The sequence below is a fragment of the Arthrobacter sp. Dra40 genome, from assembly GCF_059091905.1.
Genome location: NZ_JBNHHB010000018.1, coordinates 1 through 54831, shown reverse-complemented (window position 1 = coordinate 54831; position 54831 = coordinate 1). Strand labels below are relative to the sequence as shown.

General features: G+C 64.9%; 60 protein-coding genes and 1 riboswitch (1 of these 61 only partly in view). Of the genes, 34 read left to right on the top strand and 26 right to left on the bottom strand.

Translation table 11 applies throughout. From position 1 onward, the window contains the following. The 5 genes from rpsF to AC5RWT_RS11045 form a co-directional block, all read left to right on the top strand. Positions 1–51, top strand: the 3' end of a protein-coding gene (gene rpsF / locus AC5RWT_RS11065) for a 30S ribosomal protein S6 (protein WP_127514040.1). Its footprint begins 255 nt before the window's first position; the window shows 51 of its 306 coding nt (coding positions 256–306); its start codon lies off the left edge, out of view; the stop codon is at positions 49–51. Between the two features lie 94 nt (positions 52–145). Beyond that, positions 146–724 (top strand): single-stranded DNA-binding protein, encoded by a 579-nt coding sequence (locus tag AC5RWT_RS11060; protein WP_364648890.1) that lies wholly within the window; start codon positions 146–148, stop codon positions 722–724. A 59-nt stretch (positions 725–783) separates the two neighbouring features. Continuing rightward, the gene (gene rpsR / locus AC5RWT_RS11055) at positions 784–1023 is read left to right on the top strand and encodes a 30S ribosomal protein S18 (protein WP_136787674.1); all 240 of its coding nucleotides are present in this window, start codon (positions 784–786) and stop codon (positions 1021–1023) included. A 27-nt stretch (positions 1024–1050) separates the two neighbouring features. Continuing rightward, the gene (rplI, locus tag AC5RWT_RS11050; RefSeq protein ID WP_493941670.1) at positions 1051–1500 is read left to right on the top strand and encodes a 50S ribosomal protein L9; all 450 of its coding nucleotides are present in this window, start codon (positions 1051–1053) and stop codon (positions 1498–1500) included. Positions 1501–1577: 77 nt separating this feature from the next. Beyond that, entirely contained in the window at positions 1578–2417 is an 840-nt protein-coding gene (locus AC5RWT_RS11045; protein ID WP_494080260.1) for a PhzF family phenazine biosynthesis protein, read from the top strand. Positions 2418–2451: 34 nt separating this feature from the next. Here AC5RWT_RS11045 and AC5RWT_RS11040 read toward each other — a convergent pair whose 3' ends face one another. Further along, positions 2452–2889, bottom strand: a complete 438-nt coding sequence (locus tag AC5RWT_RS11040; RefSeq protein WP_494080259.1) for a DUF1801 domain-containing protein — start codon at positions 2887–2889, stop codon at positions 2452–2454. A gap of 69 nt (positions 2890–2958) precedes the next feature. Continuing rightward, positions 2959–3690, bottom strand: coding sequence for a hypothetical protein (locus AC5RWT_RS11035; RefSeq protein ID WP_494080258.1), 732 nt, complete (start codon positions 3688–3690; stop codon positions 2959–2961). Between the two features lie 490 nt (positions 3691–4180). Here AC5RWT_RS11035 and dnaB point away from each other — a divergent pair, with 490 nt between their 5' ends. Next, complete coding sequence (dnaB, locus tag AC5RWT_RS11030) at positions 4181–5548, top strand: replicative DNA helicase (protein WP_353917371.1); 1368 nt, start codon at positions 4181–4183, stop codon at positions 5546–5548. 94 nt (positions 5549–5642) lie between these two features. On the opposite strand, the gene AC5RWT_RS11025 is transcribed toward dnaB, so the two are convergent. Next, positions 5643–6242, bottom strand: coding sequence for a hypothetical protein (locus AC5RWT_RS11025; RefSeq protein ID WP_494080257.1), 600 nt, complete (start codon positions 6240–6242; stop codon positions 5643–5645). A gap of 333 nt (positions 6243–6575) precedes the next feature. Here AC5RWT_RS11025 and AC5RWT_RS11020 point away from each other — a divergent pair, with 333 nt between their 5' ends. After that, entirely contained in the window at positions 6576–7325 is a 750-nt protein-coding gene (locus AC5RWT_RS11020; protein WP_494080256.1) for a peptidoglycan-binding protein, read from the top strand. 7 nt (positions 7326–7332) lie between these two features. Beyond that, positions 7333–9804, top strand: coding sequence for a hypothetical protein (locus tag AC5RWT_RS11015; protein WP_494080255.1), 2472 nt, complete (start codon positions 7333–7335; stop codon positions 9802–9804). Between the two features lie 63 nt (positions 9805–9867). Here AC5RWT_RS11015 and AC5RWT_RS11010 read toward each other — a convergent pair whose 3' ends face one another. Both AC5RWT_RS11010 and AC5RWT_RS11005 read right to left on the bottom strand, forming a co-directional pair. Continuing rightward, positions 9868–10632 (bottom strand): hypothetical protein, encoded by a 765-nt coding sequence (locus AC5RWT_RS11010; RefSeq protein WP_494080254.1) that lies wholly within the window; start codon positions 10630–10632, stop codon positions 9868–9870. A gap of 228 nt (positions 10633–10860) precedes the next feature. After that, entirely contained in the window at positions 10861–12744 is a 1884-nt protein-coding gene (locus AC5RWT_RS11005) for an FAD-dependent oxidoreductase (RefSeq protein WP_494080253.1), read from the bottom strand. Positions 12745–13329: 585 nt separating this feature from the next. On the opposite strand from AC5RWT_RS11005, the gene AC5RWT_RS11000 reads away from it, so the two are divergent. Both AC5RWT_RS11000 and AC5RWT_RS10995 read left to right on the top strand, forming a co-directional pair. Then, positions 13330–14205 carry a hypothetical protein gene (locus AC5RWT_RS11000; RefSeq protein WP_494080252.1) on the top strand — a complete coding sequence of 292 codons (876 nt, stop codon included), beginning with the start codon at positions 13330–13332 and terminating at the stop codon, positions 14203–14205. A gap of 10 nt (positions 14206–14215) precedes the next feature. Further along, positions 14216–15040 (top strand): oxidoreductase, encoded by an 825-nt coding sequence (locus AC5RWT_RS10995; RefSeq protein ID WP_494080278.1) that lies wholly within the window; start codon positions 14216–14218, stop codon positions 15038–15040. A gap of 32 nt (positions 15041–15072) precedes the next feature. Here AC5RWT_RS10995 and AC5RWT_RS10990 read toward each other — a convergent pair whose 3' ends face one another. From AC5RWT_RS10990 to AC5RWT_RS10960, 7 genes are all read right to left on the bottom strand, one after another. After that, positions 15073–16422, bottom strand: coding sequence for an NtaA/DmoA family FMN-dependent monooxygenase (locus AC5RWT_RS10990; RefSeq protein ID WP_494080251.1), 1350 nt, complete (start codon positions 16420–16422; stop codon positions 15073–15075). Further along, positions 16406–17215 (bottom strand): energy-coupling factor transporter transmembrane component T family protein, encoded by an 810-nt coding sequence (locus tag AC5RWT_RS10985; protein WP_494080250.1) that lies wholly within the window; start codon positions 17213–17215, stop codon positions 16406–16408. The genes AC5RWT_RS10990 and AC5RWT_RS10985 overlap by 17 nt, the downstream gene beginning before the upstream one ends. Continuing rightward, the gene (locus AC5RWT_RS10980) at positions 17212–18933 is read right to left on the bottom strand and encodes an ABC transporter ATP-binding protein (RefSeq protein ID WP_494080249.1); all 1722 of its coding nucleotides are present in this window, start codon (positions 18931–18933) and stop codon (positions 17212–17214) included. Before AC5RWT_RS10980 ends, AC5RWT_RS10985 begins: the two co-directional genes overlap by 4 nt. Further along, positions 18923–19540 carry an ECF transporter S component gene (locus tag AC5RWT_RS10975; protein WP_494080248.1) on the bottom strand — a complete coding sequence of 206 codons (618 nt, stop codon included), beginning with the start codon at positions 19538–19540 and terminating at the stop codon, positions 18923–18925. Before AC5RWT_RS10975 ends, AC5RWT_RS10980 begins: the two co-directional genes overlap by 11 nt. A gap of 22 nt (positions 19541–19562) precedes the next feature. Further along, positions 19563–20252, bottom strand: a complete 690-nt coding sequence (locus AC5RWT_RS10970; RefSeq protein WP_494080247.1) for a YkoF family thiamine/hydroxymethylpyrimidine-binding protein — start codon at positions 20250–20252, stop codon at positions 19563–19565. 30 nt (positions 20253–20282) lie between these two features. Further along, positions 20283–20392, bottom strand: a riboswitch (TPP riboswitch). 97 nt (positions 20393–20489) lie between these two features. Further along, the gene (gene scpC, locus AC5RWT_RS10965) at positions 20490–22001 is read right to left on the bottom strand and encodes a succinyl-CoA:acetate CoA-transferase ScpC (protein WP_494080246.1); all 1512 of its coding nucleotides are present in this window, start codon (positions 21999–22001) and stop codon (positions 20490–20492) included. A 109-nt stretch (positions 22002–22110) separates the two neighbouring features. Continuing rightward, entirely contained in the window at positions 22111–23010 is a 900-nt protein-coding gene (locus tag AC5RWT_RS10960) for a LysR family transcriptional regulator ArgP (protein WP_494080245.1), read from the bottom strand. A 40-nt stretch (positions 23011–23050) separates the two neighbouring features. Here AC5RWT_RS10960 and AC5RWT_RS10955 point away from each other — a divergent pair, with 40 nt between their 5' ends. After that, the gene (locus tag AC5RWT_RS10955; protein ID WP_494080244.1) at positions 23051–23701 is read left to right on the top strand and encodes a LysE/ArgO family amino acid transporter; all 651 of its coding nucleotides are present in this window, start codon (positions 23051–23053) and stop codon (positions 23699–23701) included. A gap of 22 nt (positions 23702–23723) precedes the next feature. Continuing rightward, positions 23724–24248, top strand: coding sequence for a metallophosphoesterase family protein (locus tag AC5RWT_RS10950; protein ID WP_494080243.1), 525 nt, complete (start codon positions 23724–23726; stop codon positions 24246–24248). A gap of 48 nt (positions 24249–24296) precedes the next feature. Here the strand turns inward: AC5RWT_RS10950 and AC5RWT_RS10945 are convergent, their stop codons facing one another. Further along, a complete protein-coding gene (locus AC5RWT_RS10945) occupies positions 24297–24491 on the bottom strand; it encodes a DUF2795 domain-containing protein (protein ID WP_494043207.1) in 195 nt (64 codons plus the stop codon). A gap of 130 nt (positions 24492–24621) precedes the next feature. Beyond that, the gene (locus AC5RWT_RS10940; RefSeq protein WP_494080242.1) at positions 24622–25155 is read right to left on the bottom strand and encodes an OsmC family protein; all 534 of its coding nucleotides are present in this window, start codon (positions 25153–25155) and stop codon (positions 24622–24624) included. Positions 25156–25588: 433 nt separating this feature from the next. Between AC5RWT_RS10940 and AC5RWT_RS10935 the strand changes: the two genes are divergently transcribed. The 3 genes from AC5RWT_RS10935 (at position 25589) to AC5RWT_RS10925 (ending at position 29291) form a co-directional block, all read left to right on the top strand. Beyond that, positions 25589–26305, top strand: coding sequence for a transglycosylase family protein (locus tag AC5RWT_RS10935; RefSeq protein ID WP_494080277.1), 717 nt, complete (start codon positions 25589–25591; stop codon positions 26303–26305). A 113-nt stretch (positions 26306–26418) separates the two neighbouring features. After that, the gene (locus AC5RWT_RS10930) at positions 26419–28107 is read left to right on the top strand and encodes a long-chain-fatty-acid--CoA ligase (RefSeq protein ID WP_494080241.1); all 1689 of its coding nucleotides are present in this window, start codon (positions 26419–26421) and stop codon (positions 28105–28107) included. A gap of 203 nt (positions 28108–28310) precedes the next feature. Further along, positions 28311–29291 (top strand): ABC transporter substrate-binding protein, encoded by a 981-nt coding sequence (locus AC5RWT_RS10925; protein WP_494080240.1) that lies wholly within the window; start codon positions 28311–28313, stop codon positions 29289–29291. Between the two features lie 135 nt (positions 29292–29426). Here the strand turns inward: AC5RWT_RS10925 and AC5RWT_RS10920 are convergent, their stop codons facing one another. Further along, positions 29427–30011, bottom strand: coding sequence for an LOG family protein (locus AC5RWT_RS10920; protein ID WP_494043204.1), 585 nt, complete (start codon positions 30009–30011; stop codon positions 29427–29429). Between the two features lie 36 nt (positions 30012–30047). On the opposite strand from AC5RWT_RS10920, the gene AC5RWT_RS10915 reads away from it, so the two are divergent. Continuing rightward, a complete protein-coding gene (locus AC5RWT_RS10915) occupies positions 30048–30587 on the top strand; it encodes a DinB family protein (protein ID WP_494080239.1) in 540 nt (179 codons plus the stop codon). Positions 30588–30632: 45 nt separating this feature from the next. Here the strand turns inward: AC5RWT_RS10915 and AC5RWT_RS10910 are convergent, their stop codons facing one another. From AC5RWT_RS10910 to AC5RWT_RS10900, 3 genes are all read right to left on the bottom strand, one after another. After that, complete coding sequence (locus AC5RWT_RS10910; RefSeq protein WP_494080238.1) at positions 30633–30854, bottom strand: Rv3202a family protein; 222 nt, start codon at positions 30852–30854, stop codon at positions 30633–30635. Between the two features lie 72 nt (positions 30855–30926). Next, positions 30927–31229: a MoaD/ThiS family protein gene (locus tag AC5RWT_RS10905; RefSeq protein ID WP_494080237.1), complete on the bottom strand. Its 303-nt coding sequence runs from the start codon at positions 31227–31229 to the stop codon at positions 30927–30929. Positions 31230–31244: 15 nt separating this feature from the next. Then, complete coding sequence (locus AC5RWT_RS10900) at positions 31245–32342, bottom strand: WD40/YVTN/BNR-like repeat-containing protein (RefSeq protein ID WP_494080236.1); 1098 nt, start codon at positions 32340–32342, stop codon at positions 31245–31247. A gap of 95 nt (positions 32343–32437) precedes the next feature. Between AC5RWT_RS10900 and AC5RWT_RS10895 the strand changes: the two genes are divergently transcribed. Continuing rightward, positions 32438–33697 carry an MFS transporter gene (locus tag AC5RWT_RS10895; protein ID WP_494080235.1) on the top strand — a complete coding sequence of 420 codons (1260 nt, stop codon included), beginning with the start codon at positions 32438–32440 and terminating at the stop codon, positions 33695–33697. Between the two features lie 203 nt (positions 33698–33900). Here AC5RWT_RS10895 and bcp read toward each other — a convergent pair whose 3' ends face one another. After that, the gene (gene bcp, locus AC5RWT_RS10890; protein ID WP_494080234.1) at positions 33901–34365 is read right to left on the bottom strand and encodes a thioredoxin-dependent thiol peroxidase; all 465 of its coding nucleotides are present in this window, start codon (positions 34363–34365) and stop codon (positions 33901–33903) included. A 412-nt stretch (positions 34366–34777) separates the two neighbouring features. On the opposite strand from bcp, the gene AC5RWT_RS10885 reads away from it, so the two are divergent. After that, a complete protein-coding gene (locus tag AC5RWT_RS10885) occupies positions 34778–35074 on the top strand; it encodes a hypothetical protein (protein ID WP_494043187.1) in 297 nt (98 codons plus the stop codon). A 220-nt stretch (positions 35075–35294) separates the two neighbouring features. Here AC5RWT_RS10885 and AC5RWT_RS10880 read toward each other — a convergent pair whose 3' ends face one another. After that, complete coding sequence (locus tag AC5RWT_RS10880) at positions 35295–35900, bottom strand: hypothetical protein (RefSeq protein ID WP_494080233.1); 606 nt, start codon at positions 35898–35900, stop codon at positions 35295–35297. A 594-nt stretch (positions 35901–36494) separates the two neighbouring features. Between AC5RWT_RS10880 and AC5RWT_RS10875 the strand changes: the two genes are divergently transcribed. The 3 genes from AC5RWT_RS10875 to AC5RWT_RS10865 all read left to right on the top strand — a co-directional run bounded on the left by AC5RWT_RS10875 (position 36495) and on the right by AC5RWT_RS10865 (position 40396). Further along, the gene (locus AC5RWT_RS10875) at positions 36495–37268 is read left to right on the top strand and encodes a hypothetical protein (RefSeq protein ID WP_494080232.1); all 774 of its coding nucleotides are present in this window, start codon (positions 36495–36497) and stop codon (positions 37266–37268) included. 112 nt (positions 37269–37380) lie between these two features. Then, a complete protein-coding gene (locus AC5RWT_RS10870) occupies positions 37381–37995 on the top strand; it encodes a class F sortase (protein WP_494080231.1) in 615 nt (204 codons plus the stop codon). A 1537-nt stretch (positions 37996–39532) separates the two neighbouring features. Beyond that, the gene (locus AC5RWT_RS10865) at positions 39533–40396 is read left to right on the top strand and encodes a beta-keto acid cleavage family enzyme (RefSeq protein ID WP_494080230.1); all 864 of its coding nucleotides are present in this window, start codon (positions 39533–39535) and stop codon (positions 40394–40396) included. 385 nt (positions 40397–40781) lie between these two features. On the opposite strand, the gene AC5RWT_RS10860 is transcribed toward AC5RWT_RS10865, so the two are convergent. Genes AC5RWT_RS10860 through AC5RWT_RS10850 form a run of 3 tightly spaced genes read right to left on the bottom strand, consistent with a single transcriptional unit; the run spans position 40782 to position 42879 of the window. After that, positions 40782–41453, bottom strand: coding sequence for a CbiQ family ECF transporter T component (locus tag AC5RWT_RS10860; protein ID WP_494080229.1), 672 nt, complete (start codon positions 41451–41453; stop codon positions 40782–40784). Beyond that, positions 41450–42241, bottom strand: coding sequence for an energy-coupling factor ABC transporter ATP-binding protein (locus AC5RWT_RS10855; protein ID WP_494080228.1), 792 nt, complete (start codon positions 42239–42241; stop codon positions 41450–41452). The genes AC5RWT_RS10860 and AC5RWT_RS10855 overlap by 4 nt, the downstream gene beginning before the upstream one ends. A 5-nt stretch (positions 42242–42246) precedes the next feature. Further along, complete coding sequence (locus AC5RWT_RS10850) at positions 42247–42879, bottom strand: biotin transporter BioY (RefSeq protein ID WP_494080227.1); 633 nt, start codon at positions 42877–42879, stop codon at positions 42247–42249. Positions 42880–43001: 122 nt separating this feature from the next. On the opposite strand from AC5RWT_RS10850, the gene AC5RWT_RS10845 reads away from it, so the two are divergent. The 4 genes from AC5RWT_RS10845 to AC5RWT_RS10830 all read left to right on the top strand — a co-directional run bounded on the left by AC5RWT_RS10845 (position 43002) and on the right by AC5RWT_RS10830 (position 45086). Continuing rightward, positions 43002–43283: a hypothetical protein gene (locus AC5RWT_RS10845; RefSeq protein ID WP_494080226.1), complete on the top strand. Its 282-nt coding sequence runs from the start codon at positions 43002–43004 to the stop codon at positions 43281–43283. Between the two features lie 227 nt (positions 43284–43510). Next, positions 43511–43708, top strand: coding sequence for a substrate-binding domain-containing protein (locus tag AC5RWT_RS10840; RefSeq protein WP_494080225.1), 198 nt, complete (start codon positions 43511–43513; stop codon positions 43706–43708). 36 nt (positions 43709–43744) lie between these two features. Then, a complete protein-coding gene (locus AC5RWT_RS10835; protein WP_494080224.1) occupies positions 43745–44269 on the top strand; it encodes an acyl-CoA thioesterase in 525 nt (174 codons plus the stop codon). Between the two features lie 181 nt (positions 44270–44450). Next, on the top strand, positions 44451–45086 hold the full coding sequence (locus AC5RWT_RS10830; protein WP_494080223.1) for a carbonic anhydrase: 636 nt from the start codon (positions 44451–44453) through the stop codon (positions 45084–45086). A 467-nt stretch (positions 45087–45553) separates the two neighbouring features. On the opposite strand, the gene AC5RWT_RS10825 is transcribed toward AC5RWT_RS10830, so the two are convergent. From AC5RWT_RS10825 to AC5RWT_RS10815, 3 genes are all read right to left on the bottom strand, one after another. Beyond that, positions 45554–46213 carry a hypothetical protein gene (locus tag AC5RWT_RS10825; protein ID WP_494080222.1) on the bottom strand — a complete coding sequence of 220 codons (660 nt, stop codon included), beginning with the start codon at positions 46211–46213 and terminating at the stop codon, positions 45554–45556. Beyond that, on the bottom strand, positions 46176–46406 hold the full coding sequence (locus AC5RWT_RS10820; RefSeq protein ID WP_494080221.1) for a creatininase family protein: 231 nt from the start codon (positions 46404–46406) through the stop codon (positions 46176–46178). Before AC5RWT_RS10820 ends, AC5RWT_RS10825 begins: the two co-directional genes overlap by 38 nt. Before the next feature lie 161 nt (positions 46407–46567). Further along, positions 46568–46837: a hypothetical protein gene (locus AC5RWT_RS10815; protein ID WP_494080220.1), complete on the bottom strand. Its 270-nt coding sequence runs from the start codon at positions 46835–46837 to the stop codon at positions 46568–46570. Positions 46838–47262: 425 nt separating this feature from the next. On the opposite strand from AC5RWT_RS10815, the gene AC5RWT_RS10810 reads away from it, so the two are divergent. From AC5RWT_RS10810 to AC5RWT_RS10770, 9 genes are all read left to right on the top strand, one after another. Then, entirely contained in the window at positions 47263–48000 is a 738-nt protein-coding gene (locus tag AC5RWT_RS10810; protein ID WP_494080219.1) for an SDR family NAD(P)-dependent oxidoreductase, read from the top strand. Continuing rightward, positions 48000–48773: an SDR family NAD(P)-dependent oxidoreductase gene (locus tag AC5RWT_RS10805; protein WP_494080218.1), complete on the top strand. Its 774-nt coding sequence runs from the start codon at positions 48000–48002 to the stop codon at positions 48771–48773. Before AC5RWT_RS10810 ends, AC5RWT_RS10805 begins: the two co-directional genes overlap by 1 nt. Before the next feature lie 52 nt (positions 48774–48825). Next, entirely contained in the window at positions 48826–49752 is a 927-nt protein-coding gene (locus AC5RWT_RS10800; protein WP_494080217.1) for an alpha/beta hydrolase, read from the top strand. Positions 49753–49914: 162 nt separating this feature from the next. Beyond that, positions 49915–51735: a flavin-containing monooxygenase gene (locus AC5RWT_RS10795; RefSeq protein WP_494080216.1), complete on the top strand. Its 1821-nt coding sequence runs from the start codon at positions 49915–49917 to the stop codon at positions 51733–51735. A 165-nt stretch (positions 51736–51900) separates the two neighbouring features. Then, a complete protein-coding gene (locus AC5RWT_RS10790; RefSeq protein ID WP_494080215.1) occupies positions 51901–52857 on the top strand; it encodes an SDR family NAD(P)-dependent oxidoreductase in 957 nt (318 codons plus the stop codon). A gap of 253 nt (positions 52858–53110) precedes the next feature. Beyond that, the gene (locus tag AC5RWT_RS10785; protein WP_494080214.1) at positions 53111–53464 is read left to right on the top strand and encodes an NAD(P)-binding protein; all 354 of its coding nucleotides are present in this window, start codon (positions 53111–53113) and stop codon (positions 53462–53464) included. Then, positions 53440–53826 (top strand): NAD(P)-binding domain-containing protein, encoded by a 387-nt coding sequence (locus tag AC5RWT_RS10780; protein WP_494080213.1) that lies wholly within the window; start codon positions 53440–53442, stop codon positions 53824–53826. The genes AC5RWT_RS10785 and AC5RWT_RS10780 overlap by 25 nt, the downstream gene beginning before the upstream one ends. Before the next feature lie 25 nt (positions 53827–53851). Continuing rightward, on the top strand, positions 53852–54595 hold the full coding sequence (locus tag AC5RWT_RS10775; protein ID WP_494080212.1) for a hypothetical protein: 744 nt from the start codon (positions 53852–53854) through the stop codon (positions 54593–54595). Next, positions 54571–54831, top strand: a 261-nt coding sequence (locus AC5RWT_RS10770; RefSeq protein WP_494080211.1) for a hypothetical protein, incomplete at its 3' end; no start/stop codon positions are given. The genes AC5RWT_RS10775 and AC5RWT_RS10770, both read left to right, overlap by 25 nt.

The following is a 54831-nucleotide window of genomic DNA, read 5'->3' as shown; positions in this document are numbered from 1 at the left end:
CTGCGCACCAAGATCACCCGCCCGGAGGAGCAGAAGATCTCCGCTGAGTAATCAGCTGTGATCGCCGCGTCCCTTCCGGACCGGCATTGACGAAGACAATCCCGCGCACCACTAGGCAAGCGGGACTAGGACATCAGGAGGCAACATGGCAGGCGAAACCGTTATCACGCTCGTCGGTAATCTCACCAACGATCCCGAGCTGCGGTTCACCCCGTCCGGGTCCGCGGTAGCGAACTTCACCGTTGCATCCACGCCGCGGACCTTCGACCGCCAGTCCAACGAGTGGAAGGACGGGGAAACCCTGTTCCTCCGCGCGTCGGTGTGGCGCGAAGCTGCCGAGAACGTCGCAGAGACCCTGACCAAGGGCATGCGCGTGATCGTTCAGGGCCGGCTGAAGTCCCGTTCGTACGAAACCAAAGAAGGCGAAAAGCGTACCGTCATGGAGCTTGAGGTCGACGAGATCGGCCCCTCGCTGCGCTACGCCTCTGCCAAGGTCACCCGTACTCAGCGCTCCGGCGGTGGGCAGGGCGGCTTCGGCGGCGGTCAAGGCGGCCAAGGTGGCTTTGGCGGCGGCGGTTTCGGCGGAAACCAGAATCAGGGCGGTTGGGGCGGACAGCAGTCCGGCCAGCAGCCCGCACCCCAGGATGATCCTTGGGGCGCACCGGCCGGCGGCAACTCCGGCGGCTGGGGCAATGGTCCGGATTCCAACGAACCCCCCTTCTAAAAACAAACCCCATCCCGTGGAAAAGATTCACGGGCTCCACGAGATAAAGGAGCTCCACGATGGCTAAGGCTGAAATTCGTAAGCCCAAACCAAAGTCCAACCCCTTGAAGGCCGCTGACGTCACCGTCATCGACTACAAGGACGTAGCTTTGCTGCGCAAGTTCATCTCTGACCGCGGAAAGATCCGCGCCCGCCGCGTGACTGGCGTCACCGTGCAGGAGCAGCGCAAGATCGCACTGGCTATCAAGAATGCCCGCGAAGTTGCCCTGCTGCCCTACTCCGGCGCTGGCCGCGGCTAAGCGAAGCGAAGAGGAGAGAGTACTGACATGGCAAAGCTCATTCTGACCCACGAAGTGACCGGTCTCGGTACTGCTGGCGACGTCGTCGAGGTGAAGAACGGTTACGCCCGTAACTACCTTCTGCCCCGCGGCTTCGCCCTGACCTGGACCAAGGGCGGCGAGAAGCAGGTGCAGTCCATCAAGGCTGCCCGTGCCGCTCGCGAGATCGCATCCCTGGAAGACGCGCAGCAGCTCGCAGCCAAGCTGTCCGGCAAGCCGGTCACCCTGACCGTCAAGGCCGGAGAGTCGGGCCGCCTGTTCGGCACGGTCAAGCAGGCCGACGTCGCTTCCGCCGTCGAGGCCGCCGGCCTCGGTGCCATCGACAAGCGCAAGGTCGAACTGACCGAGCACATCAAGTCGGTGGGCGACTACCAGGCGACCGTGCGTCTGCACGAAGAGGTCTCCGCAGTCATCGACCTGAAGGTCGTTGCAGGCTAACAGCCTCACGTTGCGCAGCATGCCGGGTCCGTTGCGGGCCCGGCATGCTGTGTTTAACGCCCGGTACGCTGTAACCCATGAGCACACACCAGTTCAGCCAAGTGGACGTCTTCGCCACCGGACCGTGCACGGGCAATCCGCTGGCCGTGGTCTCGGCGGCCGAGTCGCTGGAGGGCGAGCAGATGCAGCGCTTCGCCAACTGGACCAACCTGTCCGAGACCACCTTCCTGTTGCCGCCGGAGAGCCCGGAAGCCGACTACCGGGTCAGGATCTTCACGCCCAGCGGCGAACTGCCTTTCGCCGGACACCCGACCCTGGGTACGGCCGCGGTCTGGCTCGCCGACGGCGGGCAGCCGCAAGCTGACGGCGTGGTTGTCCAGGAATGCGCCGCAGGCCTGGTGAAAGTGAAGAACGACGGCGGACGGCTGGCTTTTGCTGCCCCGCCGCGGCTCCGGACCGGTCCCCTCCCGGAGGAGAACGTCGGCAAGATCTGTGCGGCCCTGGGACTGGCACGCGGCGACGTGCTGCGCCACCAGTGGGCCGACAACGGCCCGCAGTGGCAGGCCCTGCAGCTGCGGGACGCCCAGGCCGTCCTGGACGTGGTGCCCGACTACGCGGCGCTGTCCCCGTTCGGCGTCGGCCTGGTCGGCGCCCACGCCGGGGGGGCCGGGATCGACTTCGAGGTCCGCGGACTGATGGGCTTCGAGGAGCTGCCGGCCGAAGACCCGGCCACCGGCAGCCTGAACGCCGCGCTGGCCCAGTGGCTGATCGGCGAAAACGAAGCCCCGACCAGCTACACGGTCCGGCAGGGAACGGCATTGGGGCGGGACGCCCGGCTGTATATCGATGCCGACGGGGAGGACATCTGGATCGGCGGGGACGTGCAGACGCTGATCACCGGAACCGTCGAGCTCTGAGTCCGCTGCGGTGAAGGAAACCCGCCGTCCTGCACTAGCGCTGACTTTGGAGTGACTGGTGGTCCGCGGTGGTCATGGTCCGGTAGCCGAGCTCGATCAACTCCTTGAGCACGTCGAGGTCGATGTCTGCCAGCTTGTTGACGTACAGGCAGGCGGCACCGGTCTTGTGCTTGCCCAGGCGCTCCAGCAGCGCTGCGGACTCCGGCGCGTAGGCCAGTCCATACAGGGCCAGGCTGGCCTTTCTGGGGGAGAAGCCGACGGCGGCAGCGTCACCTTCGTGTCCGCTCGCGTACTTGTAGTGGTAGCTGCCGAATCCGATGATCGACGGACCCCACATGACTGGTTCCTGGCCGGTGATGTCCCGCATCAGCTCCACGACGGTCTCGCCGTCCTGCCGCCGGACCGGATGTTCCACTGACGCGAGGAAAGCGTCTACAGGAACGTCCGTCGGCGCGGTTTTGTTCTCAGCCATGGGTTGAAGTGTCGCAGAAAGGCCGAGGGGTTGCCAGCACGCGCCGGACGCGTCGCCCGGGCCCCGCCGTTAGGACTCTTCTTCCGGTCCAATCAGATCAACAAACTCGCGGGCGTCCGCCTCGGTCGCTTCCGAATGATCCAGGAGCATTCGGACGGCATCTTCCCGGTCGCCTCCGAGAGCCGCTGTGCGGATCCGGTCAAACACGTCGTCGTTCAGGCGCGTGCTGGCGATTTCCCTGATGGTGTCGCCTTTGGACACGATGGCCCGGTAGCGGTACCCCCTCGGCGCGGCCCGTGGGGCGGGAGCGGACTCTTGCGGCGTAGCATCCTCTGCCTGGGCCGGTGCGGGGGCCTCCTGTCGTGGCTCCGCATCCTCCCGCGGCTGCTCCGGCGCATCCTCCCGCGGCTGATCCGGCGCCGCCTCCCGCGGCTCCTCGTCCTCTGGTCGGAGTGTCGGGACATCGTCTGGCGACGCCGTGTATGGCTGCGGGTGCGCCGACATCTGAGCGACGGCGCCGGCTGCCTCGCGAAGTCCTGCTCCCGTCGCATTCCGATACTCGCGAATCGCGGAGAGGGCCTGCCCCTGCGCGATCAGCGCATAAATCGCTGTGTGTTGCTGCCGGTTCAACCGGGCGCTGGCTTCGGCGGCAGCTTCCTTGGACGTTGCCGTTGTGGGCTGGTCCGGCGACCTCCGCACGTGGCCAGCGCGGCCGGTCTTGTTCCGCGCCGCGAGACGCAAGATGACCAGTCCGATCGCGATGACCAGTACGACGATCAGCAGCGGCACCACAAATTCCATACTTGAATCCTACGTCCCGCCCCGACGGCGGCTTCCCCACCCCGTCAGCCTGGGAGTATCACACCGGTGTAATTCACACTGTGGATAACCAGTGGATAACTTTCGCCTACGTTGCAATTTCCGTTCTGTCAACCGCCAAAAACCGGGGGAAATCCACGGTGGAATTCTTTTAATCCACAGTGCTTGGAGAACGTTTATGCAGGTCAGGGGCAGGTTACTGGCGAGTTAACTTTGATATCCACAGCTCTACACACAGCCTGTGCACAAGACACGCCCACGTATCCACATTTTATCCACAGGGGTAGTGGATAAGTCGCTTGGTGGAAGCGGGGAAGGGGGCTACCGTTGCGGAGTATCCCACTGAGAAGTCCGCACACGGGCTGTAGTTCTGCGCGCCCTTCGGGCAGTTCGGACATGTCCGAACCGGCTGATAGTTCTGGACCAGAAGGGGATGCGGTACCCGTTCGAGGAACAAAGAAAGCAGGCAGCGGTGTCGTTAGCGCACGCGGATTCGGCAACAGGTCGGGATTCCGAATTCGGCCGCACGCCGCCACAGGACCTCGTGGCCGAGCAGTCGGTGCTGGGCGGAATGATGCTTTCCAAGGATGCCATCGCCGACTGTGTCGAAGTGCTCCGCGGCGTGGACTTCTACCGCCCTGCCCACGAGAGCATCTACGAAGCCATCATCGACCTTTACGGCCGTGGCGAACCGGCGGACGCCGTTACCGTCTCCGACCTGCTCACCAAACGGGGCGAAATTTCCCGGATCGGCGGACCGGCTTACCTGCACACGCTGATTCAGTCCGTGCCCACGGCCGCCAATGCGGGCTTCTATGCGGAGATCGTCCGTGAACGCGCAGTGCTCCGCCGCCTCGTCGACGCCGGCACCAAGATCGTCCAGCTGGGCTACTCCCACGACGGCGAAGTCGACGCGATCGTCAACGAGGCGCAGGCGGAGATCTACAAGGTCGCAGAGCGGCGCACCGCCGAGGACTACGTCCCGCTGAAGGACATCATCGAAGGCACCGTCGACGAGATCGAATCCGCCGGCCACCGCGGCGAAGGCATGACCGGTGTCCCCACCGGTTTCTATGAACTCGATGAACTCACCCAGGGCCTGCACGGCGGCCAGATGATCGTCATCGCGGCGCGGCCGGCCGTCGGTAAATCAACCTTCGCACTGGATTTTGCCCGTTCGGCCGCCATTAAGAACAACATGACGACTGTCTTCTTCTCCCTGGAAATGGGCCGGAACGAGATCGCCATGCGCCTCCTCTCCGCAGAAGCCACGATCGGCCTGCAGGACCTGCGCAAGGGAACCATCAAGGACGAGCAGTGGGGCAAGATCGCCACCACCATGGGCCGGATGAATGACGCCCCGCTGTTTATCGATGACAGCCCGAACATGTCCCTGATGGAGATCCGCGCCAAGTGCCGGCGGCTCAAGCAGCGCCATGACCTGAAGCTGGTCGTGCTCGACTACCTCCAGCTGATGTCCTCCGGTAAACGCGTCGAATCCCGCCAGCAGGAAGTCTCGGAGTTCTCCCGTGCGCTCAAGCTGCTGGCCAAGGAACTCGAAGTCCCGGTGATCGCGCTCTCGCAGCTGAACCGTGGTTCTGAGCAGCGCACCGACAAGAAGCCGATGGTCTCGGACCTGCGTGAATCCGGCTCGATCGAGCAGGATGCCGACATGGTCATCCTGCTTCACCGCGAGGACATCTACGACAAGGAATCGCCGCGTGCGGGCGAAGCGGACGTGATCGTGGCCAAGCACCGTAACGGCCCGACCAAGACCATCGTGGTGGGCTTCCAGGGCCACTACTCCCGTTTCGCCAACATGGCGGTTGAGCACGGTTAGTAGTAGTTATGGTTCCCCTCGAACTGCGTCGGTGCAGCCGACGACTAGCCATCGCGGCAGGCCGGCCTGTTCGACGTAACGATCTTTTTCTGAGTTACAGGGGTTCGGCCGGTTTCGGACAGTTCCGGTGCTCGGACTCCATCCGCCGCAGTTCACCGTTTTTTGCTGGCTCCAGTACATAGCTTTTCCAACCCTGCTCGGGGTCTTCGAACACTTTCGTGAAATAGGGATCGGAGACCCAGATATCGAGCATTGCCAGGGCAGCTGTTTGACGGCCCTGGTCGTTGCTTTCGTGGGCGTCAAGAAACTCGCCCTCCCAGGCGCAATGCCAGTATGTGGAGGCTATGCTCTCGCCGAGTGAGTCGGCCTCATACCGCCCGAGAGGGTCGCTGTAGCCGCTCGGGATTCCTGCCGGCCATTCAGTGCCGGCCGGAAGGGGGTGGGGAAAGTCCTCGACTGCCGCCAGATAGAAGGCAGGGATCTCCGTCAGATTGACGAAGCCCTGGGCATCGACCAGAGACTCCAGCGGAGGATAGGAAGTTGGGGCAGCGGTTGGTAATACCGGCGAAGCCGCGGGCTCCGGTGCGGCCTCGACCGTGACTTGGCCGCAACCGGCCGTTGTGGCGACGAGGATCGCGGCCGCCGCAGTAGCGTTCAGGAACCGAGCGCCTCGTCGATTCGCCCAAATGCGCATGATGTCCCCGTCCTTGATGTAACAACGTTTGTCCCACGCTAGCCGCGGAATCCCTTAGAGAGCCGGGTCGGCACATTGCAAAGCAATAACTCCGGGATGACCAGCAGACAGGGAGCCTGCCGGGTGGCACGATTCCACCGGCATGCGGGAGGTCTATCCAGGCACGGAAGGCCCGGCAAGGTGGACGCGGCCTTGCTCGGCACTTCACGATGGAAGGATTCATCAGTATGCTGACGACCAGAGCCCGGCACCGCCGGGTTGTGGCAAGAATCGGCATGTTTCGATGACCAAGTGCAAACGCAGGGCGCTTTGCGCCGGAAACGGAGATTTCTGATGAGCAACGAAAAGGGATCCACGCCGCTCTCGCCGGAGGAACTCGATGCCCAGTCCGGGACGGCGCTGCCGGACAAGGAAGTCGCCTCCATTTTGGACCTGAATGCGGATCTCGACCTTGCCATCGATGCGGCCGCGCCGATCGACTTGGCCGTCGCCGCGAACGCCAATGTCGCGGCGCCCATCGATGCCGCAGTCTCGGCCAATCTCTTCTCGGACGGCTCCACGGCGCAGGCCCTGTCCGACCAGGGCGTCATCATCGACCAAGGCATCGCTGCCGACGCGACGGCGGAGTCCGCGCAGGACAGCACCATCGACCAGAGCAACGACACGGTGGACGGCGCAGAGACCACCGCTGGCTCCGCTGCTGCCGGGACGGCCGCCGCCGGTGATTCCGGCCTTCTGCAGGAGGGCGTCAGCGGGCAGGAAACCACTGGCCCGGCGCTGCTGCCGGATGGCACGCTGCCCGACACCGGATCGGTCACCGACGACCTCGGGTCGACCCTCGATGGGAACCTGCTCAACATCAACGTTGACCTGGCCGCCGACGCCGATATTGCGGCCCCGATCAACGGTGCGGTGGCCGCCAACGCGAACGTCGCTGCGCCGATTGACGCGGCGGTTGCCGCAAACATCGGGTCGATAGACAGCGAGGCGACCGCGGTGGCCCAGCAGGACGCCATCATCACCCAGCAGATCGACGGTGCCGCGGAGGCCACCGCGGGCCAGCAGTCCGACCTCGAACAATAATTCCTGAATGACTATGAGTCCAAGCGGGCCGCCCGCACGTGGCGGCCCGCTGCCAGGCGGCCGGTCTGCCACGCCTTCGATCGAGGTTCCTGCGCTGGCCGACGGCGTGCAGCTCCTCGGGACCACACGGGGGTCGGGCTACCGGGAGCCCCCCGCGCTGGCCCGGCGGGCAGACGGGCAGACGCTCCAGCTCACTCCGCTGCTGTATGCGGTGCTGGAGGGGGTGGACGGTTCCCGCAGCCTCGGCCAAATCGCCGCGCATGCAAGTGCTAAGTCCGGCAGGCTGATCACTGCCGGGAATGTGCAGACCCTGATTGAAAAGCAGCTGCTGCCGTTGGGTTTGCTGCGGCTCGCGGACGGCTCGGAACCCGAAGTCAAAAAAGCCGGCCCGCTGCTGGGCATGCGCTTCCGCTACACGGTCACGGATCCAGCGCGGACCCGGAAGCTGACGGCTCCGTTCGCCGCACTGTTCCACCCGTTGATCGCCCTGCCCGTCACCGGGGCCTTCCTGGTGGCGTGCTGGTGGGTGCTCATGGTCAAGGGCCTGGGCTCGGCAACGCACGAAGCCTTCGCCAACCCCGGCTTGCTGCTGCTGGTTTTCGGCGTCACCATCCTCTCCGCCGGCTTCCACGAGTTCGGCCACGCCGCCGCCGCCCGCCGCGGCGGCTCCACCCCGGGCGCCATGGGCGTGGGTCTGTACCTGATCTGGCCCGCCTTCTACACGGACGTCACGGACTCCTACCGGTTGGGGCGCGGCGGCCGGATCCGCACCGACCTTGGCGGCCTGTACTTCAACGCCATCGTCGTGGTGGGCACCATGGGGGTCTGGTGGCTCACCGGCTTCGATGCGCTGCTGCTGGTTGTTGTGACCCAAATACTGCAAATGGTGCGCCAACTGCTGCCTCTGGTCCGCTTCGACGGCTACCACATCCTCGCCGACGCAACCGGGGTCCCCGACCTGTTCCAACGGATCAAGCCCACCCTGCTAGGGCTGTTGCCCTGGCGGTGGTCCGACCCCGAACCCAGGATGCTCAAGCCCTGGGCCAGGGCCCTCGTGACCGCGTGGGTCCTGATCACGGTTCCGTTGCTCCTGTTCTGCCTCTTCATGATGGTGGTTTCGCTTCCGCGTGTGGTGGGAACGGCCTGGGCCAGCATCATGGAACAACAGAGGCTCCTGGCTGACGCCAGTTCCGACGGCGACTTCGCCGGTATGGCCGTGCGTGCCCTGGCCATCACCGCCGTCGCGCTTCCCCTTCTTGGCATTGCCTACATCCTGCTGCGCATGGCCCGCCAACTCGGCACCGCAGTATGGACGAAAACCCGCGACCGGCCGCTTCGTCGGGCCACCGCCCTGGCCGCCGCCGTCGCAGTTCTCGCGGGCGTGGCCTGGGCATGGTGGCCCGACGACGGGGCATACCGCCCGGTGCAGCACTACGAACGCGGCACCTTGTTCGATACGGCAGCTTTTTTCGCCCCGGTTTCATCAGCAGGGCTTACCGAAGGCCGCGGCGGGCAAGCCGTGACGGCGTGGCCGGCAGGAACGGACCTGCCCACGGCGGAGAAGCCGCAACTGGCGATGGTCCTCGTTCCTCGCGACGCCCAGGCCGACGGCGAGGAGAGCAGCGTAAATCCAGCGAACGACGGCGGCTCCGGCGGCGTTGCTGAATCCGCCGTCGCGGACACACCGGCGGCCTGGGTCTTCCCCTTCGACCGGCCACTGGCCCCGAAGGAAGACGGAAACCAGGCCTTGGCCGTCAACGTCGAGGATGGATCCGTTGTCTCCGACGTTGCCTTCGCCCTTGTCTGGGCGGAAGGCGGACCGGTAGAGGCCACGAACGAGGCGTACGCCTTCGCTTCCTGTCGGGGCTGCACCGCCGTCGCCGTCGGTTTCCAAGTGGTCCTGGTCCTTGGCCAGGCGGACGTCGTGGTCCCTCAAAACCTCTCGGCCGCCGCCAACTACAACTGCATCGAATGCCTTACCTACGCTCTGGCCAGCCAGCTTGTCCTCACCCTCGACGGTCCGCTCAGCGACGCGGGGATGGCCAAACTGGAAACCCTGTGGGAAGAGATAGCGGCCTACGGGCTGTCGCTCGAAGACGTTCCCTTAAGCGACATCCAGGCCCGGCTGACCGACTACAAGGCGCGCATCCTCGGCATCATCGAACAGGACGCGGAGCTCCGTGACAGCAGCGCCGAGGCAGACACCGACGCGAAGACCGATACTCAGCCGACCTCCGGACAGGACACGGACGGCGAGCCGCAACCGCCGGGCGAATCAGCCACCGTGGCGCCAGGGACGGGCAGTTCCGATCCGGATTCGCCAGCGGAAGCAACTCCGCCGGCGGAGACCGGCAGCGAACCGCAGCCGGTCCCGGCGCCGACAACCACCGGCACGCCGCAGCCCGCGCCCACACCGGTGCAGGAGCCTGCCCCTGCCCCCACGCCGGCTAGTGAACCGATGCCGGCGCCGACCGGATAGCGCGTCGGAGCTCGACCCGGCCCGGGCAGTGTCTGCAGGACTAAAAGACACGAGCGCAGGAAATCAGTGGGCCATGGAGGGCCGGCTTGCCGTCGGCCCGCGCCGCCAAGCGCCGATCAGAAGCCAGATACTCCAGATGATGCTCGCCGCTATCCCGACCAGGGTTGGCACGGCGTTGGCCGGAGAAAAACCCTCGGCACCAATGACCCACCCCTGCACCAGGTAGGCCAATCCCGTCAGCCCCAGGAATCCGCCCACGAACCTGGACACCCGGCCGCTCCAAATGATCGCAACGGCAAATAGCACAAATGAGAGTCCCAGGACCAGGCTTTGGTAACTCCTAGCACCCCATTCCAGCCAGCGGATACCCTCTGCGACGTCAAAGCGGGCCGCCTTCTCCGCCTCCGGCGCAGCGGCCCACGCATCCACTGCATGTTTCAGGGCGACGCCGTCCACGGCTTGGAGGACCGCATACAGCGCCAGTGCCGCCGCGGCGGCCACGGCGGCGGCCCTAGCCAGCCAGGAAGCGGCGCCGCGATGGAGGTCCAAGGCAACGAACAGGACCAGTAGTCCGGCAACCAGGATCGCCATTCCAACGAACTGGCCCAGATGGATCCCGGTCCAGGCAGCACTGTTCGCATACTCGGAGAACGCCGCTACATGGTCGTTGGCACTGGCGTCGCCAGGGTGGAAAGCCCCAGCGAGCAAGGAGACCAGCACGCCGGAAAAAAGCAGAGTGGCGGCCACCCGCAACGACGATCGGAAGGGTGCAGAGGAATCCGGCACACTTTCCGGAGTGGGTCGGACGACGCCGTCCGCTTGATCCATCTGAATCCACCTCCCGACGGCGCCCGGCTGCGCCTACTGTCTGGAAAGAGGGAAGGCTTTGCGGCGCTCGCAGCCAGAGGAAGCCCCAAATTTTCCTACAGTCTGCTCCGGACTCCACCGCTCCGGCAAGGGCCGTTCTGCTCTGGTTCGTGAGGGCCAGCCGTGGCCGCGGCAAAGCGGGGGCCGCACCTTCTGTGGAAGATGCGGCCCCCGCAGGCTGCGCAGCAGCTAGTTATCCACTGAACCTTCGCCAGCCCGAACCTTCGGGATTGCTCCGGCTTCATCTTGACGCGTCGCTGCTTCGCGTCCGGCCAGATAGCCGAATACCAGTCCGAGCGAGATCGTTCCGCCGGCGCCTCCGTAGAAGCCCTTGGTGGGCGCGCCGCCAGCGTTGCCGGCGGCGTACAGGCCTTTGATGACCTTGCCCTCGGTGTCCAGCGCTCGTCCGAGTGCGTCCGTCTTCGGGCCACCCACAGTGCCGAGTGCGCTGGCCTCGACCTTGAGCGCGTAGTAAGGCGCAGTGTCCACCGGCCCCAGCACGCTCGACCTCGGGCTCTTCAGCACGGGCCGGATGATCTTCGCCAGTGGCCGGACCACGACGGAACGCAGGCGCTCGGGGTCGTTCTTCTTCGCCACCCGTCCCGCGAGCTTGCTCGCAATCGGACCGACGGCTTTGGCGATGAGCACCCTGGCCTTGGCCGTGGCGGCGGGGAAGCGCGCGTCAGGCGAGTTCTTGCCCAGCCGGGGATAGTAGGCGCCGAAGTAGCGGTCGAACATGGTGTCGCCGCGGTTGAACTGCGGGTCGCGGCCACGTGCTGCCTCGGGGTTGAACCGGTCGACGGTGCGGAGCAGCCCCACCTCGTCGACGCCGATCTTGGCCGCGAGCTCTGCCAGGGTATCGGCGCGGTGGAGGTAGTCGGGCACCGCTCCGCCTGGCGTGACACCGAAGATCCCGAACTTCTCCCAGTAGTTCTGGTCGAAGATCAGCCACGCCGTTGCATTGGGCATGGCGCCCGTCTCGGGGTCGACTTCGCGCATGATCTGTCCGAACTGGTCATAAGCCAGAGCCTCGTTCGCGAAGCGCTCGCCCTTGCTGTTCACCATGATGCTGTGCGGCAGCGCCCGCTCTCCGAGGAACACGCGGCTGAGGGGCTGGCCTTCCAACTCCTCGCCGGGCAACTGCACCCCGGGCATCCACCAGGCATCCTCCATCCCGGTCAAGTCGGCGCCTATTTCGTTGGCCAACTGGACTGCAATGCCATCGTGGCCCTTGGGCGAAACCTGCACGCCGAAGGGCGCCTCGAGGTACTTCGTGGTGACCTCGTCCGAGCTCTCGAACCCGCCGCTGGCCAGCAGGACACCCTTGGTGGCGCGCACCGTGTGCTCCACGCCATCGGCCCGCACGACGACGCCCTGCACCCCCGACTCATCCGTGACCAGGCGGACGGCGGGCGTCTCGACACGCACGTCGACGCCGTTGCGCAGGCCGCCCTCGAGCAGGGCGCCGACCAATGCCGGTCCGGCGAGCCAGACGTCATCGATGCCGATGCCACCCAGCAACCAGAACGGGAGCGGGTTCTTGGCCATGCCCGTGGTCAGGGCCGGTCGGACGTACTTTGCCGCCTCGCCCAGTCCTTCGGGGGAGTAGGGGCCGGGGAAGAGCGCCCGACCGACCGATGCGCCATCAATGTCGGAGCGGTAGTCCGGCCAGATCGTCGGGATCCACCCGAAGGAGGTGTGCTCTTCGATGTACCGGGCGACGTGCGGTCCTGCTTCCAGGAACTGCTCTACCAAGTCGTGGTCGAGGACCTGGTCGCGACCTTGGCCGTAGATGTAGCGCCGGGCCTGGTCCAGGTTGTCCTTCACCTTCAGGTCCTTGGTGGAGAAGCCGTGGTTGGGGATCCAGGCGGCACCCGCAGAAATGCCGGTGGCGCCGCCGACGAGTTCCCGGGATTCGACAACGAGAACTCGTGCGCCTTCCTTGGCAGCGGTGAGCGCCGCCATCAGGCCTGCCCCGCCGGAGCCGACGATTACGACGTCCACTTCCTGCGGGATGCCCTTGTGGGGCACCGTCCCGATGGAGCCGGTGAGCTGAGTTGTATTGTCAACCACGATTTCCTCCTTGCTATTGGTTCCGCAGGCGGCCTTGTCACTTGGCTGTGCCGGGTCGTGCCCATCGCCAGAACAAGTACATGCAGATGCATCTACCGTATCCCATTTAGTTGATGTGTCAACTTTTGCGCCGGATCCAAGCCAGCAAACGGAGAGCGTTTGATGATTGGCCGCCCTCCTAGCACCCTTCCACAGGAAGCGCCCCTCATCGAATCGGCTGACGAAGCACCATGCCTCCGGCAAGTCTCAGCTCCGCGGGCCCTGCAGCAATCGGACAGATCATCAGGGCGGACTCCAGCCGTCCTGACCTCGGTGGCCTTGTACCGAGGCCCTAGAATGGCCGCAAGGACGTGACGGGGGGGCCGGGCAGTGGAACTGGAACGGCTAGGGGGCAATCTATGGGCGGCGTTTGGACTGTCGGCCGTGCTGGCGATGGTCACCTTGGCGGCCTGCGGAGAGATGCCTGGAGGCCGCGGACTACCACCGCGTGAACCGGCCGAGTTGGTTGATGCGGTTGGCTGCACGGCAGGCCGAGCTGTTGAACAAGGGGAGCCGCCCGCGACTCCGCTGCCGGCGGCTGGCGGAGTGCCGGAAGGATTTGTTCCGGTCGAAGTGATCCGCTGCGACACCTTCACGATGGCGACGGTCGAAGATGCCGAGGGCTTATGGTCGGCAGTCACGGAGGAGCGCCTCGCCGGGGACATGGTCGCGCTGGCGGACGCCCTGGCCCAGCCGAGCGACCAGCCGAGGGCGAACCAGGCCTGCACGGCCGACATGGAACTGGTTCCCGATCTCTGGCTGGTGGATGCCCAAGGCCAGGCGATGCGCGCGGCGTGGCCGACGAATTCCTGCGGGAAGACGAAGCCCGGCGTGCGCGAGATCCTTGGCGGGATGGATGTGGTTGAGTCGACGCAGCACAAGATGGAACTCATCCAACCGAGGGCGGCACTGGACGCCAACTGCCCGGCGGAATGGAAGGAACCGGTGGCGGTGGGAATCGCTGTGGCGCCGATACCGGCCCCGGACGGGGACGCGGAGGGTACCGGTGCCACGGCCTCCGCAGGCCTGGTTCCCGAGGTCAGCAACGTGGACTTGCTCCGGATCTGCCACTACAGCGTGGATCGCAGCGGAGCCGGCACGGCGCCGCCCACTGGCCCGCAGTCCGAGCTGGAGATATCCGGCACGGAGGTATCCACCGGAAGGTTTGTTGGCGGAGGCAGCCTCGACGGCCCCGGAAAGAACGCCGTACTTCAAGCAGCGACGACGGACGCGCCCGCCGCCGAGTGCGACGACGAGGCGGCGGAGTTTGCGGTCTTGTGGCCGGTGTCCGGTGGGCTGGAAGTCGGTGCACCGCTGACGGCGGAACTCGATGGCTGCCAGCGGCTCTTCGGGCCCGACGGCGGAGCCTGGACCATGCCGCACGAGGCGAGCACCGCCGTCGTCGTCGCCTTGGAGAAGTGAGGGAGCGATGGTGCGGGACAAAGTGGCACTGGTGACCGGGGCATCCTCCGGAATCGGGGAACACACCTGCCGTGAACTGGCGCGCCGCGGCTTCACCGTTTACGCGGCGGCGCGCCGGCTGGACCGGATGTGGCCGCTGGAAGAGCACGGGGTCCGTGTCCTCGGGATGGACCTGACCGACGACCCGTCGATGGTTGGCGGCGTGGAGCGGATCCTTGCGGAACAGGGAAGGCTGGACGTGCTGGTCAACAACGCCGGCTACGCGTCGTACGGTGCCGTCGAGAACGTGCCGCTGGCTGATGCCCGGCAGCAATTCGAAGTGAACGTGTTCGGGATGGGGCGGCTCATTCAATTGGCGGCGCCGGCCATGCGCGCGCAGGGCAGCGGCCGGATCATCAACGTGTCCTCGATCGGCGGCGTCTTCTACGAGCCGCTCGCCGGCTGGTACCACGCGGCCAAGTTTGCGGTGGAAGGTTTGTCGGACAGTCTCCGGGTGGAGCTCAAACCCTTCGGGATTGACGTGGTGATCATTGAACCCGGGCCCATCCTGACCGAGTGGAGCGCGATCGCCCTGGACAGCCTGCTGCAGACCTCGGAGGGGACGGCTTACGATCGGCAGGCCGAGAGCGTGGCCCGGACGGTTTCCGGGGCTTATACGGAACGGACGGGAACGCAGCCGGAGGTGGTGGGCCGGCGCATCGCCCGCATCGCGGCCGCCCGCCGCCCGCGCAGCCGGTATCCGGTGGGCCGCGGCGCGCGGACCATCATGAGCGCCCGCCGGCTGCTGCCGGACCGGGTCTTCGACGCCGTGCTCGCCCGGGTGTACCAGCGCTGAGCGGTTCTGGACCGGCCGGACGGACGTGCTGCTTATAGGGAGGTGCCCAAGTGCTCGCGCAGGGTGCGTCCCGAATACGAGGACCGGAACCGGCCTCGTGCCTGCAGCTCCGGGACCACACCGTTGACGAACTCTTCGAGCGAGGACGGGTAGAGCGCGGACATGATCACGAAACCGTCAGCTGCTTCCGAGTCGTAAAGTTCGCACAAGTAGTCAGCGATGTCCGCTGGATCGCCGACGGGCTGGGGATGCAGTTGGTTCATGGCCTGGGCGTTCGCAAGGTCGCGGACTGTCATGGATTGGCGGCGGGCTGCGGCCAGCAGCATCTGTTCGAACCCCTCGCTGCCGGTGGCGCCGCGGTGGGCCAGCAGCAACTCCTCGGCGCTGCCTTCCGGGTTTAGGTCCTCCCGGGCCGCGTGCAGGAGCCGGCCCAACTTCGTCAGAACGCCCTCCGTGTCCAGCGCCGCTTCCAGGCCGTGCACGGTGGCAAAGGCGGCGGCGCGGGTCGAACCGGTGATCGGCTGGACCGCCGGAAGTACGGCCAGATGATCCGGATTCCGTCCGGCGGCCGCAGCCCGGTCCCGAAGTTCACTCCGCACGGTCCGCATGGCGTCCGGTGTGTCGGCCACGGCGAACACGACCTCGGCCCAGCGGGCGGCGAACTCCATGCCGCGCGGCGAAGATCCGGCCTGCATCAGCACCGGCCTTCTTTGTGGACTGCGCGGAAGGGTGATCGGACCCCGGCTCAGCGGCCCGGCTTCGCCGGAAAGGGGGCGCTCAGGTATCCGGTGCACCAGCTCAGGATCCGCGAACTGACGTCGGGGACCGTCCAGCGTCAAGGCCCCGGGCTGCCAGGATTCCCACAAGTCCACTACCGTCTGGACGACGTCGTCGGCCCGGTCGTAGCGCTCCGCCTTGGGCGGGATGGAGGTCAGGCCAAAGTTGGCGGCCTCGGCGTCGGTGGTGGAGGTGACGATGTTCCAAGCGACCCGGCCACCGGAGAGGTGATCCAGCGAGAGCAACTTCCGGGCGATGGTGTAAGCAGGGGTGAAGGTCGTGGAGATAGTCGCGGCCAACCCCAGATGCCGCGTCGCTCCGGCGATCAGCGACAGGGTCACCATCGGGTCGAGATAGATGGCGCCTTTGCCGCCGGTGACCAGCGTCGTGGCGAAGTCGCCCGTATTGTCCTCCGGGACGGCCAAAGCATCCGGCAGGAACAGCATGTCGAAGCAGCCTCGTTCCAGCGTCCGTCCCAGATCGAGGTAAAACTCCGGGCTCAGCCAGTCTCGCCGGGAGAGCGGATGCCGCCAATTCTCCGAATACTGGCTGGTGGGCGGGTTGACCATCGCCACCAGGTGCATGCCGTCAGCTGAAGAGCGCATCGTATCCTTCCAAAAACCCCAGGACGTGGCTGGCGTACAGGATCCCGCCGAGCACGGCCAGCACGGCCGCTGCCATCAGCCAGTCGGTGCGGGTGAGGGGAATTTTCCGCCAGGTGGTCCGGGGTGTCAGCCCGAGTCCACGGGATTCCAGCGACTGGGCCATCCGTTCGCCTTTGCGCACCGAGACGACGAGCAGGGCAAAGGCCGCACGGCCGTAGGCGGTCAGGCCGCTGGGCAGGGAACCGTCCGGGCGGAGCTGCGCCCGGACGGCGTGGGCCTGACGGATGGTCTGCCACTCCCGGGGCATCTCCTGCAGCATGCGGTAGCCAGCCAGCACGGCATAGGTGATCCGGGAACCGAGCCTGGCATGTTGATGCAGGCTTCCCATCAGCGCCACGCCGTCCGTGGAAGCGATGAAGCCGATGGCAAGAATGCCGATCACCAGGGTTCGCAGGGCCAAGGAACCGCCGACCGACAGTCCTTCGACGGTGATCCGCAGCGGACCGGCCTCCCACAGGATGTGACCCGGGCGGCTGAGCGCGTTGACCATCAAGATGCCCAGACCGAAGGCGAGAAAGGGAACGTGCGCAAGTGCCATGGATTTGACGGGAACGCGCGTGGAGGCAACGACGGCGACCAGGGCCACCATGTAGAGCACGGCCGGGGTGACCGGGTCGAAAATGAAGACCATCGCCAGCGACACGACAAACAACAGCGTGAGCTTGACTGTGGGATTGCGCCGGGCCAGGACACTGCCGGAGGTAGTGAAGGCCGCGGCGGCTGCGGCGCTCACGCCCGGCTCCCGGACAGCCGCTGCACGGTGGCCCCGCCGGATACTGCCGCATCCAGCCGGTCAAGGACGCGGCGGATTTCGCGGTCCGAGTCGAACTCTGTGAGCAGCCAGTCGAGCAGCGGCGGCAGCCTGAGGCCGGCTCGCGCCAGGACATCCGGGTCGCGCAGGACGTCGAAGACGGCGCCGTCGGCAATCACGGTGTGCTCGGCGACGACGACGGCGCGGTCGGCCAGCGCGGCGACGGTGCGCAGGTCGTGGCTGGAGAAGAGAATGGCGCTGCCGCCGGCCGCCGCCTGCTTGAACGCGCTGGCGGTGGCAATCGTGTCCCTTCGGTCCAGGCCGAACGTCGGCTCGTCCGCCAGCAAGGACGGCCGTTCGTGGGCCAGCATGGCGGCCACGCTCAGGCGGCGCTTCTCGCCGCCGGACAACCGGAAGGGGCTCTGGTCGGCCAGATGGGTGAGCCGGTGCTGTTCCAACAACTGGTTGAAGAAGTCCGGCGGAGCATCGGGCAGTCCGTGCCGGACTTCCTCCGCTACGGTATGCGCCACGAACTGGTGTTCGGGGTTCTGGAACACTATGCCGGGGCGGGCACCGAGCACCGTTCCTTCGGCGGGCGGGAGGAGCCCTGCGAGGGTGAGCAGCAACGACGTTTTGCCCGTTCCATTGGCTCCCAGCAGGGCCGTGATCTCCCCGCGCCTGAGCTCGACGTCCACGTTTCTGAGGATGGCCGGTTCCGCCCCGGCCGCGCGGCGGAGCCGGTGCTTCTTCCGTCCGGCGCCGCGTGAGACTGAGACATTCTCTGCGGCGAGGACCGTGTCGCCGACACCGGGCGCGTCTGGAGCGCCGCCGTCGTGGTCGGGTAGCGCCAGAGCGCGGAGGGCGGAGCGGACGCCCGGCGAGTCGAGGCCGCCGGCCAGACCGGTGACCGCCAACAGCTCCGTTTCCAGCGGTAGCCAGCATCCGCGTGCATTGAGCCGGCCGGCGCTGCCGGCCAGCACCGCCGCGGTGGCGCCGTCGGCCAGGACCTGGCCCTCGTCGCCGAGCACGATCGCCCGGCCCGGCAGCCCGGCAATTCCCGCCCGGCCAGCGTAGTCGTCGAGCCGGTGTTCGACCAGCACCACAGCCGGACCGTAGGCGGCTGCGGCTGCGTCAATCGCCTGACGTACGGCGGTGAGGCCGGCCGGATCGAGCATGGAGGTCGGCTCATCGAGCAGCAGGAGGGCCGGTTCGGCGATCAGGCTGGCCGCCAGTGCCACCCGCTGGCCCTCTCCGCCGGAAAGCTTGTCCGTCTGCCGCTGCCGCAGACCGGCCGCACCGACCGCCGCGAGTGCGCGGTCGATGCGCGCCGATATCTGCTCCGGCGGCGCGGCGCGGTTCTCCAGTGGGAGGGCCAGTTCCTGTTCAACGTCCGGCAGGCAGACGCCGGAGGAGGGGTCCTGGGCGAGGACCCCGACCTGGCGCGAGAGTTCGACGACCGACGCGTCGGCGGTGGCCGTCCCGTTCACGGACACGCTGCCCGTTAGCGTGGACAGCACCGTGTGCGGAACCACCCCCGTGATCGCCTGCAGCAGCGTGGATTTTCCGGACCCCGAAGCCCCGAGCACGATCAGGTGCTCGCCCGGTTCCAGCCGCAGCGTGACCCCGCGCAGCACGGCGGCGTCACGCCGTGGAAACTCCACAGATACGTCGTGGAGCACCAGGACAGGCTCAGCGGGCATTGGCCTTGCCCAGCCGGGCCCGCCCGATCGCGAAGTTGTCCACCACGCCCGTCTTCGCCAGGGCGTCGACAATGACCTTCGCCAGCAGCCCGCCCAGCACCACCCCGGAAATGAGGTGGATGACCAAACGGGTGAAGAACAGGTCCTGGCCATACCAGCCGGACCGGAAGGCCGAATAGAAGAAGACCAGACCGGCACCGAGCAGGCCAGACAGGGCGTAGGTGAGCCAGCTGTAGGAACGGTAGCGGGTGGCCGCGAACGGGATTTCACTGCCGATGCCCTGGATCGCGGCCGCGATGAAGAGCAGCGGGCCCACCGCCGAGCCCAGGAACACGACCTCGATCACCGAGGCCAGAACCTCGGCGATGACGCCGGCAAAGGGACGCTGGACGATGGCAATGGCGATCGGCGCGACCAGCAGCCAGCTGCCGGCAAGAAAGTGCTGCGAGAGGTCTCCGGCGGGCCCCATCAGGAGCGACAGGGCAGTCCAGGCCTGGACGAAGACCCAGTAGAGGAAGCCGAAGACGACGCCGAGGACGACGAGCAGGACCAGGTCCTTCAGGCTCCAGGAAGACCGTGTGCGGGCAGGACCAGATGATGTTGACATGGGGGTTCCTTCCGGGCCAGCGTCAGGACGCACTGGGGCTGTTGATGGACAGGGTGGCGTGCGTGACAACGTGCTGGACGGATCGTCCAATCAGAATCCAGCCAGCGGCGATGGTCTGCAGGACCTGGGCGACGTCTCCGTCCAACCGGGTGACGTAATGGTCTTCGGTGACGGTCACGCCGGTGGACTTGGCGTAGTCGATGGCGGTGTAGATGTCGCGCATGTGGTCCGCTGTGCCAGTGCCAGTGCCAGTGCCAGTGCCGGTTCCGCCGTCGGCGAGCGGGTAGATCGCCCAGTCTGCCGCCGCCTGGATGCCGGTCGGTTCCAGTTGCGGGATCTCCGAATGCAGAACTGCGCCACCCTCGGGAATCTCGCAGCTGACACCGCCCGGGCAGCCACGGGACAGATGGACGGCGGCCGAAACGTGCGCTCCGCTGCGCCCGGCCCCGGCAATCACTTGGCTCAGATAGCGCATGACGTCCTGCTCGGCCCCGGAGACATAGGTGCTGACTGTCCCGGTCTGCACATCGAGACCCGTGGCGTCTGCGCGCCGCAGCGACCCCAGAATGACGTCGACGTAGTCATCGGCCATGACAGCCAGGGTCAGTCTGGCCCCCACGCCGAATTCACGCGGCGTCGCCGTGAAGGATGTTCCGGCGTTGACGGGGGAAGGATGGTTTGCCGCCGTGGCGGCAGCGTCAGGTGTTCGCATTGTCGCGCCCTTCTGTTGATTGAACAGGGCACGGGTGTGAGGGTTGCTCCCTGCGCTGGCATGATCCAGATCAGGTTCAACGGTCGAAACTTGAGAAGTTTCCTCTCAGCCCGGTTCACCGGACTCCCGTGTACAAGCCAGCAGCCTACAGGCAGGCTCACCGGGTGGCGAAAGCCCGGGAGTATGACGACGTCATACTCCCGGGCCGACCTGCTAGATCCGCTGCGGTGGCTGAACCTAGGGGCGCATGCTTCCCGTCTCCACGAAGCGCTGGTGCCAGGACAACGCCTCGCCGAGCAGGTGCGGGGTGTGCTTGGCAAAGCTGTCCCGGCAGGCGCGGTCGAAATAGTCCTGCAGCAGCGGCCGGTAGTCCGGATGCGCGCAGGTTTCGATGATCTTGCGGGCGCGCTGCTTCGGGGCCAGCCCGCGCAGGTCGGCCAGGCCGTATTCGGTCACTACGATCATGGTGTCGTGCTCGGTGTGGTCCACATGGCTGGCCATCGGCACGATGCTGGAGATCTTCCCGCCCTTGGCCGTGCTCGGCGACATGAACACGGACAGGTAGCCGTTCCGGGCGAAGTCGCCGGAGCCGCCGATGCCGTTCATCACCTTGGTGCCGGCAATGTGGGTGGAGTTGACGTTGCCGTAGATGTCCGCCTCGATCATGCCGTTGAGCGCAACGCAGCCCAGCCGCCGGATCAGCTCCGGGTGGTTGGAGATCTCCTGGGTGCGCAGGATGATGCGCTCGCGGTAATAGTCGACGTTGCCGTTGAACTCTTCGACCCCGGCCTGGCTCAGGGAGAAAGACGTGGCCGAGGCCATCCGCAGCACGCCGTCCTTGATCAGCTTCAGCATGCCGTCCTGGATGACCTCCGTGTAGGCGGTCAGGCCGCGGTACCCGCCGGCGGCCAGGCCTTCCAGTACCGCATTGGGGATATTGCCGACGCCGGACTGCAGCGGCAGGAGCTTGTCCGTCAGGCGGCCGCGCTGGACCTCCTGGTCCAGGAAGTCCAGCAGGTGGCCGGCAATCTGCTGCGAGGTCTCGTCCGGCGGATTGAACGGGGAGTTGCGGTCGGGGGCGTCCGTGTGCACGATGGCCACGATTTTCTCCGGGTCCACCTGCAGGTATGGTTCGCCGATCCGGTCGTCCGGGTGCAGCAACTGGATCGGTTTCCGGTTCGGCGGCAGCGCGGTGCCGTAGTAGACGTCGTGCATGCCCTCCAGCTCGGCCGGCTGCGCGCTGTTGACCTCCACAATGACCTTGTCGGCTTGTTCCAGCCAGGTCTTGTTGTTGCCCACCGAGGACGACGGGATCAGCCGGCCGTCTTCAAGCATGCCGACCACTTCCACGATGGCCAGGTCCACGTCGCCGAAGAACCCGTACCAGGTGTGCTGGGCGACGTGGCTGAGGTGGATGTCGATGTAGTCCAGTTCGCCGGCGTTGATGCGTTCGCGCAGCGCTGGGTCCGATTGGTAGGGCAGGCGCAACTCCATGCCGTCCACCTTGGCCAGCGCGCCGTCGAGCTCGGGGGCGGTGGAGGCGCCGGTCAGGACGCGGATCTGGAACTTCTCGCCCGCCGCATGGGCGGATTCCATCCGGGCCGCCAGCGCCTGCGGCACGGCCTTCGGGTAGCCGGCCCCGGTGAACCCGCTCATGGCCACCGTCATGCCGGGTTTGATGAGTTCGGCCGCCTGCTCGGCGGACATTACGCGCTCGAGCATGCGGGCATTGCGAATGCGGTCTTGCATTATGCCCCTTCGTCAGGATCTTCCCCTCCACCTTAGGCGTCGGTCACAGATGTCCGGGCCTTGGTGACGGGCGGAAGCGCCGCACGGAGCCGGTCCTGCGCCCGGCGAACTACGGCCGGCGCAGTTGTTCCGCCGCTGTCTGCCGCACGCAGGCGGAGAGTTCATCGAGGATCGGTGAGCTGATTTTCCAGCGCTGCCAGTACAAGGGGACGTCCACCGGCAGGTCCGGGGCCAGTTGGCGGAGCGTGCCCCGGCGGAGGTCCGCCTGGCACTGTTGTTCCGGCAGCAGGGCCCAGCCGATGCCCAGCCGGACGGCGGCCGCAAACTCCCCGGAGGCCGGCATGTAGTGGCGGGGCGCGGCCAAGTCGTCACCCGTCAGCGTCTGGTAGAAGCGCTCCTGCAGGTCGTCCTTGCGGTCGAAGTCCAGCACCGGCGCCGCACCCAGCCACGCCCAGTCGTGGTCCGGCGTCCCGGTGGGCCGCCAATGCTCCAGGTACTCGCTGCTGGCCACCGCCCGGTAGCGGAGCGAGCCGAGGGCCTCCACCGAGCAGCCCTGGACCGGTTCCGGCGTGGCGGTCACCGCCGCGGTCACGCGACCCGACCGCAGCAACGAGGTGGAATGCTGCTCGTCTTCACGGTGCACCTCGAAGAACACGCCCCGGTCGCGCGGCATCCGGGCCAGCGCCCCCAGGAACCACGTGGCGAGCGAATCGGCGTTGACCACCAGCGGCAGCGTCATCCCGGTCACGCTGCCGCCGAGTTCGCGCTGCGCATCGGCCTGCAGCACCCGCATCTGGCGCGCCAGCCGGAGGACCACGTCGCCGGCAGCGGTCGGCTGGACCGGGGTGGTGCGTTGCAGCAGGACCTGCCCGGCCGTTTGCTCCATGGCCTTGATCCGCTGCGAAACGGCGGAGGGAGTCACATGCAGCACACGGGAGGCGGCATCAAAACTGCCTTCTTGAACGACGACGGCGAAGGTCGCCAGATGCTCGGATTGGAACGTTTGCATAAGCTCATCTTACGGATCCTAAGTTTTCTTAGCTGTATTGATGTTGGCAGCTCGGATAGCGTCGACTGCTGTGACTACCGCTATTGCCCCCACCGTACTGCTGGGCCTGGGCACCGGATTGGCCCTCATCATCGCGATCGGCGCCCAGAATGCCTTCGTGCTGCGCCAGGGGATCCGGGGCGAACACATCGGCGTCGTCGTGCTGATCTGTGCCGTCTCCGATGCGGTGCTGATCGCCGCGGGGATCGCCGGAATCGGTGCGGTGATCGAGGCGGCCCCGGCGGTGGTGGACGTGATCCGGCTTGGCGGGGCGGCCTTCCTGCTGGCGTACGCCGTCTTCGCCGCCAAACGGGCCATCAAGCCGGGCGCGCTCACCGCCGCGGAGAATCAGCGCGGCGGCGGGTTGGCCTCCGTAGCAGCCACCGCCCTGGCGCTGACCTGGCTGAACCCGCACGTCTATCTGGATACGGTCCTGCTGCTCGGTTCCATCGCCAACACCCAGGGCGCGGAGCTGCGCTGGTCCTTCGGCGCCGGAGCGGTGCTGGGCAGCATGGTCTGGTTCGGTGCCCTTGGGTTCGGCGCCCGGCTGCTGCGCCCCTTCTTCGCCCGGCCCGGTTCCTGGCGGATCCTGGACGGGCTGATCGCGGTGGTCATGCTGGCGCTGGGGCTGCGGATGGCCTTCGGCTTTTGAGCGGGTGTGCAAGGATGCCGGTATGGTCAGCAAGCTCCTGTTCCTAGCGGACACCCACGTGCCGAAGCGTGCGCGGCGACTCCCGGAGCAGGTCTGGGATGCGGTGGCCGCGGCCGACGTGGTGTTCCACGCCGGCGATTGGGTCACCGCCGACCTGCTGGACGAGCTGGAGCAGCGTAGCCAACGGCTGATCGGCGTGTACGGGAACAACGACGGCGACGACCTGCGCTCGCGCCTGCCGGAAACCGCCGCCGCAACCGTTGCGGGCGTTCGCTTCGCCATGATCCACGAGACAGGAGCGGCGAAGGGCCGGGAACAGCGGTGTGAGGCGCGCTTTCCCGGCGTGGATGTGCTGGTGTTCGGGCACAGCCACATCCCCTGGGACACCACCTCGCCCGGGGGCCTGCGGCTACTCAACCCGGGGTCGCCGACCGACCGCCGCCGCCAACCGGTCTGTACCTACATGACGGCGACGGCCGACGGCGGCAGGCTCATTAACGTCAAGCTGGTACCGGTGGACAAGGCTGCCGGCCGCACGGACAAGTAGGACGCCGGGAACTCGTCAGCCCCACATTGCGGGCCGGAATCCAGCATGCTACTTGCCGGAAACCGCCTTGCTGACCTCGGCGGGGCTCTCATACTGCTTGTCGGGAAGATTCCTGAGCGCCGACAGCACGTCGTCGCCGGCGCCGGAGTCCTCGGCATTCTTCACCAAGTCGGCGGCGGAGGCGGGGTAGTCCACGCCGCCTAGTGCCTTCTGGATGTCAATGGGGCTGGGGTTCTCTGCCATGGAGGTTTCCTTCCGGTGGGCTAGGGGCACCACGCTACGCGCTGGGCCGCGCACTGGGAAGGCCCCCGCTGGCCGCTGCCCGCGGGCGCCCAGTACCACCCGGGGCGCGGAGCGCTGCCGGAGCCGCGGCCTACGGGAGGTGCGGCGCACCGCCGTCGTCGTTCTGCTGGACGCGCTGCACGGAGAGCGCCGGGGGTGCCGCCAGCGTTTGGTAGACCACGCAGTAGCGCTCGGTCAGCCGAAGCAGCGCCTCCAGATCCGCGTCGCCGGCGTCGCTGACCAGGTCGAAGCGCACGCGGATGCGTTGGAAGCCGACGGGAGTGTCCTTGTCCACCGCCAGCGTTCCGCGGAAGTCCAGGTCACCCTCGGCATGGACACGGCCGGTTACCTCCAGCCCCAGCGACGCCGCGACCGCCTGCAAGGTCACTCCGGCGCACGCCGCCAGGGCCTGCAAAAGCATGTCCCCGGAACAGGCCAGGCTGCCGTCGCCACCCGTGGCAGGGTGCAGTCCGGCTGCAACCAACGCTCGCCCGGTAACCACGGAACAGCTGGTTCCTTCACCAAGTTCGCCCTCAGCGTAAAGCGTGATCATCGCCGCCTCGGGCTGCTGCCGGTATCTGGTCTTCAGCGGGGCCTGGATGGCCCGCAGATTCGTCGTAGCCACGGAACCATCATGCTCCCGTAAACGGTCGGTGTATACGGGTGTCGCAGGTCGTCAAAACCGCATGGATACGCGGCCAATCGCCTGTCCGCGCCCTCGCCACACTGCGCAGTCATGCGCCCCGGCGGCAGCGCAGATGCGGAAGGGCGGTCGGCGCACACCAGTGGCCGCTTGGGAAGGTAAGCGTGCTTAGTCTTGATCCCCGCAGACCGGGTGGAATGACACGCCGAGAGCCGATCACGGTTTTGCAACGTTAGTTACTTTCCGGTAGCGTCCTCCGGGTGCGCAGGTCAGATGGCCGCGCCAGGGGGTGCCGGAATGTTCGGCGCGATCCATCCAAGTAAATATGCCCGGACGCTGCCCACGCCTTTCGCCGTCAGAATGGCAGACGTCCACATGACCTCGATCTATACGAGTGGCTGACGGCGGCGCAGGGATGTCCGGGGACGGACTGAGCGTAAGGCGGCCTCAGCGGAGCATTGTGAACTCAAACAAAAACAAGAACCTCAGTCGTGCCCTGCGTGGCGGCCTGGCCGCCTTGGCCCTGACCGGCGCCAGCATGGCCATGATCGGACCGGCGGCAAACGCCGCCGATGGGGCCACCTGGGACGCCCTGGCCGAGTGCGAGTCGGGCGGCAGCTGGAGCACCAACACCGGCAACGGCTTCTCGGGTGGCCTGCAGTTCACTCCGAGCACGTGGGCAGCTTACGGCGGCGCCGGCTCGGCAGAGAATGCCAGCCGTGCGGAGCAAATCGCGGTCGCAGAAAACGTCCTGGACGGCCAGGGTTGGGGTGCATGGCCGGCCTGCTCGGCCAAGCTGGGACTGTCCGGCGGCGGCGGAGGATCGCAGGTGAGCAGCCAGTCTGCTGACATCCAGCAGGCGCCGGTCCAGCAGGCTCCCGTCGCCGAGGCGCCGGTTCAGCAGCAGGCCCCGGTCCAGCAGGCTCCGGCTCCCGCAGCCGCCCCCGCCGTCGAGGCTCCGGCCGTGAGCGGCGAAACCTATGCCGTCCAGTCCGGTGACACCTTGGCCACCATTGCTGAGTCAATGGGACTCCAGGGCGGCTGGGAGGATCTGTTCGCGGCCAACACGGACACCGTGTCGGATCCGAACCTGATCTTCGTGGACCAGGTTCTGCAGGTTCCCGCGCAGTAATTTCCACGCCGTGAAACGCCCCGTTCTCCCCCGGAGGACGGGGCGTTCACAGCAGGCAACGCGGCCGTGACTCATAGACTGGCATGAACCGAGTGAGAGGACCGGCCGCCGCTATGCCCACTATCGAGAACCGTCCCTGGCTGCAGAATTACCAGTCCGGGGTGCCTGCCGAAATCGAGATGCCAACCGAGTCGCTCTCGCACATGCTGGACGACTCGGTCCGCAGGTTCGGGAAGCGGGCGGCCTTGGACTTCTTCGGGGCGTCCACCAGCTACCGAGAGCTGGGCCGCCAGGTCGACCGGGCAGCCGAAGGCCTGCGCAGGCTGGGCGTCGGCCCGGGCAGCCGCGTGGCGCTGATCCTGCCCAACTGCCCGCAACATGTGGTGGCCTTCTACGCAGTGCTGCGGCTGGGTGCCGTCGTCGTCGAACACAATCCGCTGTACACCGAGCGCGAGCTCCGGCACCAGTTCGAGGACCATGGCGCCACGGTCGCCGTCGTCTGGAACAACGTGGTGGCCAAAATCCAGGCGTTTCCCGCCGCCCTTGCCGTCAAGAAGATCGTCTCGGTGGATTTGGCCCGCGCCCTGCCGCGGGCCAAGCGGCTGGCCCTCAGGCTGCCCATCCCCGCCGCCAGGAAATCCCGCAAGGCGTTGACCGCCTCGGTGAAGAACACCATTTCCTGGGAGAAGCTGCTGAAGTCCAAGCCGCTGACAAAGGACTTTCCCCGCCCGGAGGTCAGCGATCTGGCGGCCATCCAGTACACCTCCGGCACCACCGGACATCCCAAGGGCGCAATGCTGACCCACCGGAACCTGCGGGCGAACGCCGAACAGGGGCGCGCGTGGATGCACGGCGTGGCCGAGGGCAAGGAGGTCATGTACGCCGTGCTGCCGATGTTCCACGCCTTCGGCATGACCCTGCATCTGACCTTCGGCGTCCTCACCGGCTCGCGGGTTGTCCTCTTCCCCAAATTCGACGTGGACCTGGTGCTCACCGCAGCCAAGAAGAACCCGCCCACCATCTACTGTGCGGTGCCGCCTATCTATGAGCGGACCGCGAACGAGGCCCGGAAGCGCGGGGTGTCCCTGAGCTCGGTGCGGTTCGCCATCTCCGGAGCCATGAACCTGCCGCAGGCCACCTTGGACCTGTGGGAGGACACCGCCGGAGGCCTGCTGGTGGAGGGCTACGGAATGACCGAAACGTCCCCGGTGGCCATGGGCAATCCGTTCGCATCCACCCGCAAGAACGGGACCATCGGCGTTCCCTTCCCCAGCACCGAGATGCGGGTGGTGGACCCGGACAATCCGGCCCACGACGTCGAGCCCGGGCAGCCCGGCGAACTGCTGATCCGCGGACCGCAGGTGTTTCAAGGCTATTGGGGCAAGCCGGAGGAAACCGCCGCCGTGCTGCTGGACGGCGGCTGGGTGCGCACCGGCGACATCGTCACCGTGGACGGGCAGCACAATGCCCGGATTGTGGACCGGGTGAAGGAACTGATCATCACCGGGGGCTTCAACGTCTCGCCGTCGGAAGTCGAGGATGCGCTGCGGTCCCATCCGGACGTGACGGACGCGGCAGTGGTGGGCATCCCGCGGGCCGAGGGAGGCGAAGAGGTGACGGCCGCCGTCGTGCTCCGGGACGCCGACCTCACGCTGGACGAGTCGGAGCTGCGGGACTATTGCCGCGGCCGGCTGGCGGCGTACAAGGTTCCGCGGCGGATTATTGCCGTGCAGGAACTGCCCAAGTCCATGCTCGGCAAGGTGCTGCGCAAGCAGGTTAAGGAGCAGCTCGCCGCCCGGTAGTGCCTCTTCTTGGGCGGCGCCGACGCCGAACCGCCGCTCGGCCATTGGCCGACAAGTGCGTGACGCGTCACATTCCTGCACGGCGGCAAGGATGAGTTGTGAGCCGTGACATAGTAGAGCGCTGTGGCCGCGTGCTGAACCGCGCTTCCGTTGGGGGAGACAGTGGGCGCTGCCACCTAGTTTTTCGATTTTTAGGAAGTGACATGAAGCGAACATTCCTGACGCTGCTGGCCGGTGTCTCCGCGCTGGGCCTGGCCGCCTGCGGCTCCGGATCGCCCAGCGGCGGCGAGGGCGGCGGCAACGAACCCGCCGCCTCGGGCGGGCTCACCCCGGTGACCGTCGGCGTGATCCCCATCGTTGACACCGCGCCGCTCTGGCTCGGCGATTCGAAGGGCTTCTTCGAGGAAGAGGGCCTGGATCTTGACATCCAGAACGTCGCCGGTGGCGCAGCCGCCATCCCGGCCGTGGTCAGCGGTGGCTTCGACTTCGCCTTCGGCAACCTGGTCTCGGTCATGGTCGCCAATGACAAGGGCCTGGACATCAGGCTGGTAGCCAACGGCAACTCCACCTCGGGCGATACCTCGCACGACTTCGGCGGCGTGGTGGTCAAGGGGGATTCGGACATCAAGTCGCCCAAGGATCTGGCCGGCAAGACCGTCTCGGTCAACACCCTGTCCAACATCGGCGACACCACCATCCGCAGCGTGATCGAAGCCGACGGAGGCGATCCCGAGAGCGTGAAGTTCGTCGAGGTGGGCTTCCCGGATGCGCCGGCAGCACTGGCCAACGGCCAGGTGGACGCGGCCTGGATCCTGGATCCGTTCCTGTCCCAGTCCGTGGATGACGGCGGCCGCGTGGTCTCCTACAACTTCGCCGACTTCGACAAGAATTTGGATATCTCCGGCTACTTCGCCACCGGCGATACCGTGTCGAAGGATCCGGAACTGGTGAAGAAGTTCCAGGCCGCGATGAACCGCTCGCTGGAATACGCACAGGAGCACCCGGACGAGGTCCGCGACATCGTGGGCACCTACACCAAGATCGACGAAGCCGCCCGCGCGGAGATGGCCCTGCCGGCCTTCCGCAAGGACTTCAACATGGAGGCGGCGCAGAAGCTCGCCGACGCGGCCCTGAAGTACGGCACGCTGACCAAGCCGGCGGAGCTGGACAAGTTCTTCCCGTAAGCTGCACGCCGTAAAGCAGTACGACGGCGGGAGTCCCCCTTCCGTTTGATGCGCCGGACAGCGTCTCTCCCACAGGGGAGAGGCGCTGTCTGCTTTTTGCCGACTGGTCAGATCTGCGCGGTCAGAGCTGAGCGATCAGATCCGGCTGCGCTCGCCGGGATCCCGCCACTTGTGGGCCGGCGGGGTCCAGCCGTCGATGGCGTCCAGCAGCTCCCCGGCGGAGCCGGCCACAATGACGGCATCGCGGTAGGCCTGCTTCAGGAATCCTGCGCTGACCAGAGAGTCGATCGCCGCCAGCAGCGGATCCCAGAAACCGTTAATGTTCAGAAAGGCTACCGGCTTTTCGTGGATGCCCAGCTGCAGCCAGGTCCAGGCTTCGAAAATCTCCTCGAGCGTGCCCACCCCGCCCGGCAATGCCACAAAACCATCGGCTAGGTCCGCCATCATCTGCTTGCGTTCGTGCATGGAGTCGACCACGTGCAGCGTGCTCAGGCCGGTGTGCCCCACCTCGGTCCGGTCCAGCGACGAGGGAATCACGCCCACCACCTCGCCGCCGGCAGCCACCGCGCTATCCGCGACGGTGCCCATCAGGCCCACCTGCCCGCCGCCGTACACAATCCCGATGCCGCGGGCCGCCAGCTCGTCGGCAAAGGACGCCGCCTCCCGCGCGTACAAGGGGTCTGTTCCGCTGGCGGATCCGGTGAAAACTGCAAGTCGCATTCCGCCATTATCCCAGTGCCGCTAGACTCTCGGGTCATGACTGCAGAGGATGGACAAGACCGCCCGGAACCGCCGCTAGCGGCCAACGAGCTGGACACGCTGCTGGGATTTCTGGAGTTCCACCGTGGCACCTTCGAATGGAAATGCGCGGATCTGGGCGCAGACGGACTGGCCGCCAAACTGCCGCCGTCGCGGATGACCCTGGGTGGCATGCTCAAGCATCTGGCGTTCGTGGAGGACTACTGGTTCTCCTACCGGCTGCACGCACGGGAGCCGCAGCCGCCGTGGGACAGCGTGGACTGGAAAGCAGAGCCCGACTGGGACTGGGATTCGGCAGCTGGCGATACTCCTGAACAGCTCCGTGCACTGTGGAGCGAGAGCGTGGCGCGTTCCCGCTCCCTCACCGCTGAAGCAGTGGCGGCCGGCGGGCTGGACCGTTTGGCCGGCAGGCCTGGCCGGGATGGCAGCGTTTCGAGCCTGCGCTGGATCCTGGTCCACATGATCGAGGAGTACTCCCGGCACAACGGGCACGCCGACCTGCTGCGCGAGGCAGTGGACGGACAAGTCGGGGAGTAGCCGCGGACACCGGCTGACGTTCAAGAGCGCCGGAAGAGGCAGGAGCTATTCGGGCTCTTCGACTTCGCGGGGGTACTCCTCGTCCTCGTCCTCGCTGATAGCCTCCAACTGCTCCTGCAGGTCCGCCTCGTTCGCTTCCCAGCCAACCGGCGGCACCGTCGAAGCCGGTTGCTCCGAAGCATCCTCATCTACCGGGCGGTCCTGCCAGGCGCGGTCGGCCTCGTCCGCTTCCGGGATCTCTGCATCGTGGTTGCCGGTGCTGGTCATTGCGGCCCTCCTAGTGTCTGTTCTACTGCGGTCGGATGTAGTGGATGCGGTTCGTGCACTCGGTGCGCCCGCCTAGCCGCCCGCGACCGACTGGATGATGAGCAGTTCCTGCCCGGGCGCGACCAGCGTGGCCGGCCCCTGCAGCATGCGGATGTCTTCGCCGTCCAGGTAGAGGTTGACGTAGCGGCGGATCGCCCCGGTTTCATTGCGGACGCGGCGGTTGAACACCGGGTAGTCGCCGGCCAAGGCGTCCAGAATCTCCGCCACGGACCGCGGGCCGGACGCGGGCACGCTGAGCTCGCGCTGCTCGCCGGTTACCTTGGCCAGCAGGCTGGGCACGACGACGGTGACCGTCTTCTCTGCTACACCCACCACGGCGATCTCCTCCTCTTAGAGACTGGCGGCCCGGACGCAGAGGACGTCGGGCAGGCCCGAGGTAACTTGCACGAAGACTTCGCCTTCGTCTGCGCTGGCGTACACCGATCCGCCGCGGGTGCCGAAGTAGAACCCGGCCGGATCGCCGGTGTCCACGGCAGCGGCATCACGGAGCACCACGTTGTAGTCGAGGTCGGGCAGACCGGTGCCGAACCGCGCCCAGGTGGCACCGCCGTCGTCGGTTCGATGCACCGCAAGGTGCCCGTCCGGCGGGATCCGCTCGCCGTCGGCCTTGATCGGGACCACCCAGGCGGTCCGCGACCTCCGCGGATGGGTGAGCATGACGAAGCCGAAGTCGGTCGGCAGGCCGTCGGCGATGGACTGCCAATTGTCGCCGGAATCATCGGACCGGTAGACGCCGTGGTGGTTCTGCGCGAAGAGCGTGGACGGTTCCACCGCATCCCGGGCGATCTTGTGGACGCACTGACCCACCTCGGGATTCGGATCCGGCATGAAGTAGGCGCTGATGCCGTGGTTGCGGGCGTGCCAGCTCTCGCCGCCGTCGGTGCTGCGGTACACGCCGCCGGTGCTCATGGCAACGTGCACGGTATCCGGATCGTGCGGGCTCGGCAGGATCGAGTGGGCGGCCGCCCCGCCGTAGCCGGCACCCCACTGGTCCTTGTCCGGATGGTTCCAGAGCGCGCGGTTGAGTTCGAAGTGTTCGCCGCCGTCGGTGGACTTCCAGACCGAAATCGGCTCGCAGCCCGCCCAGACCACGCCCGGGCGGTCCGCCGCGTCCGGCTGGATCTGCCAGACCCGCTCCAGCGCGGCACCGTCGCCGTCGTTGAAGCGGATGGCGCCGTTCTCCGGCTCGGTCCAGGTCTCGCCCAGATCATCCGAATGGAACACTGTCGGTCCCCAGTGCTCGGAGCGCGCCCCCACCAGCAGCCGGGTGGACCCGTTGCGCTGGTCGATCCCGATGCTGGGAATCTCGTTCATCAAAAAGTGCGGGCCGGACAGGGACCAGTTGGCCCGGTCCCGGCTGGTGGCCAGCCACAGCCCCTTCTTCGTTCCGATCGCCAGAATGGTTTCCCCAGTAGCCATGCCACCCATTCGACCACTGCGGTCCGGCGCGCGCAACGGTTTTGCGATGAAAGGCTTCAGGCGGGGCAGAATAGGGAAGCCGACGCCACGCAAAGAAAGAGGACATGAGCACGCAGCCGCCAAGCCAGCCGGGGTCCCGCCTGTGGCTCTGGGTCCTCATGGCGGCCGCCGTGCTGACCCAGACGTCGCTGAACTTATCCCGGCCGGTGGTGTCCTACAAGCTGCTGGCGCTGGGCGGTGACGCGGCGATCATCGGCGTGGTGACGGCGGTTTATGCGGTACTGCCGGTGGTGGCGGCGTTGTGGCTGGGCCGGGTGAGCGACCGTATTGCCTCGCTCAAGGGCATGGTGGTGCTCGGCGCGGTGATGCTGGCGGTGGCCGCCGTGGGGCTGGCGCTGGCGCAGGACTTCCTGCTGATCGGCATCTCCATGGCCCTGCTCGGCATGGGGCATTTGGTCTTCACCATCGCCGGCCAGTCCGCGATCGGGCGCTATGCCGCGCTGAACCAGATGGACAGCGGCTTTGGCTGGTTTACCGCGGCCTTTTCGCTGGGCCAGTTGCTCGGCCCGCTGCTGGCCGGGGTGCTGCTGGGAACCGGGACGGAGGGCGTGGGACCGGATTGGCTGGGCGCCATCAACCTGGCCCTGCTGCTGGCCGCCGGCATTGCCCTGGCGGCGGCGCCGATGATGCTGATCGGCGCGCACCCGGGGGCGGCTAGGCGGCGGTTCCGCTCCCGCAAGCACGACGGCGGTGCGGCCGCCGCTGCCGTCCGGCCGCCGATGGTGAAAGAGCCCGTGCTGCAGATCCTGCGGCGGCCGGGGGTGGCGTGGAACATGCTGGCCTCGATGGCGCTGCTGTCCGTGATCGACATCCTGGTGGCATTCCTGCCGCTGGTCGGCGAGGAGCTGGGTGTGGCGCCGTTCTGGGTGGGCGTGCTGCTGGCCGTCCGTGCCTGCGCGTCGATTATCTCGCGGATACTGCTGCCCTGGCTGGTGCATCGCTGGAGCCGGATCCAGCTGCTGGTGGCCAGCCTGCTGGGATCCGGTGCCGCGATTGCGGTGACGCCGTTTGTGCTGGAACCGTTCTGGCCGGCGGCAGTGGCACTGTTTGTGGGCGGTTTCCTGCTGGGCCTGGGCCAACCGCTGACCATGACGCTGATCAGCCATGCGGTCCGGCCGGAGTCCCGCGGTGCCGCGCTGGCCCTGAGGCTGCTGGGCAACCGGGTGGGGCAGGTGGTCCTGCCGCTCGCCGCGGGCCTGGTCGCCGCCCCGCTGGGCCCGGGCGGCGCCATCTGGTTCTCCTGCGCGGTGCTGGGTGCAGCGGCCGCGGCCCGGCTAAGCGTGCGCAGCGAACCCGACGCTTAACGCGCGCGTAAAATCCGGCGGCCGGAATCGCACGCGGCTTCGACACCTCGCTCGTTCCTCGCTCGGCGAGGCGCCGCTTAGCGATTCCGGCCGTCGGACCACGGTGGTCGACCAAGCGAGCTCCAGCCAACGGTGGTCGACCAAGTGAGCGCTAGCGAGCGCGTGGAGACCCGCATAGCGCGGGCCGCCGGAAGTCTCCGAAGTCAGACGCCGAGGGTTTCGCGCAAGCGGGCCACGTGGCCCTTGGCGTCCACGTCGTACTCGGCGTGCTTGATGGTTCCGTCCGGGCCCATCGCAAAGGTGCTGCGGAGTGTTCCGGTAAAGACCTTGTCGCCGAAGGTCTTGTCGCCGTAGGAGCCGTACGCCTTGGCCACGGCGAAATCAGGATCGGACAGCAGCGGGAAGGTCAGGCCCTCGGCGTCGCTGAAGACCTGGATAGCCTCGGCGTCGTCTGGGGAGATGCCGATGACGTCGTAGTTGGCGGCCTGCAGCGAGTTGAGGTTGTCGCGGAAGTCGCAGGCCTCGGTGGTGCAGCCGGGGGTGGCGGCCTTGGGGTAGAAGTAGACCACAACGTTCCGGCCGGTGTAGTCGGACAGCGCGACCTTCTTGCCGTCGGCATCGGAGAGAGTGAACTCGGGGGCCGGCATGCCGGGCTTCAGGTGGGACACGAACATCCTCTTTCGTCGGAAGAACCAGTGTGAACTGAGCTTTCCTCATCGAGTCTAGTGGCGCCGCCGGCGCCGGAGAGCGCCGCTGCTTTAACCATTACATGAGGCAATTGGTGCCCAGCTCGCTGCAGACCTCCGGGCAGAGGTCCGGACCTGAAGGGCATCTCGCGGAGGAACCTGCGGTACCTGAACGCTGTTGCCCTAGGCCCTCTAATGGTTCTAGCTCGACTTGCCCGTCGGCGCGACCCGTTTCCAGATTGCGCTGCCTATCGATCTACAACCTGTTCCTCAACCCGCCGGCCGAATCCCGGGCCAAGGTGTCCGACTCCTCGTCACGGCACCCCATAGCCGTCCGTTGTCTTTCGGCGTGAACAGGATCACGATGAAGGAAACCACCAACGAAGGAGGAGCCATGGACAGTCCGACGTATGGAATCGTGCATTTCTTCCCGGGAGGCACCCGGGAGCAGTACGAGGCGTCGATTGCCGCCGTTCACCCTGCCCCGGGGCAGCGGCCGGAGGGTGAGATCTTCCATGCCGCCGGGTCGTCCGAGGGCGGGTGGACGGTCTTGGCGATCTATGAATCGCAGGAGAGTTGGGAGCGGTTCCGGGACACCATCCTTATGCCGAAGTTCCAGGAGGGTATTCCGGGAGGATTCGCCTCCATGCCCGAGGAAAGGCTGATCGACGTGTACAACTTCATGCCCTGACAGCCTTCCGACCGCCACCCGCCCGCCTAATCCATCCGGCACTTCGGCCACCCATTGCATTCATCGAGTTGCTGAAGCGCCTGCCGGCACTTTGGGAGACGGGGTCGCCGCATGCTCAAACCGTCAAGATGCCCCATGGTAACTAGGGGCAACTACCCTCAGTCGTGCACCGGGTGCTCTCCCGCTTTGGGCGACGAAACTCACCTGATCGGCAGGACCGCTATCGGCAGGCGGAGCGTGTCCCCATCTGCCGTAGGCCGGCCATTTTTCCGAGACCGCCAGCCATCTTCTGCTTCTTCAGTCCCAGCATCACGTTTTCCGCCCGCTGCATCTCGCCCTGCTTGGCGCCGAGCACCATGACCCACCCGGCGAAAACTGGGACGGCCCACTGCAGCATTTTCAATTGTTTTTGCGCCTTGACCAGTTCCTCCGATGATTTCGGCTTCGGTTCGGTAGCACCTTCTGATCCTTCGTGGGAGAGCTTGTGGACCTTCTGCCCGAGCAGGCCCGCATATAGCGTCACCGCTGCCCCAAGGAGGGTAACTACAGTCTTGTACACGGTCAGGCGCAGCACACCATGCTGCGTGGCCAATCGGTCAGCATTGCCCAGGGTGAGCGGTACCCCGGACGCGAGGTGGGCCGCGAAGGCCGCCGTCTGGATCGGGGCCCACTTCTTCCAGCCAAGGCTGGAAAGGCGGGTCCGTTCCGTCGGGTCCTTGGCCTCGGCAGCGGCCCCATTGAGTCCGATGGCGCCCATGAGGGAACCGCCAAACCAAGCGCCGGCAGTCAGGTCGTGAATCGAGCGAGAGACGAGATTTTTATGCATTTTCTTCTCCTCCAGAATGGGGCTTTACCGATGTGGCTCAATGGCCGAGAACGCCGGACTGCCGGAAGCCGGGGGCGCCGGCAGCATGGATGAGGCGAAAGAAACAGCCGGCCCGAACGGAGCCTCCGCCCGGGTCAGTCCAAACTAGACCAAGGGGCGACATTAGGGAAGGTGCCAAGGCCTGCGTCTAATACCTGCGTGTTTTGATTTCTGGTTCAGGCCGGAGGCTGCCGCCCGCGCCGGCGGACAGCCAGCGGGGCCCGTCGTCCACGTCAACTGCCCGCCTGTCCGGCTAATGTCTTCCTTCTAATGGGCGGGAACATCCCGGAAACGACTCCCGAACTGGGTAGCCAGCAGCCTGACGGACCACGTGCGTGCAGGCTCTGTCGTGCCCGGCATCGGCTTGTGGCGGACCGCACGAGTCCGCTTGTGGGTCCGGCGGCTACGCCCTGCGGGTAAGTCCGCAATTACCCGGGTCCATGCCCCTATTCCGAAAGAATAGGGGCCAAGCGGGTGCCAAAAGCTGGGGATTCTGAATAGACTGTGCGGGCTGGGGACAGTAAGCAGGCTTATTAATCCGGAGAGGCTCGTCTGATGAAAACTTCAATTCTTTTCGCTGCTCCTGCCGTAGCGCTCGGTGCCCTGGCTCTCGCTGCCGGGCCTGCCGTCGCTGAAGACGGGACCTACCAGGCTGCTCTCGCCCCGGCGAACAACAGCGGCACCTCGGGTCAGGCGATGATCGAGGTGCACGGCCAGCAGGCCACCATCACCATGAACGTGTCCGGTGCGGCTGAAATGATGAATAACGCACCGTTCCCGCATGGACAGCACATCCATATCAATGGGCAGGGCGTATGCCCGGGCCCGCAGGCTGATACCGACGGCGACGGAGTGGTCAGCTCGCCCGAAGGCGAGCCATATGCGGGAATGATCGGCGTATCCCTCACCCTGTCGGGTGACACCAGCCCGGCTTCGGCCGTAGCCGCCGACCGTTTCCCCGCCGGCGGGGCGTACACCTACACGCGGACCGTCCCGCTGGATGCGGCGACGATGCAGGCCCTCCAGACAGGCAAGGCCACCGTGGAGGTTCACGGGGTGGACCCGAACAAGCTGCCCGCAGCCGCCCAAGAAAAGACCAGCCCCGACGACCCCTCGATGCCACTGGCGGCCACTCTTCCCGCGGCCTGCGGCGTGGTGCAGGCCGGGCAGGTGTCCGGGCCCATGCCCGGGGCTCCAGATACCGGTATTGAGGGCGCGGGCGCGGGCGCTGACGGCACGGTGGCGCTGGCCACCGTCGCCGGTATCGGCGCCGCTGCGCTGGCCGTAGGGGCAGTCGCCCTGCGGCGGCGTGCTGCCAGCGGGGACTGATTTGGCCTTGCTTTGGAATTGCGGCCGCCGAGCCCGACTTCTCACGGCGGCCCTGGCCCTGCTTCTCACCGCCGGATGTGCCGGCGGCGCCATCGGCACTCTCGGCACATCGATGTCCGGTGCCGCTGCCCCGGACTCGGTCGGTACGGCCCGACCGGAGCCGGAGGCGGCACCTGTGCCGGCGGAGGGGACACGTGGCATCGGCGCCGCTCCTTCCGCCGCGGAAGGGTCTGCTGCTGCCGATGCGGAAGAGTTACCGCCGGTCCTCGGGGAATCAACTCCCGTTTCTCTGTCGGTGCCCCCGATCGGCCTGGACAGCGGGATCATAAGCTTGGGACAGCGCGATGACCTGAGCCTAGAGGTACCCCCGGGGGAGGTCGGTTCACCCGCCGGGTGGTACGTGAACTCTCCGACGCCCGGTGAGCGAGGGCCGTCGGTCATCTTGGGCCACGTCAATGCGATCGGAGGAGGCCCCGGCGTTTTCGCACGGTTGCATGAACTGGCCCCCGGAAACAAAGTGGAAGTGAACCGCGAAGACGGTTCAACCCTCGTCTTCCGGATTTCTGCGGTCGAAAGCTACGGCAAGGAGGGGTTCCCCGCCCTGCGGGTGTATGGAAACACCGACTCTGCCGAGCTCCGGCTCATCACCTGCGACGGGTACAACGCCCAGACTGGCAAATTTGAACAGAACTTGGTGGCGTATGCCTCCCTGGTCAGCGGAAGCTGACGTACCCGGCTCCGCGCCGGGTTCCTGTGCCCCCTGTACGCCCGACCGGCAATCGGAGTGTTAATGCATGGGTCGGGCGTTTCTTGCCATCTCCCATCTCCTGACATATGCGCTGTTATCGGCGTTTGTAAGCCGGGCTGGACCGCCTGAAGCACCTCGATTAAGGAGAACATGACTACTGCGGTGATGCTCTCCAGTTATTCATCGTTACGCGTGTATTGCCCAGTTGGCGGCAACGTTGACGATGCTGAGTTGTGTCCAACATATTGTTCAAGCGGGCAATCGCGACTCGCATGAGCAAGCACCTCACTCCGGGCACTTATAGTCACCGCACTTGCAGCGGACGGTTACCGTTGCAGCATCGGTGTTCCGCGAAGTGCACGGCTCACTTTGTTAGCAGTGGCGCGCAGCAGCGGCACGGTTCGGTTGTACAGCGTGGAAATTCAGTCGCAGGATTCAACCGCCGATAACCGTGGGTATGTCCGGACAAGATGTCTCGATGAAGCATCCTACAACGGGAAATTCACGGGCCCTGGTGGAACATGAATTTCATCGCGCTGGGGCCATTCACGGGCGCGCATAAGTTCACGCTCATCTTTGTCGCGGTGGAGGACCGGCTTGCGCGATAGGGAAGACCGGAGCCGGGGCTTTAAGAAAACAATGATTGCCGCTGCCGGATCCGGACCTTGTAGAAGCTGAGGAGGCCCGGATTCGGCGCGACTGCCGATAGTAGCCGGGGGAACGGACGACCGGGGAGCACCGGCAGGGGGCGCATCGGCCGTTACCCGTGGCGGAGGCATCCGTCTCTGGCGGCGTGTTGCGGGCGCCGCAGGTTTAGGTGTACGCAGGCCTTCCCTCTCGTAGGTCATCGGGGGACTGCATCGGTGGCGAACAATCAGGGTCGCCTGGGTAGGTTAGCGATTCATGAAGGGTGCGTGATGTGTCAGGAGTCGGGAGAATGATGACTGCACGGCAGCACCGACTGGTGTTGGGGACGTCCCCGGCGCAAGGAGAGCATTCAAAGGCTGTAGCAATAGTTTGTGACCGCTCCAGCGCATTGAGGGCAATCTACTTAAGAATCCGAGCTCCGTCGCATTAGCTCTTCACTGCTGATCCGTAGCTCGATTCCATCGGTCTTATCTACGAGAAACCGATCACCCAGGGGATCTGTAATGATCCAGGCGAAGGCAGAGTCGCTGGTGGCGGCATCTACCGTGCCCGTCCACAGCCGTGTGGTTCTCAGCCAGACCTCAACTTCGACTCCGGATAGTCGAATCCAATCGTCACATCTGACATGTGTCATCATCTGTTCCTTCCTCCTTGCTGGTTCCCTAGGAAAAGCTTTCCTTCTAGGCCGCCGCCGTTGTCTTTGCGTGGCTATGCCGTTTGGGGCTGAGGGGTGCACCCGTAGCGGCTAAATGACCTCTGGCAGGCTTTTCAAAAAATTCCTGTTCCACCCTTACCCCAGGTCGAGCCACTACCGACCTGCTCCTGCTAAGCTCAATCTACCAAATGATCGGTCAAACATGGAGGGGTAATGAAGCCGTTAATTATCAACGCAGCGGTGTCTGGAGCAATGCCTCCGGAAACTAGTCCGAACCTTCCTCGCACGCCGGAGGCTGTGGGAGAGGAGGCGCTCCGTGCAGCTGCCGCTGGAGCATCCGTAGTGCACATGCACGCCCGTGACGAGCAAGGCAGGCACAGTGGTGACTTGGCACACTTCTCGCGTGCGATGGGGGTGATCCGAGAATCCGGAGCTGATTTCGTCACGAATCTTACGACATCGTTCTCGGGGTCTGAGGAGATTCCGGATGCTAGTCTTCGAAAGTCGGTACTGGAACTTCAACCTGACATGGCTTCGTTCGATGCTGGGTCACTCAATTTCAGCGACTGGGTTTTTCGAAATGACCCACAGTTCTTACGAGAGCTGGCTGGCTGCATGCTAGATCGGGGAGTCAAACCTGAGATCGAGATCTTCGACGAGGGCATGCTCGGCACGATAGATGAGCTAATCCGTGAGGGACTGCTTAAGCCCCCGTATTTTATTCAGTTCGTCTTTGGTGTTCGCGGTGGAGTCCGACCAACAGCCGGTAATCTATCTCACTTAGTCAGCGCGCTTCCTGCAGGAGCCATATGGTCGGTTGCGGCGCTCGGGCGTCATCAACTCAATTTCAACGCGATGGCCATCGCGATGGGAGGCCACGCTCGTACCGGCCTCGAAGACAACGTTTATCTATCCAAAGGCGTATACGCTACAAATGAGCAACTAGTCCGGAGAGTCCGCGAGCTTGGAGTGATGATGGGGCGTGAGATCGCTACGGCCGAACAAACTCGTGAAATACTCGAACTTCCCGGGCCGGCCCCGGCACAAGAGAAGACATCGCTACATGTGAAATCATGACGCCTTAAGGGCATTGCGCGAGGTGATCTTGCCGCGAACGCTTTTAGCAAAGGCGTCACGCGTCTTGATAAGCCTGGAAGTAGGCTGGAAGGCTAAGCGGTCGCCGCTTTGCAACCCTGGCATCTCAACGCCTTCGGATATCTGTTTCTGCTGCCGTTCCTGATCACCTGAAGGCCGGGATCGAGGTGCTCAATGCTGAGGAAAGCGTGTGGCTGGCCATGCTGGATGGCTGGGGTGCCCAGCAGATGAGCCGGAATCTTTCTGCCGGAACCCTTGTCAGGGACGATAAAGAGAAAACATCTCCTCCGTGCCTGAGCAAGAGCGCGGCCCAAGCCGCTGCCGCCAACTGCTCCGGTCACTCCCGGATTATGATTGGCCGTTCCTATCAGTAAGGTCCCTGATTATGACGACGTTTCTCCCCTTCCGGGCCGGCGGGCAGTCCCCGAGCGACCAGGGCCTCCCCGGTGGCGCGGGCATGGCCGACCGTGGCCACCAGCACCGGGCCCGTCAGTCTTACCGGTCCGCGGCGCAGGCCGCGGGAGGCCGGGGCCTCGGCATGGGCCCGCACGGAGGCTCCGATCCAAGGGATCGTGCGCAGCATGACGTTGACGGCCAGCGCGGCGGCCTCCGGGTCGATCCCGAGCCGGCGGAACGCGCCGAAGAATTGGGCCAGGCCGTCCAGCAGTTCGGTGCCCGGCGTGGTGATCACCAGCAGGCGGGCGGCGGCCAGGGCGCCGAAGACGGCGGCCACGACCACGAGTGCCGGCCAGAGGGCGTCGAGAGGGGACAGAGGGTCGGTTCCCCAAACCCCGGAGGCCCAGCGGGCTATGCCGGCGAAGGCCAGCATGGGCCAGCCGCGCCGCCAGGGGGCCAGGAACTCGCCGGGGATCCCGGCCAGCAGGTACAGGCCGAGCACCCCCAGCAGCACGAGACCGACCACCACGGGCTGGCGCCAGGCCACCAGGACCACGGTGAGCACTAGCAGCACCGCGTACTTGGCACTCAGTGGCGAGCGGTGGACGTGGGAGGTCCCCGGCCGGTGGTCGAGCAGGTTCACCGCACGCCCTCCCGGCCGGCCGCGCGTTGCGCCCGCACGTCGCGGCGGTACCACGCCACCGCACCCGGCCCGTCGGCGTCGTGCACGACGCGCCCGCCGGCGACGACGAGGCAGCGGTCGGCCTGGGCCGCGAAGTCGAGGTCGTGTGTGGTGTACATGAGCTGCCGGCACCGGCCGGTCTCCGGCAGGGAGAGCAGCAGCTCCTGCACCTCCAGGGTCCAGTCCAGGTCGAGCAGTGTGGTCGGCTCGTCGGCCACAAGCAGGGCCGGGTCGGTGGCGAGCACGGTGGCCAGGGCCAGGCGCTGGCGCTGGCCGCCGGAGAGGTCGTAGATGCTGCGGTGGGCCAGCCCGGCCAAGCCATGGGCGGCCAGCAGCTCCTCGGCCTCCCGCCGCCGGTCGCGCCGGTTGCGGATCGTGCGGCGCAGGGACAGCTCCATGTCCTCGCCCGCCGTGGGCATGACCAGCTGCACCAGCGGGTCGGTGAACATAAATCCGGTCAGGGACCGCACCTGGCTCGTCTTCTCCACGGTGTCCAGCCCGTGCACCCGCACGGTCCCGGCGGAGGGCTGGACCAGCCCGTTGAGGAGCCTGACGAGGGTCGACTTGCCCGAGCCATTCGGCCCGATTACCGCGACGACCGGCTCCGCCACGGTGAAATCCACGGGGCCGAGGATGCGAATCGTGCCGGGTTCGGCCCCGGCCTCCTGGCCGGGGGCCGCGGCCGTACCCGGGAGGTCGACGACGGCGCCGCGGACCTCGATGACCGGTTCGCCTGCGGTGGTGGGCACCTCGCTCAGAACCGGCGCAGGGCCAGTGCGGGGAAGGCCCGGACGATGGTGGCGGCCACAGTAACGGCCAGGACGTTCTTGATCATGTCGCCCGGCCAGAACACCATGTCGGCGCCGATGGCGGTGGCCAGGTCTAGGTCGAGGGCGATCATCATCCCGGCGATGCCCATCGGGTGGATGAAGACGAAGGAGGCGACCATGGCGCACAGCCATACCAGGGCCCACCAGCCCAGACCCATCCGGCCGGCCCCCTTCGCGGCGGCAACCTGGCCGCGGCGCAGCACCATGGAAGACAGGGCGCCGGCCAGGAAGGCTGCCAGCGGGAAGGCGAGCAGGTAGCCGGCCGAAGGTCCGGCCAACACGCCGATCCCGGCGTTGAATCCGGAGAACACCGGCAGTCCGGCGAGTCCGGCCACGACGTACAGCGTCACGGCCAGGAATCCCAGGCGCGCGCCGAGGATCAGGCCGGTGAGCATCACCGCGAAGGTCTGCAGGGTGATGGGCACGCCGAAGCCGGCTACCGGGATGGGCGGCAGCATGGAGCACACGGCGATGAGGGCGGCGAACACCCCGGCCAGGGCGACTTGCGTGGGCACGGCCAAGGGCTTGCGCGGCGCGCCCAGGACTACGTAGCTCATGGTTCTCCTTCTTGCTGACGCTGTGCCGGCAGGGTTGACGAGTCGTTGAGAATAGGATTTCATCAGCATGGACATGAATACGATTTCACGCACTATTAGAGCAGTGAGGAACGAGGGCGAAGTTGACGAACGCATGGCCGGTTTTGCCGGCATGCCGGTGTTCTCGGAGGCATCCTCCGGTCCGGCCGCTGCCGTCGGCCGACCGTTGGTCACCTGGTGGGCGCGTCGTCGTCGCCGCAGGACTGACCGACTGGCGGGCCAAGCGCAACTGGGACAAGAGGTTCCTGGGCGCCCGGGTATCCTTCCTCGCCGGCACCGTGATCACCTTCGTCTTCGGCATGGCCTGGCTGTCCATCTCGCTGGGCGCCGACCTGCAGCAGACGCTCGAGTGGGGCCTGCGCTGACCATGCCCGCGCGACCGTGGAAGCGCTGGCCGCCCGGGACCTGCCGGTTGACTCGAAGGTAACCTAGCCCGACAACGAACTCTGACCCGCAGGCGCCCGACCCCCTGAGCTTCTGGACGAAAAGGCTTGACGCGACCCCCAGAATACGATTACATACGTGAATACGATTTCAAACAGCGGGTCGACTTGGGCGGCGAGGACTGCGAGAACCTGAGGATCTCTGGGTCGTGGGTTACGACGATATCCCGATGTCGGTGTGGAAGGTCCTCGACCTCACCACGATCCGTCAACCTGTTGACGAGACGGCCGTACTGTCGCTCGAAATGCTTCTGGCACGCATTGAGAACATCGATACGGATTTTGAACACAAACGCATCGCGACCGAACTGGTCGCACGCGGTTCGACGGAATACTTGCCGGCATGAGTTCACCGTGTCGCCTGTAGAAACATAGGAGGACTCATGGAAATTATCGTTCCCATGCAGGTGCGGTTTACGGACGTCGACCGATTCGGTCACATCAACAACGCAGTCTACTTATCCTATATGGAGTTCGCCCGTCTCCGGATCTTTCAGGACGAGTCGCTCGGATATTCGGTGGAAAGCCTCGCGGGAGAGGGTGCCGGAATCGTAGTCGGCTATCAGGAGATCACCTATCGAGCTCCTATCGGGCCGAACGTCCCCAGGGTCGATGTAGCCGCATGGGTGACACGAGTGGGGCGATCGAGCTTCGATATCGCCTACAGCATTCGTGATGGAGAAGTGGAGTGCGCAATCGCTTCTACATCTATCGTGCTCGTCGACATTTCGACCGGAAGCCCCCGCGGACTCCCGTATCGTGCGAAGGAGGTCTTGGAGCATTTCAGCGGGCCAGCTGTCGACGTGCGGGCGGTACGATCCGGTCCGACCCCCGTCCCCGCAGTGGATCCGCGCGGGAATTCCCATCAGGCAGCGCAGCAGAGGCGGACCGCGATATCGCAGTTCTAGAGTCCATCAGGCGCGTAGACGGCTCGCGGGCCAAAATGGCCGCGGATTTCGCTCTGGTTTACCAAGGCGAACGCGGCAATAGCCGAATTTCCGAATATTAGGCGCATCTCAGACCGACTAGCTCAACCTCGGCGCGATCGCCCCTGGGGCATGGAGCTGTCCCAATCAGTAAGGCTGCTTAGTGTCCACAACATTGACTCCCGCCCAAGCCTGGGAAAAACTCCTCGCCGGCAATGCACGCTTCGTAACGGGGAGCTCCGTCCACCCGAATCAGGACGCGGCCCGGCGCAGTTCGTTGATCAACGAACAGCATCCGTTCGCCATCATCTTCGGCTGTTCCGACTCCCGGCTGGCAGCCGAGATCATTTTCGACCTGGGTCTAGGCGATGCTTTTGTGGTCCGCACCGCCGGCCACGTTCTCGGCGATGCCGTCATTGGCTCCCTCGAATATGGCGTGGACATGCTCAACGCGCCGCTGATCGTCATCCTTGGCCATGACAGTTGCGGCGCCGTCACGGCAGCCAAGAACACTGTGGACACCGGCGAAATGCCCCGTGGCAGCCTCCGCGACTTGGTGGAGCGAATCACTCCGGCTGTGCTAGCAGCCAGGCGGTCCGGTGTTGAGGACATCAACGACATGGTGATCGAAAACATGCGTCAGTCATCTGAACGCCTGCTAGACAGCTCACGCGCCATTTCAGAGGCAGTCGAAGCCGGACAGACAGCCGTCGTCTGCGTCACCTACAGGCTTGCCGACGGTCGGGCAGACCTGGTCGTCGGGCACGGCGCACTTTCTGATCCGGTTCTTCGCGACTGACCACTTCATTGGGTTGACGGGTCCCGGGGCACAGGGCTTCGCCGCAGACTCTGGGTCGGGGTCTGTATCCACCGCAACAACCGTGTAACCGACGAAACGGAAGGCGGGGCGCACTGACGGGGGTGTATTGACGAGGCCGTCCTTTGGCGGAGGCGTCCGTCTCTGGTGGCGCCGTTCTACGCGCCGCCAAGTCGGGGAAGTGCGGGCGTGGCAGGGCGGTTTGCTTATGAAATTTCCGCGTGTTCCCGTTCATAAGTCATGCCGTATGGAACTCCGGGACTTACGGTGACGGTGTAAGTATCGTGCCTGTGCCGGATGACGAGTACTCCGTTTCGGCCGCCTGATATAGCCAAGGATCGGACTGCTTCATGGGCAGCGTCCAGTTGTTCCTGAAGCGTATTCCAACCGGTTTCGGCAGTTGCTTTCAGATTGACTTCGTGGATGGGGTGTGTCACAAGTCCCTATTTCTAGGTCAGAGGTGTTGAAGGTCTTTGGCCGGCGGAAACAGGCTGAGGCGTCGCGCTGCGGGACCGGCTTATGCATGGCGATGCTTGAGCCTGTTGGTGCGTCCAACCCAGCGGACAGCCAGACACCGCGTGTCTAAACGTCGTATGGCGCCCCACCACAGTCCGGTTCCGTATGCAGACGAGTGCGTTGAGCGGGCCAAAGCCCGCCCGTTCGCGGAGGAAAAGCACGAGGTCAAGGGCGGCGGCCGTGACCAGCGCCCGCCGGACCGATTGGCTGAACACTGCTCCCACGGTGGCGGCTGGCCACCAGTGCCGGAGCAGCAGATTGCCTTCCTGGCGCACAGCCCAGCCCATGCCGCGGGTTGCCGGCCGGGCGACGATGAAGAGCGTCCCATCGTCGGCGGGCAATCGTGTGCGGAGAGACCAGGCGGTCGTGGCGACGACGGCCGCGGCGACCGGCACCGACCACCATCGACGTTGAAGGACTGCCGCGGCCCCGAGGGCCATGGGAATGGACAGGACCGCCGGGGCGACCTTGTCCCCGTGCCGGGAAGCCAGCAGGGCGCCGCCGGTACCGTAGAGGACTTTGCGGCCAAGCCAGGTCCGCACGTTCGACCGGATGTCATGATGAACTTCGATCGTGGGGTCGTAGCGCACCATGTTTCCTGCCGCGATCAGCCGCCAGACGGGCAGCGGTCAGCGCCTCGACCGCGCCGGATGCCACCGCGGTCGCAATGGTCGTGTCGGTGTCGAGCGGCAGGTGCGGCCCGTGCTGTTCAGTGGAGCCGATGGGGACCAGGACGGTAGCCGCTGCAGGGATGTCGGGCCCGGTGGCCGAGGAAAGTGCCGTCATGGCGATCGGTCAGCAGTTGGTCAGAGCCGGCTCGGGAACGCCCAGGGGCCGGCTCGTAGGCAAGATGGCGGCTAGATCGAGGTCCGGTCGGAGTATGACATAAAGCCTGTGGGCTACTGGGGGAGGTCCGGAGTGACAGCAGAGAAAAGCGGAAAAGCCGCTCACGGTTGATCGTCGGTGTCTGCGGGCATGCACGCGACGTAAACAGCTTCGAGATCATCCTGTGTTACGCGAGTAAGTGTGGTTCCAAGAGCAATGTGCACGCCGCCCGCCCAAATTGTCTTGATGATGCGGAGAAGTGTTCCAAGCTCATCACCTTCAAGACTCTTAACCGGGCGTCCAATGTGTCCTTGGCTCAGGCTCGTGAGCTTCGTGGAGACAGCATCGCGAGTCTTCTTCGTGTGATTACCGTCGGAGAGCAGGTTTGGCATGTCACGTAACTCGACAAGGCCTCAACCTGCGTCTGGTCGACGAGTTCGGGCATGCGCGGGCCACTAAAGCCTTGGGAATGCATTTCGCGGATCCTCGACAGCGATCGCTTGCGCAGAGAGGAGTCTAATACTGCCTTCGTGGCGGAACTGCTTGAGGCCGCGCGCCAACATCGATGTGCCGGCCCTCGACCATTGTAAACCGGAAGGCGCAGGCCGTCGCCGGGAGCAGTCAACGCTTCGGGTGAGGGGATAGATATGAGCGCGTTCGGTGCCGCGCCGCGGATGCACGCCGCCACGCCGAACGCCAGGCATACGAATGCCTGCAAACAGTTGCCAAACAAGCGATTGGCAGATAGCGTACAAGTCACCGCGCAGCCCCCGGTGTGTGCGCATCTCGAATCCGCAAAGGCCCCGAAGGAGAAAAAATGTCGCTCGAGGAAAACTTCCGTGGCCAGGCCTTCGCAGTCACCGGCGCAGGGGGCGCCCTCGGGGCAGCTGTGTGCGCACAGCTTCTCGCTGGCGGAGCAATCGTTTATGCGGTTGATCTATCTGGGGACGCACTTGATGCGTTAGCCGCCCGGCTTGCAGATCATAAGGAGCGCCTGCATCTGCGAATCGCCGACGTCACGGACGAGCAAGACGTGGAGGCTCTCGCCGCCTGGATTCGCGATGCGACCGGAAGTCTCGAAGGGTTCTTCAACAACGCCGGAATACACGGCCCGATCTCAAAGCTCTCCGAGTTAGATATAGCGGCCCTCGACAGAACTCTTCGGGTGAACGTGATCGGAGTTGCGCTGGGTTTAAAGCACATTCTGCCGATCATGTCGAAAGGCGGCTCTGTGGTTAATACCGGCAGCACCGCTTCACTCGTTGGCGCATTCGGGATGGGCGCTTATGTCGCCTCGAAGCATGCGGTGCTGGGCCTGACAAAAACAGCAGCACTCGAAGCACGGGCAAGTGGCGTGCGCGTGAACTGCGTGTGCCCCGGCGGCATCGACAGCCCGATGATGGCAGACATTGATCGCGAACGCAGTGCGCGATTCGGCGAGAGTGCCCTGGGACCAAAAAGAGTGTATGCGAGCCTCGATGAGGTTGCTGAGCTCGTGATTGAGTTGCTGCGTCCCGGCAGCTCGATGATCACCGGGCAGGCGGTGACCTTCTAATGAAGTCACCCCGTGAAGCGGCTTCAGATTCTCAAGAATTCGCAGGGCGCGTCGCTCTTATCACCGGAGCCGGGTCGGGGATCGGGATGGCCTGCGCGGCTCATTTCGCAGCACGCGGCGCCGATGTAATCGTTTCTGACCTCGACGCCGAGTCGGCAGAAAAGGTGACGTCGACGATAGGTGGAAGCGCACTCGCTGTCGCGGGAGACGTTTCCGACCCTGACGCTTGCGAACGGGTCGTCGACGCTGCCCTCCATCGCTTCGGTCGTCTTGACATCGCTGTGAATAGTGCCGGTGTGGGGATCGCAGCACCGTCAGCTGTCGGAGACGTGCCGTTTTCGGAATGGAAGCGGATCATCGATGTAAACCTCACGGGAACCTTCAACAGCATGCAGTCCGAGATCAGGGCGATGCGCGCGGGTGACGGGGGAGCCATTGTAAACATCGCGTCAATAATGGCGGCGGTTGGTGTGGAGCGCTCTGCTCCGTATGTCGCCTCCAAGCACGGTGTCGTGGGACTGACCAAGAGTGCTGCGCTTGAGTATGCGTCCGAGGGTATCCGTATCAATGCGGTCGGGCCCGGCCACGTCGATACGCCGATGTTTCGTCGACGCGACGAAGAAGCCCGCGCCAACATCTCTCGCCGATATCCGATCGGCCGCGTAGCGATGCCAGAAGAAGTCGCCGAGTTCGCTGCCTTCCTCGCCAGTGACAGGTCGGCGTTCGCGACGGGTGGGTACTTCCCACTCGACGGCGGTTACCTCGCTCAATGAAAACGAAACCTTCACCCGCAGAAATAACGATGATTAACGAAAGGCAGTCCCAATGTTGACCAGCAATGATCAAATTGTCGAAGACGAAGAGGCCCTGGAAGAAGCCTTCCGCAACTTTGTGGCATCGACGCCACCAGCCGACTCACCGCTTAGCGCCTACCGAGAGGGGCTCGAGGCGCTGTGTGCCTCTTTCCCGGTACTCTCAGATGCTGAGATCGAGCGGATCGACGCAAACGGTGTCTCGGCCCTGCGGGTGCAAGCTCCGGGAGTGGATACATCTCGAGTGATTATCCATCTCCACAGCGGGGGCTACTTCATGGGCTCCGCTCAGGGATACCGGGAGTTCGCCTACCGCCTATCGGCTGCGACGAATGCTGCGGTGATCGTGCCCGACTACCGACTTGCTCCTGAAAACCCGTTCCCTGCCGCGTTGGAAGACACGGTGTCGGTCTATGAGTGGGCGCGCGGGCACTGGCCCCCGGCTTCCATTGCAATTGCCGGTGATTCAGCCGGCGGTGGGCTCGCCATGGCGACTCTCATGAAATTGCGCGACGACGGTGTTCCGCTCCCGGCTGCCGGTGTAACGATCTCTGCCGCGCTCGATCTTCAAACCCAAGCAGAATCATTGACCACCAATGCGGACACCGACCCCATCATCAAGGGCTCGGAGATTGGGGGACTCGCCAGTCTGTACGCAGGCGATACAGACCCTGCACACCCGTACTGTTCCCCAATCAACGGGGATAAGAAGGGATTGCCGCCTCTGCTCATCATGGTCAGCGACGCCGAAGTCCTCCGCGACGACTCGGTCCGGCTTGCGCGTGAGGTCCAGGAAGCCGGTGGCGAAGCGACGCTTTCCACTCCAGCAGGCATGATCCACATCTGGACCTTGTTCCCGAAACTGCGCAACGCAGCAGCCAGCTTGGAGATGGTCGGGGAATTCCTGAATCGCGCCTGGGAAGGTCAGCCGCGCCCGTAAGCGAGAACGGCGAGACAGTAGTTGCCGACACGGTACTGGAGGAACACTCCCGCCTTCGCAGGGTTCTTCACAAAGCCCGCGAGGTAGCTAGTGCATTGCGTAGACCGTGACCCGCGGTCGTAGTTGAGAGCTCAAAGACGAGCTTAAATTGAAAGGATGGCTATGGAAGCCACGAAAACACTGAAAGATCATCTGGGATTCGACCCGGAAGAACTGAGCCGCAAGTATGAGGCGGAACGCGACCGCCGACTTCGTGCTGACAACACGCGTCAATACGTCGACGTGTATGACAAGTTCACGGACCTCGCAGTTGATCCCTACGTTGAACCGGGATTCGAACGTGAGGCCATCGACCAGGAGGTTGATGTCTTGGTACTCGGCGGGGGACTGGCGGGCCTAGTGGCCGGTGTGTCGCTCGTCGAGAGTGGCACCGAAGACTTCCTGATTGTCGAGGAGGCGGGCGACTTCGGCGGAGCATGGTATTGGAACCGCTACCCCGGTATCCGTTGTGACGTGGAGTCGTACATCTACATGCCCCTCCTTGAGGAGGTCGAAACCGTGCCGAGCGAGAAGTACGCGCCCGGACACGAGATCTTGGCGCACTGCTCGGCGATCGGGAAGAAATACGATCTTTATAGTCGAGCCCTGTTCCAAACGTCCGTGAAGGTCGCCAGCTGGGACGAGGAGAGCTCCAGATGGATTGTCTCGACGTCGCGTGGTGACACCCTACGTGCGAAGCACCTGTTGGCAAGCAATGGACCGCTCCACCGACCAAAGTTTCCGAACATCCCGGGGCTATCGGATTTCGAGGGCGCAGTATTCCACACGAGTCGCTGGGACTACTCGTTCACCGGAGGCGACTCGACGGGCGGTCTCACGGGTCTTGCCGGTAAGCGCGTTGCTCTAGTCGGTACAGGTGCTACATCGATCCAGGTGCTGCCGCATTTGGCTGAGGCAGCGGAGCACGTGTATGTCGTTCAGCGGACGCCTTCGGTGATTAGCTCTCGTGACAACCACAAGACCGATAGAGAATGGTTTGAGAGCCAGCCGCCCGGATGGCAGCCGGAGCGACAGACCAACTTCTTCCTGGCGATGGCTGGCGTCCAGCAGCCGGTAAACCTTGTCAACGATTCTTGGACCGACTTGGCCAAGGTCTTCACGGGTAGTATCCCCGAGATCGCGGCTCTACCTGAGTCGGAACTGCAGAAGCTGAGTCCTCTCGAGGTCGTGCTGCTTGCCGACATGATCACGATGGAGCGCATACGCGCCGACGTCGAGAGCATCGTTGACGACCCGGACACCGCGGAGAGGCTCAAGCCCTGGTTCAACATCTTCTGTAAGCGGCCAGGGTTCAGCGACGAGTACCTCCAGTCGTTCAATCGACCCAACGTCACGCTCGTAGACACAAACGGTCGAGGACTCTCGTCCGTCACGAAGAACTCGATCGTGTTCGATAGCGACGAGTACGAGGTGGACGCCGTCATCTTCGCTACGGGCTTCGAAGCGAATGCAGAGGTGCAGAACAGTGGACGATTCGGGCTGATCGGGCGAGACGGAGTATCTCTTGGAGAAAAGTGGGCCAACGGCCGCCGGACGGTGCATGGAACCAAGGTGAGTGGGTTCCCGAACTTCCAGATACTCGGTGCGTTCCAACAGGCGGCGATCACGTACAACTACCCACACGTCATGACGATGCAGTGCCGACACGCAGCGGATGTGATAGCTCACTGCTTGCGCGCGGGTATCAACCTCGACGTGACTCTTGAGCAGGAATCCGAGTGGCGAGCTGAAATGGACCGTGTTGCACTCGGTGCAAGCCCCTACTTCGCGGAATGCACCCCTTCGTACCTGAACAATGAAGGCGATACCACCCGCGATCCGATTTGGGATACGGGATACGCTGCCGGTGCGTTGGAGTACGCGACCAAGCTCGAGCAATGGGTCGACGAATTCGCGCGTACGAAGGTTCCAAGCAAGGCGTGAGCCACGACGGGCATACCTCCCGCGTTAGTCCCGAGGGGTTGACGCAGGAGTGCCCTGAGGTTCGTTGAGAATGGGCGTCCCGTTAGGGGCGCCCATTTTCGTTTCGACGGTATACCTCTTCGATTTGTTCTTGAGTTGGAAAACACTCCTGAGGAAGGAAGAATTGTGGCAATCAACTTTGACGGGCAAGTCGTCATTATTACGGGCGCGGGAGCGGGCATCGGCCGGGCACACGCGCTCGAGCTGAGCGCACGCGGGGCAGCGGTGGTTGTCAACGATGTGGATCCCGATCGCGCGACCGAGGTCGTTGAGGAGATCCGATCAACTGGACAAGATGCAACAGCGTCCTTCGCTGACGTCACAACGCCTGAAGGTGGCGCGTCACTGACAGAACTCGCGCTTGATCGGTTTGGAACGGTCGACGCTGTAATTAACAACGCTGGGTATCTCCGTAACGGATACTTCGATGAACTTTCCCCCGCGGCAATTCGCGCCGTCATCGCCGTGCACGTAGAAGCGCCGTTCTATGTAACGCAGCCCGCATGGACAGTAATGAAGGCCAAGGGGTATGGCCGAGTTATTTTGACCGGCTCGGCGAGCGGGATGTATGGCCACCAAGGGTTGTCGAACTACGCAGCCGGCAAAGGGGCGATGCTGGGTCTCTGCAAGTCACTTGCGTACGAAGGCCAGGAGCACGGCATCAAAGTGAATGCCCTGATGCCCGTCGCGACCACGACGATCGGCGAGGGCAATCCGATTCCGGACTTCGCGGAGCATCAAGAACGCTTCGTTCCGAAGGAATTCACCCCCGAGATGCGAAATCACCGGTCCCGCCCTGCTTCGGCGGCGAAGATGGCGGCGATACTCGCCAGTAGGGACTGTCCGGTTACCGGTCAGCTTTACTCGATCTCTTTTTCTCGGTTTTCCAACGTCTATATCGGATCGACCCCGGGGTGGCTTGATGCAGATCCAGCCACCTCCACAGCGGAGGACTTGTTGTCTCGCTGGGCCGAGGTTAGTGACCGTGAGGGCGCCCTAGAGTTCAGCAACCTCTATGAGGAGTCCGCGTACTCAATGCGGCGGGTACTCGAGGAGGCGGCAATACCACGCACTGATCGCTAGATCAAGCGGCTCGCACCGGGATTTCGACCCTGAGTAGGCGGGAGCGGTTTCGGGCAGGTCACCGTAGTCTCCGGCCTGCCCGTCGCCCATGGAGATTCGGCGTATATTGGTAGTCTACCAACCATCCGGCAGATTAGACGGGTGAATTGGATGTTTTGAAGCCTCCTTTTGTTCCTCTGGTGCCGATGGACACTCGCTATTGGGTGGCAGAGAAATCTTCGATCATTGACCGGTGGGTTGATTGGACAACGTCATGAGTAATGTTCTTCCGACGAAGTACTGCATTGTCGGTGCGGGACCGAATGGTCTTACCGCGGCGCGGGCTCTGCTGAGGCGTGGGGTTGATTTCGATGTGGTGGAGCGCGATCCCGGTATTGGGGGGTTGTGGAATATTGACCATCCCACCAGTCCGGTCTATTCGTCCTGTAACTTCATCTCGGATCGGGACCATAGTGGGTTTATTGGGTATCCGATGCCGTCCCATCTTCCTGACTTTCCTCGCTGGGATCAGGTTCGCGATTACATCAAGGACTTCGCGGATGCGTTCGGGTTGACGCGCTACGTGGAGTGCAACCGTGAGGTGTGGAAGCGTCGCCGGTCACGATAGAGGGACGCACGTGCTGGGAGGTCACCTTCCGGGATGGAGAGAAGCGTCTGTATCGCGGGGTTGTGTGGGCTTGCGGGTTGCAGCAGTCGGCTTTCATTCCCGAGTTGCGGGGGCGGGAGAACTTCACCGGCGAGGTGATTCACAGTTCGCAGTACAAGCATCCGCGGGAATTCATTGACAAGCGAGTGATGGTGGTCGGTGCCGGCAACAGCGGAGCCGACATCGTCAGTGACGCGGCGGCTGTTGCCGACGTTGCGATGCTCTCCACGCGACGTGCCAATCGCTACATCCCAAAGAACGTCTTAGGGCTTTCTACCCAGGCGATCGTCGACGGGACTTCGAAGTTGCCGCCGGGGCGTTGAGCTGCCGGCCACGCCGGAAGAGCGATTGCAGTGGATTGTCGACACCGCACCATACGGTCGGGTCGGTTTGGAAGCGCCGGACTATCCCATCAACGGCTTGCAAGGAACGATGAATGACACCGCGCTCCAACACATGCTCCACGGACATCTCGAGGTCAAGCCGGACATCGACCATCTTGACGGTGATCAGGTGATTTTCGTTGACGGGTCCAGCGAGAAGGTGGATCTCATCGTGCTGGCGACCGGCTTCAAAACGGTCATCCCGTGGTTGCGCCGCGAGTATGTGGAATGGCACAACGAGGCACCGATCTTCCATCTTGGCTCGATGTCACTGAACGTCGAAGGGCTCTACGCCTGCGGCAGTGTGCACGTTGGCGGGCCCACCTACCCAACCTGGGATCGCCTCTTTCAGGTCGCTGCCGCGGAAATCAGCCACGAAGTCAACGGCTCGACCTCGTCGACGTTCACGCGCATCCGGGATGAATTCCGGCCCGACTTGCGAGCCGGAATCTCGCTCGTGGAGACCCGCCGCAATGACGGCCAATTCAGCTACAAAGCCCTCTATGCGGCCTGCGAAACCCTACGGGATGAATACGGCATAGACATGCCCGACGAAAACGACGACACCTTCTACGCATCCCTTCTCAACGGCGAAGACACAACAAGCACCCCTACTAGCCCAAGCCGAGGTGCCACTTTGAGCATGCCCGGATACGCGAGAACCCAAGCGCAGGAAGACCGCACATGGCTCAGACCAAAAATTTGGTGAGAGCGCGGGACGGCTGGACGCCGCTCCTCCTGTTGCTCCCCGCCCTTGCGTTGGTGTCGCTCGCCATTGTGTTACCGCTTCTCAGTAGTTTCTTTGCGGCGTTCACGCTCGAGGAGCAGGGAACCGGTGCGTTTGAGTGTGTCAGCGGCCATGAAAAACTGCCCGTAGATGGCCACGAAAGTGCCCGCTGGCGGCCAGTAAAACTGTCCATTCGCGGCCATGTAATCTGCCCACTT

Bases quoted from the DNA above. Each gene is read 5' to 3' on its own strand.
- AC5RWT_RS10820 (WP_494080221.1), bottom strand. From the start codon at position 46,406: ATGACGGCACTTTCCTCGGCCACCGGGCCCGACATCCCTGCAGCGGCT.
- AC5RWT_RS10795 (WP_494080216.1), top strand. From the start codon at position 49,915: ATGGAAGCCACGAAAACACTGAAAGATCATCTGGGATTCGACCCGGAA.
- AC5RWT_RS10935 (WP_494080277.1), top strand. From the start codon at position 25,589: ATGTCCGGGGACGGACTGAGCGTAAGGCGGCCTCAGCGGAGCATTGTG.
- AC5RWT_RS10945 (WP_494043207.1), bottom strand. From the start codon at position 24,491: ATGGCAGAGAACCCCAGCCCCATTGACATCCAGAAGGCACTAGGCGGC.
- AC5RWT_RS10800 (WP_494080217.1), top strand. From the start codon at position 48,826: ATGTTGACCAGCAATGATCAAATTGTCGAAGACGAAGAGGCCCTGGAA.
- AC5RWT_RS11025 (WP_494080257.1), bottom strand. From the start codon at position 6,242: ATGCGCATTTGGGCGAATCGACGAGGCGCTCGGTTCCTGAACGCTACT.
- AC5RWT_RS11015 (WP_494080255.1), top strand. From the start codon at position 7,333: ATGACTATGAGTCCAAGCGGGCCGCCCGCACGTGGCGGCCCGCTGCCA.
- AC5RWT_RS10990 (WP_494080251.1), bottom strand. From the start codon at position 16,422: ATGCGCTCTTCAGCTGACGGCATGCACCTGGTGGCGATGGTCAACCCG.
- AC5RWT_RS10895 (WP_494080235.1), top strand. From the start codon at position 32,438: ATGAGCACGCAGCCGCCAAGCCAGCCGGGGTCCCGCCTGTGGCTCTGG.
- AC5RWT_RS11040 (WP_494080259.1), bottom strand. From the start codon at position 2,889: ATGGCTGAGAACAAAACCGCGCCGACGGACGTTCCTGTAGACGCTTTC.
- AC5RWT_RS10960 (WP_494080245.1), bottom strand. From the start codon at position 23,010: ATGCAAACGTTCCAATCCGAGCATCTGGCGACCTTCGCCGTCGTCGTT.
- AC5RWT_RS10900 (WP_494080236.1), bottom strand. From the start codon at position 32,342: ATGGGTGGCATGGCTACTGGGGAAACCATTCTGGCGATCGGAACGAAG.
- AC5RWT_RS10915 (WP_494080239.1), top strand. From the start codon at position 30,048: ATGACTGCAGAGGATGGACAAGACCGCCCGGAACCGCCGCTAGCGGCC.
- AC5RWT_RS10955 (WP_494080244.1), top strand. From the start codon at position 23,051: ATGTTGGCAGCTCGGATAGCGTCGACTGCTGTGACTACCGCTATTGCC.
- AC5RWT_RS10975 (WP_494080248.1), bottom strand. From the start codon at position 19,540: ATGTCAACATCATCTGGTCCTGCCCGCACACGGTCTTCCTGGAGCCTG.
- AC5RWT_RS10870 (WP_494080231.1), top strand. From the start codon at position 37,381: ATGTCCGGTGCCGCTGCCCCGGACTCGGTCGGTACGGCCCGACCGGAG.
- AC5RWT_RS10875 (WP_494080232.1), top strand. From the start codon at position 36,495: ATGAAAACTTCAATTCTTTTCGCTGCTCCTGCCGTAGCGCTCGGTGCC.
- AC5RWT_RS11045 (WP_494080260.1), top strand. From the start codon at position 1,578: ATGAGCACACACCAGTTCAGCCAAGTGGACGTCTTCGCCACCGGACCG.
- AC5RWT_RS10950 (WP_494080243.1), top strand. From the start codon at position 23,724: ATGGTCAGCAAGCTCCTGTTCCTAGCGGACACCCACGTGCCGAAGCGT.
- rplI (WP_493941670.1), top strand. From the start codon at position 1,051: ATGGCAAAGCTCATTCTGACCCACGAAGTGACCGGTCTCGGTACTGCT.
- rpsR (WP_136787674.1), top strand. From the start codon at position 784: ATGGCTAAGGCTGAAATTCGTAAGCCCAAACCAAAGTCCAACCCCTTG.
- AC5RWT_RS11035 (WP_494080258.1), bottom strand. From the start codon at position 3,690: ATGGAATTTGTGGTGCCGCTGCTGATCGTCGTACTGGTCATCGCGATC.
- AC5RWT_RS11020 (WP_494080256.1), top strand. From the start codon at position 6,576: ATGAGCAACGAAAAGGGATCCACGCCGCTCTCGCCGGAGGAACTCGAT.
- AC5RWT_RS10885 (WP_494043187.1), top strand. From the start codon at position 34,778: ATGGACAGTCCGACGTATGGAATCGTGCATTTCTTCCCGGGAGGCACC.
- AC5RWT_RS10910 (WP_494080238.1), bottom strand. From the start codon at position 30,854: ATGACCAGCACCGGCAACCACGATGCAGAGATCCCGGAAGCGGACGAG.
- AC5RWT_RS10815 (WP_494080220.1), bottom strand. From the start codon at position 46,837: ATGCCAAACCTGCTCTCCGACGGTAATCACACGAAGAAGACTCGCGAT.
- AC5RWT_RS10970 (WP_494080247.1), bottom strand. From the start codon at position 20,252: ATGCGAACACCTGACGCTGCCGCCACGGCGGCAAACCATCCTTCCCCC.
- AC5RWT_RS10865 (WP_494080230.1), top strand. From the start codon at position 39,533: ATGAAGCCGTTAATTATCAACGCAGCGGTGTCTGGAGCAATGCCTCCG.
- AC5RWT_RS10825 (WP_494080222.1), bottom strand. From the start codon at position 46,213: ATGGTGCGCTACGACCCCACGATCGAAGTTCATCATGACATCCGGTCG.
- AC5RWT_RS11010 (WP_494080254.1), bottom strand. From the start codon at position 10,632: ATGGATCAAGCGGACGGCGTCGTCCGACCCACTCCGGAAAGTGTGCCG.
- AC5RWT_RS10810 (WP_494080219.1), top strand. From the start codon at position 47,263: ATGTCGCTCGAGGAAAACTTCCGTGGCCAGGCCTTCGCAGTCACCGGC.
- AC5RWT_RS10925 (WP_494080240.1), top strand. From the start codon at position 28,311: ATGAAGCGAACATTCCTGACGCTGCTGGCCGGTGTCTCCGCGCTGGGC.
- AC5RWT_RS10880 (WP_494080233.1), bottom strand. From the start codon at position 35,900: ATGCATAAAAATCTCGTCTCTCGCTCGATTCACGACCTGACTGCCGGC.
- AC5RWT_RS10850 (WP_494080227.1), bottom strand. From the start codon at position 42,879: ATGAGCTACGTAGTCCTGGGCGCGCCGCGCAAGCCCTTGGCCGTGCCC.
- AC5RWT_RS10835 (WP_494080224.1), top strand. From the start codon at position 43,745: ATGGAAATTATCGTTCCCATGCAGGTGCGGTTTACGGACGTCGACCGA.
- AC5RWT_RS10930 (WP_494080241.1), top strand. From the start codon at position 26,419: ATGCCCACTATCGAGAACCGTCCCTGGCTGCAGAATTACCAGTCCGGG.
- AC5RWT_RS10980 (WP_494080249.1), bottom strand. From the start codon at position 18,933: ATGCCCGCTGAGCCTGTCCTGGTGCTCCACGACGTATCTGTGGAGTTT.
- scpC (WP_494080246.1), bottom strand. From the start codon at position 22,001: ATGCAAGACCGCATTCGCAATGCCCGCATGCTCGAGCGCGTAATGTCC.
- AC5RWT_RS10805 (WP_494080218.1), top strand. From the start codon at position 48,000: ATGAAGTCACCCCGTGAAGCGGCTTCAGATTCTCAAGAATTCGCAGGG.
- AC5RWT_RS10920 (WP_494043204.1), bottom strand. From the start codon at position 30,011: ATGCGACTTGCAGTTTTCACCGGATCCGCCAGCGGAACAGACCCCTTG.
- AC5RWT_RS11060 (WP_364648890.1), top strand. From the start codon at position 146: ATGGCAGGCGAAACCGTTATCACGCTCGTCGGTAATCTCACCAACGAT.
- AC5RWT_RS10785 (WP_494080214.1), top strand. From the start codon at position 53,111: ATGAGTAATGTTCTTCCGACGAAGTACTGCATTGTCGGTGCGGGACCG.